The 43,472-nt window shown below is 59.2% G+C and carries 41 protein-coding genes and 1 pseudogene (1 of these 42 cut by a window edge); 16 read left to right on the top strand and 26 right to left on the bottom strand.

What is annotated here, in order from left to right:
• The 5 genes and pseudogenes from ACK3CV_RS15830 to umuC form a co-directional block, all read left to right on the top strand.
• Positions 1-265: helix-turn-helix domain-containing protein (locus ACK3CV_RS15830; RefSeq protein ID WP_489009871.1), on the top strand; the 265-nt coding region annotated here is incomplete at its 5' end.
• A 74-nt stretch (positions 266-339) separates the two neighbouring features.
• On the top strand, positions 340-711 hold the full coding sequence (locus ACK3CV_RS15825; RefSeq protein ID WP_164037628.1) for a hypothetical protein: 372 nt from the start codon (positions 340-342) through the stop codon (positions 709-711).
• A 302-nt stretch (positions 712-1,013) separates the two neighbouring features.
• Positions 1,014-1,193 (top strand): annotated as a pseudogene (locus tag ACK3CV_RS15820) (SOS response-associated peptidase family protein); the annotation flags it as partial.
• A 188-nt stretch (positions 1,194-1,381) separates the two neighbouring features.
• Entirely contained in the window at positions 1,382-1,816 is a 435-nt protein-coding gene (gene umuD / locus ACK3CV_RS15815; protein ID WP_033635060.1) for a translesion error-prone DNA polymerase V autoproteolytic subunit, read from the top strand.
• Between the two features lie 2 nt (positions 1,817-1,818).
• Entirely contained in the window at positions 1,819-3,129 is a 1,311-nt protein-coding gene (umuC, locus tag ACK3CV_RS15810) for a translesion error-prone DNA polymerase V subunit UmuC (protein WP_033635058.1), read from the top strand.
• A gap of 24 nt (positions 3,130-3,153) precedes the next feature.
• Here the strand turns inward: umuC and ACK3CV_RS15805 are convergent, their stop codons facing one another.
• From ACK3CV_RS15805 to ACK3CV_RS15785, 5 genes are all read right to left on the bottom strand, one after another.
• Positions 3,154-3,426, bottom strand: coding sequence for a type 1 fimbrial protein (locus tag ACK3CV_RS15805; protein WP_154610376.1), 273 nt, complete (start codon positions 3,424-3,426; stop codon positions 3,154-3,156).
• Between the two features lie 224 nt (positions 3,427-3,650).
• Positions 3,651-4,067: a hydroxyisourate hydrolase gene (uraH, locus tag ACK3CV_RS15800; RefSeq protein WP_060427380.1), complete on the bottom strand. Its 417-nt coding sequence runs from the start codon at positions 4,065-4,067 to the stop codon at positions 3,651-3,653.
• Positions 4,068-4,402: 335 nt separating this feature from the next.
• Positions 4,403-5,092 carry an outer membrane protein gene (locus ACK3CV_RS15795; protein WP_033635056.1) on the bottom strand — a complete coding sequence of 230 codons (690 nt, stop codon included), beginning with the start codon at positions 5,090-5,092 and terminating at the stop codon, positions 4,403-4,405.
• An 88-nt stretch (positions 5,093-5,180) separates the two neighbouring features.
• The gene (locus ACK3CV_RS15790) at positions 5,181-5,654 is read right to left on the bottom strand and encodes a GlcG/HbpS family heme-binding protein (protein ID WP_033635055.1); all 474 of its coding nucleotides are present in this window, start codon (positions 5,652-5,654) and stop codon (positions 5,181-5,183) included.
• Between the two features lie 343 nt (positions 5,655-5,997).
• The gene (locus tag ACK3CV_RS15785) at positions 5,998-6,699 is read right to left on the bottom strand and encodes a cysteine hydrolase family protein (RefSeq protein WP_164037624.1); all 702 of its coding nucleotides are present in this window, start codon (positions 6,697-6,699) and stop codon (positions 5,998-6,000) included.
• A 150-nt stretch (positions 6,700-6,849) separates the two neighbouring features.
• Here ACK3CV_RS15785 and ACK3CV_RS15780 point away from each other — a divergent pair, with 150 nt between their 5' ends.
• Positions 6,850-7,812 (top strand): GlxA family transcriptional regulator, encoded by a 963-nt coding sequence (locus ACK3CV_RS15780; protein WP_033635053.1) that lies wholly within the window; start codon positions 6,850-6,852, stop codon positions 7,810-7,812.
• Between the two features lie 38 nt (positions 7,813-7,850).
• Here ACK3CV_RS15780 and ACK3CV_RS15775 read toward each other — a convergent pair whose 3' ends face one another.
• Together ACK3CV_RS15775 and ACK3CV_RS15770 are read right to left on the bottom strand one after the other, a co-directional pair.
• Positions 7,851-11,384: an ATP-binding protein gene (locus ACK3CV_RS15775; RefSeq protein WP_164037621.1), complete on the bottom strand. Its 3,534-nt coding sequence runs from the start codon at positions 11,382-11,384 to the stop codon at positions 7,851-7,853.
• Positions 11,385-11,474: 90 nt separating this feature from the next.
• Complete coding sequence (locus ACK3CV_RS15770; protein WP_033635052.1) at positions 11,475-12,101, bottom strand: response regulator; 627 nt, start codon at positions 12,099-12,101, stop codon at positions 11,475-11,477.
• 252 nt (positions 12,102-12,353) lie between these two features.
• Between ACK3CV_RS15770 and ACK3CV_RS15765 the strand changes: the two genes are divergently transcribed.
• The 5 genes from ACK3CV_RS15765 to ACK3CV_RS15745 all read left to right on the top strand — a co-directional run bounded on the left by ACK3CV_RS15765 (position 12,354) and on the right by ACK3CV_RS15745 (position 18,247).
• Positions 12,354-12,956, top strand: a complete 603-nt coding sequence (locus tag ACK3CV_RS15765) for a LuxR C-terminal-related transcriptional regulator (RefSeq protein WP_033635051.1) — start codon at positions 12,354-12,356, stop codon at positions 12,954-12,956.
• Positions 12,957-13,163: 207 nt separating this feature from the next.
• Entirely contained in the window at positions 13,164-13,691 is a 528-nt protein-coding gene (locus ACK3CV_RS15760; RefSeq protein WP_239504625.1) for a fimbrial protein, read from the top strand.
• A gap of 165 nt (positions 13,692-13,856) precedes the next feature.
• Positions 13,857-14,540 carry a fimbrial biogenesis chaperone gene (locus ACK3CV_RS15755; protein WP_033635050.1) on the top strand — a complete coding sequence of 228 codons (684 nt, stop codon included), beginning with the start codon at positions 13,857-13,859 and terminating at the stop codon, positions 14,538-14,540.
• 117 nt (positions 14,541-14,657) lie between these two features.
• Positions 14,658-17,210 carry a fimbria/pilus outer membrane usher protein gene (locus ACK3CV_RS15750; RefSeq protein ID WP_204280361.1) on the top strand — a complete coding sequence of 851 codons (2,553 nt, stop codon included), beginning with the start codon at positions 14,658-14,660 and terminating at the stop codon, positions 17,208-17,210.
• A 26-nt stretch (positions 17,211-17,236) separates the two neighbouring features.
• Positions 17,237-18,247: a fimbrial protein gene (locus ACK3CV_RS15745; protein ID WP_164140891.1), complete on the top strand. Its 1,011-nt coding sequence runs from the start codon at positions 17,237-17,239 to the stop codon at positions 18,245-18,247.
• A 97-nt stretch (positions 18,248-18,344) separates the two neighbouring features.
• Here the strand turns inward: ACK3CV_RS15745 and ACK3CV_RS15740 are convergent, their stop codons facing one another.
• From ACK3CV_RS15740 to ACK3CV_RS15720, 5 genes are all read right to left on the bottom strand, one after another.
• Positions 18,345-18,761 carry an RbsD/FucU domain-containing protein gene (locus ACK3CV_RS15740; RefSeq protein ID WP_033635049.1) on the bottom strand — a complete coding sequence of 139 codons (417 nt, stop codon included), beginning with the start codon at positions 18,759-18,761 and terminating at the stop codon, positions 18,345-18,347.
• A gap of 48 nt (positions 18,762-18,809) precedes the next feature.
• Positions 18,810-19,571 (bottom strand): SDR family NAD(P)-dependent oxidoreductase, encoded by a 762-nt coding sequence (locus ACK3CV_RS15735; protein ID WP_033635048.1) that lies wholly within the window; start codon positions 19,569-19,571, stop codon positions 18,810-18,812.
• A gap of 21 nt (positions 19,572-19,592) precedes the next feature.
• Positions 19,593-20,828 carry an MFS transporter gene (locus ACK3CV_RS15730; RefSeq protein WP_199885931.1) on the bottom strand — a complete coding sequence of 412 codons (1,236 nt, stop codon included), beginning with the start codon at positions 20,826-20,828 and terminating at the stop codon, positions 19,593-19,595.
• Between the two features lie 270 nt (positions 20,829-21,098).
• Positions 21,099-22,136, bottom strand: coding sequence for a LacI family DNA-binding transcriptional regulator (locus ACK3CV_RS15725; RefSeq protein ID WP_164140889.1), 1,038 nt, complete (start codon positions 22,134-22,136; stop codon positions 21,099-21,101).
• 159 nt (positions 22,137-22,295) lie between these two features.
• Positions 22,296-23,171: a cupin domain-containing protein gene (locus tag ACK3CV_RS15720; protein WP_048321737.1), complete on the bottom strand. Its 876-nt coding sequence runs from the start codon at positions 23,169-23,171 to the stop codon at positions 22,296-22,298.
• 137 nt (positions 23,172-23,308) lie between these two features.
• On the opposite strand from ACK3CV_RS15720, the gene rclC reads away from it, so the two are divergent.
• From rclC to sbmC, 5 genes are all read left to right on the top strand, one after another.
• Positions 23,309-23,881, top strand: a complete 573-nt coding sequence (gene rclC, locus ACK3CV_RS15715) for a reactive chlorine resistance membrane protein RclC (RefSeq protein WP_164140888.1) — start codon at positions 23,309-23,311, stop codon at positions 23,879-23,881.
• 35 nt (positions 23,882-23,916) lie between these two features.
• On the top strand, positions 23,917-24,333 hold the full coding sequence (locus tag ACK3CV_RS15710; RefSeq protein ID WP_374213765.1) for a DUF302 domain-containing protein: 417 nt from the start codon (positions 23,917-23,919) through the stop codon (positions 24,331-24,333).
• Between the two features lie 37 nt (positions 24,334-24,370).
• Entirely contained in the window at positions 24,371-25,708 is a 1,338-nt protein-coding gene (rclA, locus tag ACK3CV_RS15705; protein ID WP_164140883.1) for a reactive chlorine resistance oxidoreductase RclA, read from the top strand.
• A gap of 147 nt (positions 25,709-25,855) precedes the next feature.
• Positions 25,856-26,698: a tryptophan 2,3-dioxygenase gene (gene kynA, locus ACK3CV_RS15700; RefSeq protein WP_033635042.1), complete on the top strand. Its 843-nt coding sequence runs from the start codon at positions 25,856-25,858 to the stop codon at positions 26,696-26,698.
• 22 nt (positions 26,699-26,720) lie between these two features.
• Positions 26,721-27,188 (top strand): DNA gyrase inhibitor SbmC, encoded by a 468-nt coding sequence (gene sbmC, locus ACK3CV_RS15695; RefSeq protein WP_164140881.1) that lies wholly within the window; start codon positions 26,721-26,723, stop codon positions 27,186-27,188.
• Between the two features lie 191 nt (positions 27,189-27,379).
• On the opposite strand, the gene ACK3CV_RS15690 is transcribed toward sbmC, so the two are convergent.
• From ACK3CV_RS15690 to ACK3CV_RS15625, 14 genes are all read right to left on the bottom strand, one after another.
• Positions 27,380-29,308: a type VI secretion system Vgr family protein gene (locus ACK3CV_RS15690; protein ID WP_164140879.1), complete on the bottom strand. Its 1,929-nt coding sequence runs from the start codon at positions 29,306-29,308 to the stop codon at positions 27,380-27,382.
• 142 nt (positions 29,309-29,450) lie between these two features.
• A complete protein-coding gene (locus tag ACK3CV_RS15685) occupies positions 29,451-30,896 on the bottom strand; it encodes a serine/threonine protein kinase (protein ID WP_164140877.1) in 1,446 nt (481 codons plus the stop codon).
• 49 nt (positions 30,897-30,945) lie between these two features.
• Positions 30,946-33,600: a type VI secretion system ATPase TssH gene (gene tssH / locus ACK3CV_RS15680; RefSeq protein ID WP_164140875.1), complete on the bottom strand. Its 2,655-nt coding sequence runs from the start codon at positions 33,598-33,600 to the stop codon at positions 30,946-30,948.
• 56 nt (positions 33,601-33,656) lie between these two features.
• Positions 33,657-34,727, bottom strand: coding sequence for a type VI secretion system baseplate subunit TssG (gene tssG, locus ACK3CV_RS15675; protein WP_033647813.1), 1,071 nt, complete (start codon positions 34,725-34,727; stop codon positions 33,657-33,659).
• Positions 34,724-36,610 carry a type VI secretion system baseplate subunit TssF gene (gene tssF / locus ACK3CV_RS15670; RefSeq protein ID WP_164140873.1) on the bottom strand — a complete coding sequence of 629 codons (1,887 nt, stop codon included), beginning with the start codon at positions 36,608-36,610 and terminating at the stop codon, positions 34,724-34,726. Before tssF ends, tssG begins: the two co-directional genes overlap by 4 nt.
• Before the next feature lie 4 nt (positions 36,611-36,614).
• Positions 36,615-37,190, bottom strand: coding sequence for a type VI secretion system baseplate subunit TssE (locus ACK3CV_RS15665; protein ID WP_047571529.1), 576 nt, complete (start codon positions 37,188-37,190; stop codon positions 36,615-36,617).
• 2 nt (positions 37,191-37,192) lie between these two features.
• Positions 37,193-38,014 carry a type VI secretion system accessory protein TagJ gene (locus ACK3CV_RS15660; RefSeq protein ID WP_275043025.1) on the bottom strand — a complete coding sequence of 274 codons (822 nt, stop codon included), beginning with the start codon at positions 38,012-38,014 and terminating at the stop codon, positions 37,193-37,195.
• A gap of 15 nt (positions 38,015-38,029) precedes the next feature.
• On the bottom strand, positions 38,030-39,016 hold the full coding sequence (locus ACK3CV_RS15655; RefSeq protein WP_033653614.1) for a hypothetical protein: 987 nt from the start codon (positions 39,014-39,016) through the stop codon (positions 38,030-38,032).
• 28 nt (positions 39,017-39,044) lie between these two features.
• Complete coding sequence (locus ACK3CV_RS15650) at positions 39,045-39,818, bottom strand: PP2C family protein-serine/threonine phosphatase (protein ID WP_015378289.1); 774 nt, start codon at positions 39,816-39,818, stop codon at positions 39,045-39,047.
• Positions 39,818-41,548, bottom strand: coding sequence for a type VI secretion system-associated FHA domain protein TagH (gene tagH / locus ACK3CV_RS15645; protein ID WP_164037598.1), 1,731 nt, complete (start codon positions 41,546-41,548; stop codon positions 39,818-39,820). Before tagH ends, ACK3CV_RS15650 begins: the two co-directional genes overlap by 1 nt.
• A gap of 233 nt (positions 41,549-41,781) precedes the next feature.
• Positions 41,782-42,120, bottom strand: a complete 339-nt coding sequence (locus tag ACK3CV_RS15640) for a T6SS amidase immunity protein Tai4 family protein (RefSeq protein ID WP_239504624.1) — start codon at positions 42,118-42,120, stop codon at positions 41,782-41,784.
• Between the two features lie 69 nt (positions 42,121-42,189).
• A complete protein-coding gene (locus tag ACK3CV_RS15635) occupies positions 42,190-42,537 on the bottom strand; it encodes a T6SS amidase immunity protein Tai4 family protein (RefSeq protein WP_256498823.1) in 348 nt (115 codons plus the stop codon).
• An 18-nt stretch (positions 42,538-42,555) separates the two neighbouring features.
• Entirely contained in the window at positions 42,556-43,014 is a 459-nt protein-coding gene (locus ACK3CV_RS15630) for a T6SS amidase immunity protein Tai4 family protein (protein ID WP_033653617.1), read from the bottom strand.
• Positions 43,011-43,472, bottom strand: partial view of a type VI secretion system amidase effector protein Tae4 gene (locus ACK3CV_RS15625; RefSeq protein ID WP_075205976.1) — the 3' portion only. 42 nt of this gene lie beyond the right edge of the window; only the last 462 of its 504 coding nucleotides appear in the window; its start codon lies beyond the right edge, outside the window — the gene reads right to left on this strand; its stop codon occupies positions 43,011-43,013. Before ACK3CV_RS15625 ends, ACK3CV_RS15630 begins: the two co-directional genes overlap by 4 nt.

Genomic DNA, 43,472 nt, shown 5'->3' with positions numbered 1-43,472 from the left:
GTTTGCCGATCGCGTGGCCTGCGGCTTTCCTTCCCCGGCGCAGGACTATGTCGAGAGCAGGCTGGATATCGGCAAGCTGCTGGTGCGGCACCCCAACGCCACCTACTTCGTGCGCGCCAGCGGCGAGATGGAGCGTGCAGGATGGATCAGGCACTACCGACAGATTAAGAAACTGAGCATCCGAGAAACAGCAGACGCGACAGGCTACAGTACTTCCCAAGTTTGTCGCATTCAGGCCTTCTATAAAGAAGTTGAGACTGATTAAAAAGCAGCCTTAATGTACAATAATTTTCGATATCCAAACTGACCCCATGAACAATCAATGAGTAGAGGTGAAAGATGATTTCATACAAAAAAACCATACCTGCTCTTGTCATATTCGCTTTATCTAATGCTGTGGCATATGCGAATGATTTCGACAAATCAAATGAAGCGATGGCAATTTCAGCAATAGGTTTTTCTGGCTCAAATGCTCGTGTTGCACATGATGTTTGTGGGGCAACCAATGAGAAAATTGATAAATATAAAAACCAAATAAAAGACTCATTAACTAGAACATTAAAGTATGAACAGTCAGGATTCGATACGCATTGGGATAATGGTTGGAAAAATGCTGATTTTTTGGTTAAGTCATTAAGTAATGATGAAGCCTATAAAAAAGAATATTGCCGAGAGGTTTTAGATGGAATTAATAATCCTGAAATGAATTAAGGATTATTCCTTATTCGGGGTTCTACGCCGGAACCCCAGATTTTTCCGTCCGCTAAAATTATCCCCGGTTGAGCAGCTTTATACCGTCAGCTCGCAGTGGACCATCAGGGGAAATGTGGCGGTACAGCGTTTGTCGGGTTATCCCAAGCTCCTGGCATAACGTACTGACTTTCGTCTCTGGCCGTCCCATTGATGCCATTGCCAGTCGCAATTTTATTGGCGTCATTTTGTAAAGCCGTCCGCCGTTCCTCCCGTGAGGCAAGGCCTGCCGCTGTTATTTGCGGCGCTGTACGCAGCAGAGACCGACGGCCGCGCGCGACTGGCTCGACACCCGCTTAGTCCCGCCCTCTGGTCAAATGCAGGCTGACGTGTACAGCCTGCAGGCAGAGGATTTCGTCTGGCAGCCGGTATCGCCCGCCGTCGGCGCCGTTCGCAATGACAATCCCTCACTCATCCTGCCCATCGATACGCCAACGGTCTGAGTGCCGCATTATCCACAGTTTTGGTGGGTATCATGTGTGTAAACACACGCGAAGAACGCCAAAAGCTGCAGGAAAAATCACTCAGAAAATTATTATATTACGCGGCAAAGCGCGATCCGCAGGGGGATTGGGGGTTGCACGCGTTCGCGTTTTGTTTATGCTTGACTGTATAAATATACAGTTTGGTTATGATTATGCTGAGCAATTCAAGGTTGTATGCTTTTTCACCAGGTGAACCCCTGACGTTACCGCTGTTTGCCGATCGCGTGGCCTGCGGTTTTCCTTCCCCGGCGCAGGACTATGTCGAGAGTAGGCTGGACATCGGCAAGCTGCTGGTGCGGCACCCCAACGCCACCTACTTCGTGCGCGCCAGCGGCGAGTCGATGATCGACGGCAATATCCAGGATGGCGATCTGCTGATCGTCGACAGCGCCCTGACGCCGGAGCACGGCAATATCGTGATCGCCGCGGTGGACGGCGAATTCACCGTCAAAAAGCTGCAGCGCCACCCCGACGTGCGGCTGTTGCCGATGAATCCTGCCTACGCGCCGATCGTGTTCGACGACGAGGCGCAGCTGGAGATCTTCGGCGTGGTGACCTTTATCGTCTACGCGGCGCGGTAACCATGTTCGCCCTGGTAGACGTCAACAGTTTCTACGCTTCCTGCGAGACCATCTTTCGGCCCGATCTGCGCGGGCGGCCGGTGATCGTGCTGTCCAACAACGACGGCTGCGTGATCGCCCGCAGCGCCGAGGCGAAGGCGCTGGGCGTGCCGATGGGCGCGCCTTATTTCAAGATCAAAGAGGAGATGCGCCGCCGCAACGTCGCGGTGTTCTCCTCCAACTACGCGCTGTACGCCGATATGTCCCGCCGGGTGATGGACACGCTGGAAGAGATGGCGCCGGCGGTGGAGATCTACTCGCTGGACGAAGCCTTTCTGCGGCTGGACGGCGTGGCGCACTGCGAAGCGCTGGAGCCGTTCGGCCGGCGGGTGCGCGATCGCATCCGGCGCGAGCTGCATTTAACGGTCGGGGTCGGCATTGCGCCGAGCAAAACGCTGGCCAAACTGGCCAACTTCGCCGCCAAGAAATGGCGCGGCACCGGCGGCGTGGTGGATTTATCCGATCCGGCGCGCCAGCGCAAGCTGCTGGCGCTGATCCCGGTGGAAGAGGTATGGGGCGTGGGGCGCCGCCTGACTCGCCAGCTGCAGGCGATGGGCATTCACACCGCGCTGCAGTTGGCGGACTGCGATACCCGACTGGCGCGTAAAACCTTCAGCGTGGTGCTGGAGCGCACGATACGCGAGCTGCGCGGCGAATCGTGCCTGCGGTGGGAAGATGAGGCGGCCGCCAAAGAGCAGATCATCTGCTCCCGCTCGTTCGGCCAGCGGCTGACGCATTACCCGCACATGCGCGAGGCCATCTGCAGCTATGCCGAACGCGCCGCCGAAAAGCTGCGGCAGGAAAAGCGCTATTGCCGCAACGTGTCGGTGTTTATCAAAACCAGCCCGCATTCGGCGGGCGAAGGGTATTACAGCAATATGGGCACCGCCCGGCTGCAAACGCCGAGCAACGACAGCCGCGACATCATCGCCATGGCGGTGCGCGCGCTGGAGAGCATCTGGCAGGAAGGGCGGCGTTATCTGAAGGGCGGCGTGGTGCTGGGGGATTTCAGCGCCGCCGCCATGGCGCAGATCGATCTGTTCGACGACTGCCCGCCGCGTCGCAACAGCGAGCGGCTGATGGCGACCCTCGATCGCCTGAATCAGGAGGGGCGCGGGCGCGTGTGGTTCGCCGGGCAGGGGATCGTCAAGCCGTGGCAAATGAAGCGCGAAATGCTGTCGCCGGCCTACACCACCCGGCTGGCGGATATTCCGGTGGTGCGGTTGGGGGAGACGCACGCTGCCGAGCCGAAGGAAGAAACACGCCGCGGGTGAACACTGGCGGCGTAGGCTGAAACCTTAGCGATAGACGATATGGGCGATCGCCAGATTTTTATTGGTTCCAAGATATTCCAATTCGGTATGGGTGATGAGTTCCCAGACTGACTCTGGTTTATCGCTGCGCTTGGAACAATCCACGTTGAATTTTTCATTCAGTACTGACGAAAGACAGGTGGGCTCCGTAATGGAACCATAAAAGGTGATGTTTCCGGATGGTGTGGCGTATGCCGGTGCCATCGTAATCAAATAGGAAATGGCGATAGCCTTTAGCATAAGTATCTTATTTTTCATCATGGGGTTCCCATAGGTAGTATTTAAATTAGAAGACGTGAATCTCATTCATTTCACTTTTTTAATTCATCGTAAGGAAAAGGGAGTGGCATTTATATCAGGAGGCGATTTATTGGTTGTCAGCATTACCGGCTTTTATTGAAAGGAAGGCGTGAATGACTGTAAGAGAAAGATGACGGCGGGTGTCATCACCGCCGCCGAAAGAGGGAGAGGATAATGCCATGTCAACTGCCACGGTAGGTTGAATAGCCATATTGGCTGACTAACAGCGGTATGTGATAATGCCTGTTTGGGTCTTCGATATGAATGATAACGGGGACTTCTGGATAAAAAGAAATTTGCCGATACTGAGTGAAATACGCTTGCGTTTCGAACGTGACTTTATAAACCCCTGGCTTCACGATCTCATTTTTCGGGTAAAGTGCAGCAATGCGACCTTGAGAATCGGTGGTCTGTGAAGAGAGTCGGAGCCAGTTCTGCCCCTCTTGCCGCTCCAGGAGCACCGTCATCCCGATCGAGGGTTCCCCGGACTGGAGGTTTAAAACGTGAATGCTGATTGGATTCTTCATTGTTTCGGCCAGGGTAGGGAAAGATAACGGTGAGAGAGTAAAACCTATTGCCAGCCCGATCGCTATTTTCATTTTTTCCTCCATGAATACTCGTGCGGATGAGAATAAAAGCGCCTGAGAGAAACAGGCGCTGGGGATAGACACAAAGTAAGAGAATGAGAGTAAATAAGTTCAACGTAATCTGTTTCGTGGTGCTCTGCCCGGTAAATATTTGTTGGGGAGCAGTTTCTTTCCTCTTTTTTCCTTAATATGTTGATGAAAGCTAAAAAGACTTAAAAGTGTAAGCGATATAATCAGTAATAAATCAGTGAAGAGTGCCATAGAAATTATTGAAGCTCATTAATAAAATAAAGTTATGAGCCATGGTTATCATCATTTGGCGGTGCAGGTGATAAGCGTCATATATCTTACAGCGTATAACGAATACCAATCAGGTATTCATTGTTCGTCAGGCGAGCGCGCAAGTTTTCATCCTGTAGCCCTCGGGCGTTGACGAACGTGTTGCGCCCGCTCTCCACATTGCCCATATCGACATAACGGTAACCGGCATAAGCGGTCAGATTCTCCAGCACCTCATAAGACACGCCGGCGCCCAGGGAATAGGTGAAATTAGTTTGTGTGCTGTCGGCGAAGTGGCGAGTATCGTTGCCCTGCCAACCGCCGACGTCGATTTTGGCGATGCCGATGCCGGCCGTGGCGTAGACGGCGAATTTATCCGTGAGCATGAAGTCACGATAAACGTTGAGCATCAGGCGTTGCGAATCGGTTGTCATGTGGTTGAAGCTGGTGGCGAAGGTCGATGAGCCGCTGGTGTACTCATTGCTTTTCTTGAAAACATATTCTCCCTCGGTTCGCCAGCCGTTACCGTATTGATAACCGGCGGCCAGTGAACCATTGAGGAAGTTTTGCTTCTCGTTGCCGGCGACGAAGGAACCGATGCCGGGGCGCTCGCTGAGATCCATATTGTGCGCTTGCTGGCGGGTCTCGATGGCATTGATTGCGCCGTAGTAACCGCTCTTGGGAGCTTCGGCCGCCATGGCGGCAGATGCGCCCAATGAAATCAGGGGCAGCAAGAGCAGGCGAGAGTGATGTTTCATGATTATGTCCTTGTTAAATGGGCAGGCAAGAGGGCGCTGCCTTCCGTTTGCTGAGAGTGTGCGTCACGATGATGAGTTATTGCTGTTTTCAGCGGGCTTGCGTGATGGCTTCCAATGCACAAGCCTCATCGACACTGCCGCTAGGTGCACCGCCAATGCCGATGGCGCCGATGACTTTGTCGTTCTCTTTGACCGGCACCCCGCCGCCCAGTAGCAAGAAACCCGGAATGTCGGAAAGGTTTTGCGCTGCCGGGTATTTCTGCGAGGTCTCCAGCAATTGGCTGGTCATCACACCGCTTGACGCGGCGGTATAAGCTTTTTTATAGCTGGCTTCGAGGGTATGAGGCCCGGCGTTATCCATACGTTGAACGGCGCGGGTCAAGCCTGCGGCGTCTACTACGGTCACGCTGACGTTATAACCTTTAGCGGCGCACGCTTTGATCGCCGTATTGGCCAGCTGAGTGGCTTGCGAGAGAGAAAGTGACGGCGTTGATAGCGATTTTGCGCCGGCGCCGGCCGCGATAGCGGAGAGTAAAATAAAAAGCATTGCGCGGTTTTTCATGTGAATTTACCTTAGTGTCAAAGTCCTGAAAAAATAAAATAGGCAATCCCGCTAATGAGAATTAGAGCGAGTGTCATCATGACGGAAAACAGGACTCCGAATGGCAGTTCGTAAAGAATATATCGAAACATGGGAACCCTTATGCATTTATGATGTTTAATTGCAGCCACGCTGACAACGAGAAAACTATATGTATTTTAGGGGGTGGAAAATATCAGCTATTCCTGAGTGTTTTGTAAGGAAAGGATGATAGTCTTGTCATCCTTTCGATAATTCGGTGAGGTTGTTATGCCGTCGCAGCGCCGAATATCGGGTTGCCTGAGTGGCAACCCGAGTTGAATGTTTAATTGCCTACGACAGGCAGCGCCAGAACTTGCTGTGTGGTTTTGATTTCAGCAAAAACGTCGGCGACGCCGGCAAGGGCGGCCTGCTGCAATGTTCTATGATCGACCACTTTATTGTCCCAGGTAGCCAGATCGCGCGTAGCGGTAGCGTCTTCGGGAATGATCACGTTATACCCTAATGGCACAGCGTCGCGCGCGGTGGAAGACACGCACATATGCGTCATTAATCCGGTGACAATCAGTTGTTTGATGCCGCGTTGTTTGAGCTGTTTGTCAAGATCGGTGCCGACAAATGAACTCGGCGTTGTTTTTGTGACGACATAATCAGCGCGTGTGGGTTGCAATGCCGGATGAAATTCGGCGAACCTGCTGTTTTCAGCAAATAAGGCGCCATTTGCCGGGCCAATATGACGGACGAAATAGACTGGCATGCTATGTTTATGTGCAAAGTCGATCAATCGTTTGGTGTTGTCCAATGCCTTTCTCCCGTCGGGAATCGGCATTTTCCCCTCGAAGTATTCATTTTGGAAATCAATAACGATCAGCGCCGTGGCGTTTTTGTCTAAACTCCGGGTATTTTCCGCACCGGACAGCGTGCGAATGGTAGGCGCCTGGTTGGCGGGTTTTATTGCGCCATGTGAACCCATGCTATATGCTGCCATAGACAAAGCCAATGCACTGTAAGCGATCATTTTTCGCATCTCATTTCTCCCGATTTATCATTAAAATAAAGTATCCACGTCTTGAAGACGTATAAATCTTGTCACCGTTACCGCACAGAGACGAGATACATAACTACGCAATAACGAGCGTTTTGAGCCAAACTTGAGGGAAAACGCTGAGGAAATCTCATGTCATTAACCAAGATAGGGATTGTCGTTTTTGATGGCATCATTCCCTTTCATCTTTCCGTGCCCTGTGCCGTATTCGAAAAAGCCCTTAATCCGCAAGGTATGCCTTATTATCAGATGACGGTTTGCGCCGCTCAGCCAGGACCATTAAGAACGAACGCCGGTTTTTCCATTATCGCGGAGCATGATTTATCGGTGTTGGATGACGCCGATATCGTCATTATCCCCAGTTGGGTCGACCCCACCGTCATGCCGCCTGCGGAATTAATCTCGGCCCTGCAGCGCGCCCATTCGCGCGGCGCAAAAGTGGTCGGGTTGTGTATGGGGGCGTTCGTTTTGGCTGAGAGCGGGATGTTGCATGGTCGTCCCGCGACAACCCATTGGAATTGGATGCCGCATTTTATGCGGCGTTATCCATCCGTTTCTATCGATCGTGATGTGCTGTATGTGGACGATGGCGATGTGATCACATCAGCCGGTACGGCGGCCAGTATTGACTGTTGCCTGCATTTGGTCAGGCAGCAATGCGGCGCCGAAGTCGCCAATAGGGTGGCCCGCCAGTTAGTCGTGCCGCCGCATCGCCAGGGGGGGCAAGCGCAGTTTATTGAACATGCGGTATGCAATACTCAGGGGGGAGACCGCTTTATGAAGGCGTTGGATTGGGCGGTCAGCAATCTGCAACTTCCTCATACCGTCGAGGCTTTGGCGGATAAAGCGTACATGAGTCGTCGAACGTTTACCCGGCGATTCCAACAGTCGACGGGGACAACCCTCACGCAATGGCTGTTAAGCCAACGGTTGGCTCTCGCCCAGCGATTCCTGGAAAAAACCGACCAATCGATTGAACAAATTGCCCTGGTGGCTGGCTTCAGCTCTACGCTTTCCATGCGGCGGCATTTTCAACAGCAATTCAAAACGTCCCCATCACGCTATCGCAAAGAGTTTCATCTCAAGGTGAAGTAGAGACCTTCCCCCCGCGAGTATCACTCTGGGGGACGTCATCACTCTGCGGTAAAGTCGTCAATCGCCTGATTCAGGCGCTGAAGCGCGGAGAGGGCCAGGTGCAATTTTTGCGCAACCTGTTCTTTATCCGGGGCGGCGGTATTTTCACAATACTGTTCCAAACTGCGGCAATGATTTTCCGCTTCGGCGGCGCCGACGATTTGGGTCGCACCGGCCAGGCGGTGCAGGCTGCGAGCCAATCCCTGCCAATTTTCCTCATCGAGCAACTGACGGCTATGTTGCATGTCACGCGCATTTTCTTCGCGAGTAGCAAGCAGCAGATGACGCAACAGCGTTTTATCCTGCTGCGCCAGGCTCTCCAGCGCGGGCAGATCGACCAATTCCTGCAGGGGAACGCGGCTTTCCTTCCCCCATTCGGCAGACTGCCTTGGGAGCCGTTTTAATAGTGCATCCAACTGCGATAAACGCAACGGTTTGAACAAACAGTCGTCCATGCCGGCGGCAATGCAACGCACGCGTTCTTCCGGTTGCGCATTGGCCGTCAAGCCCAGGACGATGAGCGGTTTTCTTTGTCGTTGGCGAAGCTGGCGGGTGAGTTCGAGTCCGTCCATAACGGGCATATTGCAGTCGGTGATCACCAGATCGATGGGCTGAGTCAGCCAAAGCTCCAGCGCCTGCCGCCCGTTTTCCGCTTCAATAACCTGGTGACCCAGGCGGGAAAGCTGGCGGGTGAGCAAAAGCCGATTCGCCGGGTGATCGTCAACCGCCAGAATACACAGCGGTTGTTCGGTGCTGGTGATGACTTCTCGTTCGCTGGCGACAATCGACAGATGTTGGCGGTGCTCTACCGGAATGCAGACGGTAATGCGCGTACCGCGTTCGGGTTGGCTGTGTAAATCGATGGTGCCTTGCATCATTGACACCAATTGTGCACAGATCGCCAGCCCCAAACCGGTACCCTGCTGGTGCTTACCGGCCTCGGATTGCACATAGGGCGCGAAAATGGTGGCTTGCTCTTCGGGCGCGATACCGACGCCGGTATCGGTGACGATAAGCGTCAGCATCGCTTGGTTTTCATTGTTCGGCAAACAGTGGATTTGCACGTTCACTAAGCCTTGCTCGGTGAATTTAATGGCGTTGCTCACCAGATTTGACAATATTTGCCGCAGGCGCATCGGGTCGAGATACACTTCGTCGGGATGCAAGGCATCGATATGGCATTCGAGCGTGATGCCTTTTTGCCTGGCCAGGCCGTCGAAGACGTGAACGACAGGCAGAGCCAAATCGTCTATCCGCACCCATTCCGGCGTTAATTCCAGTTTGCCTGATTCGATTTTTGCCAGGTCAAGAATGTCGCCGATCAGGCCCATCAACGACAGGGCGGAGTCATAGGCGACGCGGATGGAGTCCTTTTCCGTTTCTGCACGTTGTTGTTCCGGCGTAGTGACTGCCAATTCCAGCAGACCGATAATGGCGCTGATCGGCGTGCGTATTTCGTGGCTCATGGTCGCCAGGAAGGTGCTTTTGGTTCTGTTGGCCTGCTCTGCCCGTTCCCGGGCATTCGACAGCGCGGCCAGCAACGTTTCATGTTCGGTGATGTCTTGCCAACTGCCGATCAGCCCCGCCACGGCGCCGGTATGATCCTGATAGGTAACCGCCTGATGAACAATGACCCGCTCTTCCACGCCGTTATAGACCCGGTAGTGTTTAGGTGATGACGCCGGTGTCACGGTGTCGGTAAGCAGCGGGCGAATATCGTGGAAAATATCAGCCAGCGGATGTTTGGCGGAATTCAACGGCAAGCGGCTGAGGTTTTCGCCTTCGCCGGTAAAAAACAGTGCCCAGGCTGGGTTGTAGTTGATCAGGTTGCCGCCGGCATCGACCACATAAACCGGCACCGGCGTGCCGTTGAACAGCGTTTCCCGGAATGTGGCCTGCTCTTGCAGTTTGGTCTGCGCCTCTTTGCGCAGGCGAATCTCGCGATGCAGATAGTAATTCCAAATTAGCGAGGTGATGACTAACACGGCGAAAACCCCGGCCAGCCAATAAAACTCACTCTGATAAACCGCCCAGGTATCCAGTTTGACATCCGGCGTACCTTGCCATTTGTTGGCGATCATCGAGATATCACGCGGTGGAATATCGGCTAACGCTTTGTTGAGGATGCTGTATAACTCCGGTTGATCGCGCCCCACGGCAAAACCGATGCGTGCGGGGTGTTCGCCCAACCGGAAAGCGATCTTAAGTTTCCCGCGAAAATAACGATCGATCAGGTAACGGGCACCGATCAGGTTGTTCACCGCGCCGTCCGCTTTGCCCTCGTTGACCATTTGCATCGCTACGCTGGCGTTTTCGGCATCGATCAGCGTCAGCGATGGATATTGCGCTTTGAGCCATGGCCGCAGCGCGTTGTCGGGGGTGATGGCGATTTTTAGATGATCCGTTAAGGCGTGCGGAGCGGTCTGGCTATCCTGGACGACCAAGACGAAAGGCGGCAACACGTAAGGGCGGGTAAACAGCAGCTGTTTATCCCGCGGCGTGCTGTAGCTCATGGCGGCGATAAAATCCGCGCGTTGCTGTTTGACCAAATCGAACATGTCGCCGATGGTGTCGGATTCCACCGCCTTAAAATTCAAGCCGGTACGCAGATGGATCAGCCGCAAAATGTCCGCTGAAATGCCGTGAAACTGTTTTTGTGTGTCAAACAAAGTGAAAGGTGCATACAGCGGGTTAATGACTACGCGCAGTTCGCTGTGTTGCGACAGCCAGCGTTGTTCACGTTCGGTTAACGGCAAGCGAGATTGATACAGCCACAGATTGGGGCCTTGGCTCCAATGACGGAAGATGACCTTGTGTTGAACGGGGGAGATCGACTGCAGCACGGCATCAACGGAACGTTGCAGCGGAATGTCCGCCTCGCGAAAAACGAAGCGGGGGCCGGTATCTTCTTGCGGGAAGATGTCCGCGATGGACAGCGTGGTGGCGTAGTTGCGCTCGATTAAAAAACTGGCGGTGGTCAGACTGCCGATAAAATAGTCGTTTTCACTGAACGCCACCGAAGACAAGGCGCTTTGCGGCGAGGGATAGCGGGTGATTTTTGCATTGGGGTAATGGCTCGCCACCCAGTCGTCGCTCAGGTATCCGCGCACCAGCGCGATGCGCGCATCGGCAAGCACCGGCATTGGCTTGGACATGGCCGTCTCGCGGGAGACCAGCGCCGGATGATCCGGCATATAAGGCATGCTCTTAATCAGGCCAGGTTGCTGCGTCAACAGGCCGCCGTCGTCATCCAGCAAAATATCCACTTTGCCGCTGCGCACCCCATCCAGCGCGGCGTTGCGATTAGGATAATGCAGTACGTGGAATCTCAGGCCGAGATAGCGCAATACCAGCAAGGCATAGTCGGCGGAGATGCCTTCGAAGGTGCCCGATTCGGGAATAATGGCGAAAGGTGGATTTTCGGGGGCGTAGGTGGCGATATTGACTTCGCGCTTTTGCCCCAGCCAACGCCAGTCGTCGTCGCTGAGCGTGAAATTGAGCGGCGTGACGGTTTCGCGGCTGAACAGCTTCATGCTTTGGGGGGCTTCGGCATGAGGCTCTGCGAGCAGCGGCGTTGACAGCAACAACAAAATGCAAAGCAGCATATGGCGCATGGCAGAGGCTCAGTCCAGGTTGTTGCGTTGAGTGAAGTCGTACAGTTCGAGCATATTTTGCAGCTCAAGCTTTTGCATCAGTCGGCGTTTATAGGTGCTGACGGTTTTATCGCTGATCCGCATTTGCTGCGCAATTTCGATGATTTTTAAGCCCCGCGCCATTAAACGCAGCACCTGCAACTCTTTGGCGGAAAGCGAAGCGATCTTGCCTTTGTCATCCAGCGGCGCCGCATTTGCCGCTTCCAGACGCGCCCGATTGAGCGGGAAGTAACCGTAGCCGCCTCTTATCGCACGCACCGCATCATGAAGTTCGGTGAGATTATTGCGTTTGCTGATAAAACCGTCGGCGCCGGCGGTGGCGCAGCGTTTTATGTAGTGTTCGTCATCTTTGCCCGTCAATACCAGAATGCCGCCCCGAAATTCGTTATTGCGCAGGCGTTGCACGACATCAATGCCGTTTAGTGAGGGAATATCGATATCAACCAAAATGAGATCGGGGAGAAGTTGCCGGGCGAGCTTCAGCGCCTCGAGACCGTCATCCGTTTCGCCGACGATCACCATGCCGTCTTTTTCCAACAACATTCTGACAGCCAGCCGAGCGACCGGATGATCGTCCACGATCAATACATTATTCATTTCATCTTCCCGCTTAATAAGTGGCGGTGTTTCTACGCGGCGACACCGTCTTCATCGTAATACACAGTTTAATGAGCGTATTTAGATACTGCAACGAAATATTTTGTCATCATTGCCTTACACGATAATCATGCGTGGACTACACGCAATGCAACCTTGCCTGATATTTATTTAGGCCGCGATGCGTCAATATGGCTCACTATGGAACGGCGCAATTAACGGTTCGATAGAGAGGGCGCTAAAAAAGTGGCAATGGATAAGAAAGAGAAATGCATCGCTATTTTAGATAGCTGTCAATATACGGTGCAAGGTATTACTTTGCTGTGCGGAAAAATACCGGGTTGGCATATTGCAGGGGTGGCGAAGTCATACTATGACCTGCTGCGATTGGTTGAAAGAAAACCTATCGATATGGTGATTTGCGGAATAGGCAACCACTCCGATGATTTTTCTCGGTTGCTGAATTTGTCCCGATACCCGACGAGAGGTCGTATTCTGTTAATTGATAAATCTTCTGCGGTGTTGAGCAAAACGTTTCTGGCGGCGGGGTTCGATGCGGTGGTCAGCAAACAGGTCGCATTAAATGAATTGATTACGATAATCGCGCGCATCTTGTTTTCAGAAAAAGATGTCGTGGCTGAATATGGTGATGAACATTGCTATTTGCCACAGGAGCGAGAGGTATTAAGCGCCTTATTGAAAGGTGAGCGTCCTTGCGATATCGCTAGAACGATGGGGATTTCTTACCGTACGGTCAGTCGTTATAAATTGAGCGGTTTGCGCCGTGCAGGGTTGAATAGCCTGAATGAAATATTGGCCAGCAAAAAACATTATGCTATCGGCAATGCTTTATAGGGGGCGTAGGTGCTCGGATTTTATTTTTCTCTTTGCCTCGGCAGAGGGAAAAGTAAAACCCAACACCCAGGGGTTTTATTGGCGCAGTGACTCTCTGCATAAAGAAGATGGCACTGCCCACTCATGTCGCCGTTATGGAGCAATTCACCTGCTTGATAGGGTTCCTGACGGCTGGAATTTACTCAAAGGATATAAGTGAACAACATCATGATGAACAAGACAACTATCGCAATGGTTATTCTGGCGGGTTCCGCGTTTGCTTCTGTGGCTCAGGCTGCCGACGGTACCATTAACTTCACCGGTAATATCACCGATGCCGCTTGTACGGTCAGTGCCGGCACCAAAACCCAAACGGTAAATCTGGGCACCATCAGTGCAAGCAGCTTCGACGGAGCGGGTGCGGTCTCCGGCGCTTCCCGTTTCAACGTGACGCTGGAATCTTGCCCTGCCTCTGCAATCACCGCTTCGGTTGTTTTCGATGGCCAGGCTGATACCGCCAACAGCACCCTGCTGGCGCTGACCCCGGGCCCCGGTGCGGCGACCGGCGTCGGTGTGGGGATCTATGAAGAAGACTCCGTGACCCAACTGCCGGTCAGCACCCGCTCCGCCAGCAAGACGCTGTCCACCACGGCACCAACCACCTTCAGCTACGTCGCCAAATACATGGCGACTGCGACGACCATACAGGCCGGTACCGCTAATGCCGTCAGCGACTTCACTATCTCTTACAACTAAGCCGGTCTGGTGGCGGCTGTAGCCGCTATCCAAGAGAAGAACATGGCGAAAGTCGACGGGCGTCATTTCGCCGCCGGGCAGGGAAGCCCATCTTGTTGTGGCGGCGCCATTCGGCGCCGCTGTTTATCTGATTCACCACGTTAATGAAAAGTGGGAGAAGCTATCGTGTTACCAGGGGTTAAATCGTTTTGTTTTGCCGTTGGTTTGCTGAGCGTCGCGCAGTGTGCCTGGGCTGGCGTGGTGGTGGGTGGCACCCGGGTTATTTATGACGGCGCTAAAAAAGAGGCGGCTATTTCCGTCAATAACCCGGAAAAAACCGCACCGTACCTGATCCAGTCCTGGGTAGAAAATGCCACGGCCAGTGACAGCAGCAAGCCGCCGTTTCTGATTACGCCACCGTTGTTCCGTCTGGATGCCGGTCAGGAGAACGTGCTGCGCATTGTCCGCACCGGCGGCCAACTGCCGGAAGATCGGGAATCGCTGTATTGGCTGAACATTAAATCCATTCCTTCCACCGAGCAGTCGGATCAAAACCGTTTGCTGATCTCGGTCAAGACGCGCATCAAGCTGATCTATCGGCCTTCGGGGTTGAGCGGCAATGCCGCCGAAGCTTATCAAAAGCTCACGTTCAGCCGCCAGGGCAACCAGCTGCGGGTGAATAACCCCACGCCTTATTATGTGGCGTTCTACAGCGTCAAGGTTGGCGGTAAGGAGATCAAAGAGGCGGGCACCGTTGGGCCTAAAGGCTCACTGAGTTGGCCGATGCCGGCCGGGGCCGGCGCTCAGGTGAGCTGGCAGGCGATCAACGATTATGGCGGTATCACGCCGGCGGCCAATCAGGCGCTCTAGCGCATGCATCTCGCAACGCCTCTCATTATTACAACACAACATCACCTACAGCCATTTACCCATAGCGACGTGTGGGAGGGGAACCTTTCGCCGTCGTCGGGGGAGAACGTTTTTGTTATGGAAAAACAGCACCGTAATCGGATCATCCGTCCCGCCGCCGTTGGTGTCGAGCGCAGTCAGAAAACCCGTCTGGCGCTGATGATGCCGTCGCTGTTGGCGCTGGGTTTTGCGGCGTCGACCGTACAGGCGCGTGATTACTTTAACCCTGCCGCGTTGGAGCTGGGAAACAGCGCCGCCTCCGCGCTCGAACTGGAACAGTTTTCGGTACGCGGCGGGCAGCTTCCCGGCGTCTACCGAGTGGATATTTATCTCAACGGCAATCAGATCGAGACCCGGGATGTCACCTTTGTTGAGGTGGCGGGCAAACTGCGACCAGAACTGACGCCGACGCAGCTTGGCGCCATGGGCGTGAAAGTGGCCGCTTTCCCGGCCTTGCAACAGTTGCCGCCCGAACTGCCGCTGAACGATCTCGGCCACTATATCCCCGATGCCGACAGTCAGTTCGACTTCAGCCAGCAGCGTTTGAACCTCAGTATCCCGCAGGCGGCGCTGACTAGCGAGGCGCGCGGCTATGTCGATCCTGCACAGTGGGATCAGGGCATGCCGGCGGCGTTGCTCAACTACACGTTCAGCGGCGCCAATACCCAGCGGCACAAAGGCGCCGGCGCTGAGGACAATTACTACCTCAACCTGCGTTCCGGCCTGAATCTGGGCGCCTGGCGGCTGCGTAACTATTCGACCTACAACGAAGGCAACGGTCAGCGGCATTGGGATAACGTCAATACCTACCTGCAGCGTGATATTCAATCGCTGAAAGGGCAACTGACGCTGGGCGACAGCGCGACGCCAGGCGATGTGTTCGGCAGCGTGCAGTTCCGCGGAGCGCAGCTGGCCTCCGACGACAACATGTACCCCGACAGCCTGAGAGGCTTTGCGCCGGTGGTACGCGGCATTGCCCAGAGCAACGCCCAGGTGACCGTGCGTCAAAACGGCTACATCATTTATCAGACCTATGTTTCGCCAGGTGCATTTGCGATAACCGATCTGTATCCGACCGCCTCCAGCGGCGATTTGGAGGTGACCATTACCGAGGCCAGCGGCGCCGAGCGTCGCTTTGTACAGCCGTTCGCCGCCGTGCCGGTGATGCTGCGCGAGGGGCGGATGAAATACGCCTTCACCGCCGGGGAGTTTCGTTCCGGCACCGATGCGGCGCTGACGCCCACCTTTGGCCAGGGAACCCTGATCTACGGTCTGCCGCATGACTCCACGGTCTACGGCGGTCTGCTGCTGGCCGACCGCTACAATGCGCAGGTGCTTGGGGTCGGACACGGCTTTGGCGTTTGGGGCTCGTTGTCGATGGATATCACGCAGGCGAAAACCGAGCTGCGCGACGGCAGCCGCCACAGCGGCCAGTCTTACCGCTTCCAGTACGCCAAAGACGTTGAGGCGACCAACACCACTTTCACCCTGGCGGGCTACCGCTACTCGACCCGCGGCTTCTATGACTTCCAGGAGGCCAATGAGTTGGGGGGGGACAACGAAAACGACTGGCGGCAGAACTACAACAAGCGCAGCAGGGCGCAGATCAACATCAACCAGGCATTCAGGGAGTACGGCAGCCTTTCGCTCTCGGCCTACCAGCAGGACTACTGGGGAGAGGGAGGCTATGAGCGCAGCCTGAACGTCGGCTATAACCTGAGTTACGACGGCATCGCCTACGGGCTGAACTACACCTACAGCCAGACGCCGGGCAACAACCCCAACGACCAACAAGTGGCGTTCAACGTGCAGGTGCCGCTCAGCAAGTGGCTGCCCAACAGCTGGGCCAGTTACAGCCTGAACAGCAGCAAGCGAGGCAGCACGGCGCAGCAGGTGGGGCTGAACGGCACCGCACTGGCCGACAACAACCTGAGCTATAGCCTCCAGCAGAGCTACGGCAGCCGCGGCGACGGCGCCAGCGGCAGTCTCGGCGCCAACTACAAGGGCACCTATGGTGAAATGCAGGCCGGGTACAGCTACACCCGCGACTCGCGGCAGATCAACTACGGCCTGCAGGGGGGGATTGTGGCGCATCCTTACGGCGTGACCTTCTCGCAGCAGCAAGGGGATACGCTGGTATTGGTGCGGGCGCCGGGCGCGGCGGGTGCGAAAGTGCAGAACAATACCGGTGTGCGTACCGATTGGCGCGGCTACGCGGTGGTGCCTTATGTCGGCACCTATCGCAAGAACCGCATCGCGCTGGACACAGAAACGCTGGGCGGTGATGTGGACATCGACACCAATACCCAGACGGTGATCCCAACCCAGGGGGCACTGGTGCTGGCGGATTTCCAAACTCGCGTAGGCAACCGCGTGCTGATGACGCTGAGCTATCAGGGCAAACCGGTACCGTTTGGGGCCATCGCCGCGCTGCAGCAGGAGGCTGGCGCACTGGAGAACAGCGGCATCGTCGGGCCGGATGGCCAGCTGTACCTGAGCGGTGTGCCGGAGCAGGGGCAGCTGCAGGTGAAGTGGGGCAATGCCGCCAGCCAGCAGTGCCGGGTTGCATTCACGCTACCGTCGGCGGAGGCCGCCGCCGGGGTGCTGCCGGTTACGGCCGTGTGCCGATAATTCAACGAATAATGAGAGTAGATAACATGATGATTAAGATGAAAACGCTGGCGGCGGGAGGGCTGTTCGCGCTGCTGGGGCTGTGTTCGAGCGCGGCGCAGGCCACCTGCACGTTTTTATTCGGCAGCGCGACGGACGGAGAAACCATCAACTTCGGCAATGTGATCGTCCAGCGCGATGCGCCGGTAGGCAGCGTAGTGGCGTCGACTTCTTCAACTTCGTTGAGTAGTCTCGGTAATTTCTTACAATGTGATGGCACTGCGACGCAGACTATGCGCTGGTCAGCCGAAGGCACCACTACCGTCAGATATAACGGCGAGCAGCTGTTTGGCGTGGATGTTACGGGGTTGGCGATGCGGGTGGTTATGCCAGCAGGAGCTTATGGTCTGCGATTTACCGGTGACTTTCCCCGAGACGTTGCCTGGAATGGATGTGGTTGGTCATCAACGTGGCGGCGCTATTGCGGTGCATCCTGGGGCGGCGCGACCCGTTTTGAACTGGTGAAGGTCGCCACCACGACCGGCAGCGGCAGACTAACGATACCGGGGCGCATTCGTGCCAGTGTGGTTAATCAGACTTATGTCTATAACTTCAGCTTTGGCCAATCGAATGTGAATACCGTGGCCTGTTCGGTGACCAATACTGCCATTAAGGTGCCGATGGGCAATATCAAGCGCAGCGAGTTTACCGGCGTGGGAAAGAGAACTGCGTTTACTCAATTTTTTATTCCCCTGCGTTGTGATGTCGGCACTCGTGTCAATATCACGATTGATGCGACGGCTGACGCTTCTGGTGTGGCGGGGGTGATGGCGATCGATCCGGTCAGCACCGGCACCGCCGCCAGCGGGGTGGGGATTGAAGTGCGGGACAACCATGGAGCACCGGTACGGTTCGGTACGCAAACGTTGCTCGGCAACTATTCAGGAACCGGTGGCCAGGTATGGTTTCCATTCACTGCCAACTATTATCAGACTAATGATCGGGTAACCGCCGGTCAGGCCAATGGCACTGCCACCTTCACCATGACCTATAACTGACGCCTTGCGGGCGCGTTGGAAAAAACTAGCGCTAACCGGTAACGACAAGAGAGGGGGAATCTCCCCCTCTTTCTCGCCCGTAATTTCTTCGCGCTGTTCACACCACCGGCGCTACCGTCAGCAGCAGGTTGGCGAAGCGGCGCTGCTCGCCGGAGGCGATCACCAGCAGCGTCCGATCCGATTTGACCGCGGCGTAAAACGCCTCGCGCGGCAGGTGTTCGACCGGGCACTGCGCCGGCAGCAGCTGTCGGTATTCGGCTTCGATGGTGTTGGTGAAGTCCGGCGGGCAGGCCATCAGCGCCGCGCTTTCCACGTTGATGCAGGCCAGCAGCTTTTCCAGGATCGGCGGGGCGGCGAGCGTGCCGGGCGCCAGGTTCAGATAGACCACGGTGGCGTCTTTCGGCGCGTGGGTCACGCAGGCGTAGTTGCCGTCGGCGATCAGTACCTGGGTTTTATGCCCGCATTGCGCCAGCGCGGCGAGCAGCGGCGGGTGGGTGATGGCGGATTTAATCATAAGGCGATACCTGAATAGGGGGCGGCAGCCGTGCCGCCCGCGGTTGAACTACATGCGGTAGATGCCGCCGTTGATGTCGAGGGTGGCGCCGGAGATGAAGCCGTCGTACTCTGCCGCCAGGAAGGCGATGGCGCGCGCTACGTCGTCCGGCGTGCCTGCGCGGCCCAGCGGGATGGCGCGAACGGTTTCCTCCGCCGATTCTTGGGTGGTGTGGCGATTATGGAAGCGGGTGCCGAGGATCAGGCCGGGCGCCACCGCGTTCACCCGGATGCCGTATTCGCCCAGCTCCGCTGCCAGCGAACGCGTCCAGGTGAGCACCGCACCCTTGGTGGCGGAATAGACCAGCGAGCCGGAATGCCCGCCGGCGCGGCCCGCCTGCGACGCCAGGTTGACGATGCTGGCGCCGTTTGCCGCCTTCAGGAACGGCAGCGCGCTTTGCGTGACGTTCAGCATGGTGGTCATGTTCACGTCGATCACGGTTTGCCAGAAGGCGCGGTCGATCTCGCCCAGCCATTTTCGCCCGACGATGCCGCCGACGTTATTGACCAGAATATCGATGCCGCCGAGAAACTCGGCGCCGGTCGAGACGCAGCGCAGCGTTTCGTCGCTATCGATGAGATCGGCGTAGCCGTAAGCGGCCTTTTGCCCCAATGAATGGGCCAGCGCCACCAGCGCTTTGGGGCCGCTTTCGTCGCTGTGATAGTGAAAATAGATGTCGCAACCGGCCTTGATCAGCCGCTCTGCGGTGGCGCGGCCGATGCCCTGTTCCGCCCCGGTGATAAACACCTTTTTGCCCGCAAGATCGCCCATGATTGACTCCTTATTGGTTCGTTAAGTATTGATGACGCCTTCACGCTGTTTCGCGCAGTAGAAAATGCAGATCAACCCAGTGGCCAGCAGGCACGAGGCCAGGAAAAACAGCCCCGGCGCGCTGCTGCCGGTCAGATCGTTCAGTACGCCCACCGCATAAGGCGCGACGAAGCCGCCGATATTGCCGATGCAGCTGACCACCGCCAGCCCGGCGGCCGCGGCCGCGCCGGTGGATATATTGGCGGGCATAGATAAAAACGGCGGTACGGCGGTGTAGATGCCGATGGCGGCGATGCACAGGAACGACAGCGCGACGAGCGGATCGTATTTAAAAAATGTCACCGCCCCCATCAGGCCGATAGCGGCGACCACCATGCTGAGGCCGGCGAATACGCCGAGCTTTTTGGTTTTGCTGGCCCACAGGCTCCACGGGTACACCAGCAGCGCGGCCAGGCCGTAGGGAATGAGCGCCAGCAGGCTGACGCGGAAGATATCGCCGCCGGAGAGGACGGTAATGATCGACGGCAGCCAGGTGCCGAAGCCGTAAATGCCGCACACCATGCCGAAGTTGAGCAGTGCGTAGAGCAGGTATTTCTTGTTTTTCATCCCTTTCAGGAAGTCGCCCAGCGTGATTTTAGAGCCGGATTTGGAGCGGCCGGCGTTGCTCATCAGCCAGGCCTTTTCCTCCACGTTCAGATAGCCGACGTCCTTGGGCGAGTTCTTGATCAGGAACGGGATCAGCAGGCCGATGACGATCGGCGGCAACCCTTCGAGGATAAACAGCAGCTGCCAGGGAGCGAACCCGAACCAGTCATGCTGAATATTGAGAATAAAGCCGGAAATCGGCGAGCCGACGGCGTTGGACAGCGGCTGGACGATGATGAACATGCCGAGGATTTTGGTGCGGTATTTTTCCGGGAAGAACACCGTAAAGTAATACACCACCGAGGGAAAGAATCCGGCTTCGCATACGCCCAGCATAAAACGGCAGATATACAGCTCCAGCGGCGTGCGCACAAAGCCGAGCAGGGTCGCGAAGATGCCCCAGGAAATTAATATTCTGGCGAACCAGATGCGCGGGCCGAATTTAATGGTGCCGGCGTTGCTGGGTATTTCAAACAGGAAATAGCCGATAAAGAAAATCCCGGAGGCGAAGCCGAAGGCCGAGGCGGTCAGGCCCAGGTTATCTTCCAGCGCTTTGGCGGCGTAGGCCATGTTATTGCGATCGAGAAACGCCAGGAAATACAATAAAATCATGAGGGGGACAATATGCAGCGTCAATTTCCTGATAGCGCTGCGTTCAATATCCTGCGGCTTGCTTATTTTCATTTTGATATTTCCAATGTGGTTAATCGGAATAATAGAGGCCCGGCTCATTACCCTGAGCTGAACGTTAAATAACGGCACGACGCTGATTCATTGAGGCGCGGGCATCCCTTAAGCCCGACGGCCTGTTCCTTTGTTTTGGCTGACACCGATCCGGACGATGCCGCGGCGCATCGCCTGGGGAAGACGCTGTTATTTCATTTAGCCGGCGGCTTTGACCGAGCGCCGGCTGATGACCGTCGGCGGGAAGAGAAACTCGCCGGGCGGTTGCGCATCATCGTTGATGCGGCCGATCAGGCGCTCGACCATCAGCTGCGCCATCTCCGCCAGCGGCGGCCTGACGGACGTCAGCCCCGGTTCGGCCAGGCCGGCCAGCGCGATATTGTCGATGCCGATTACCGAGATGTCTGCGGGCACCTGGACGCCGGCGGCGCGCAGCCCCACCATCAGCCCGATGCCCAGCGCATCGTTAATCGCCACGATGCCGTCCGGGCGCGGCGTCAGCGCGAGCACGCGCGGCGCCAGCGTCAGCCCTAATTCGAACATTTCCGTGTCGCCGTAGGCGCTGTTGGCTTTGCCTTCGATCACCCGTTGGCGTTCGCTCAGGCTGTGCCCCAGCACACTTAGAAAACCGTCGATCTTGTGGCTGCGCCCGACGGTCAGCGTCGCTTCGGTGGCGAACACAATGTGTCGGCAGCCGCGTTCGAGCAGGTGCTGCGCGGCCAGGCGCCCGGCGGCGATATTGTCCATCGATACGCTGTCGAACAGCCGGGCATCGGTGGCCATCTGCTCGGCGAACGGGCTGTCGTAGCTGACGATCTTCATGCCTCTCTCGGCGGCCCGGACAAAATGGGTCTGGCGAATGTCGCTCGCCGCCACGATGATGCCGCGCACGCCATGCAGGAACATATCGTCGATAAACGCGGCCTCTTCCTGTTCCTGGCGGTAGGCGTTGCCGAGCAAGACGCGGTAACGGTGAGCCCGCGCCGCATCGTCGACCGCATGCGCCAGCGCCGAAAAGCTCGGGTTGACGATCGACGGCAGCAGCAGGCCGATGATCTTCGCCTGCGGTGCGGGCAACGCCGCCGTTCGGGCCGGCCGATACCCCAGGGTTGCCATCGCTTGTTCGATGCGCTCACGGGTCTGCGCGCTCATCTGGTGGCTGCGGTTATTCAGCAGGTTCGACACGCTGCTGATGGACACGCCGGCCAACCGCGCGACATCTCGAATATTTGCCATTTGCCGATACCTTGCTGCCTGCCGTTAGCCTGCAATCTATAAGGGAAGACAGGCGCAGGCAAGCCGCAACCGGGGCGAAACCCGCATGGGATCGCGCATTTGTGAGAGTTGTCAGGCGGCGGTCGAGTTGTTTACTAAACAGTAAGGCGGGGTGGGAGGTTACGCCGGGATCGGGCAAGCGTCCGGCGGCGCATCGGCGGCCTGTTGGCGGAATTTTCCCGGCGTCAGGCCGAAGTGGCGGGTGAAGGCTTTGTGCAGCGCCACCTCCGACGAATAGCCGGCCTGTTCGGCGATACGGCTCAGCGGCAACGCCTGGCGCGCCAGCAGCCGGGCCGCCAGCTGCATGCGGATGGCGGTAAGGGCCTGCAGCGGCGTTTGCTGCGTGACCTGACGAAAGACGCGGGCGAAGTTGGCGCGCGACATATGGGCCTGTTTGCTCAGTTCAACCAGCGTCCAGGGATGTTGCGGGCGGCGCAGCATCTGTTCAACCACGTTGCCCAACTGCGGATGCAGCAACGCGGCGACCAGATTGCCGCTCTGATTTGGCTGGGCCAGCCAGGCGCGGATCGCCAGCGCGAACAGCAGCGCCATGGTCTGGCTGACAATGGCGTTGTGCCCCTGGCCCTGTTGGCTGAACTCATCGCTCAGCAGCTGGCCGGTCGCCTGCAGCAGCGCCAGCCGCCCCTGTTGGCGGCTGTTGAACAGCAAACATTCCGGCAGGCTCGCCAGCAGCGGCGACGCGCTGTGCGGCAAGATTTGCACGCCGCACAGCAGGTGCGTGGCGCTGTCGGCCCTCTCCGGCAGTAGGCGGTGGGCGGAGTTGTGCGGCAAGAACAGCAGGCTGCCTTGCTCCAGCGGTACCGGCCGGCCGCCGGGGATCTCCAGCCGACAGCTGCCCGCCAGCACCATGTGCCAGCGGATCTGGCTCCACTCCCCGGCGGCATGCGGCGAGCGCCACTCGCCGCTGAAATGGCAATCGCGCGCCACATAACCGCGCATGTCGTTAAGCATCAACAGTTGGCTGAGCGGATCCATTTTGAGACTCCTGGCTAAGAAGCTGATTGTTTCGGCAATGGGCCGGCGTAATGCGAAGCACTAAGATCGGTTCGATAGTGCAGCGATGCGGAGGGCGCCGCTGCGATGCATGAGTTATCAATGACATGGAGCCGGTAATGAAAATACTATTCTTTCTGAGCAAGGGCGACAAGCTGGGATTAACGCTGATTCGCCTCAGCATCGCCATCGTTTTCTTATGGATTGGCCTGCTCAAATTCATCCCTTACGAAGCGGACAGCATCACGCCGTTCGTCGCCAACAGCCCGCTGATGTCGTTTTTCTATGACATGCCGCAGGACTATCAGGCTCACCTGACGCGCGAAGGCGAACTGAACCTCGCCGCCCGCGCCTGGCAGCAGGCCAACAATACCTATGGCTTCTCCAACGGCCTGGGCGTGGTGGAGGTGGCGATCGCGCTGCTGGTGCTGGCCAACCCGTTCTCCAAATGGCTGGGGCTATTGGGCGGCATACTCTCCTTTTGCACGCCGCTGGTGACGCTGACCTTTTTGATCACCACCCCGGAGGCCTGGGTGCCCGCGCTGGGCGATGCGCATCACGGTTTCCCTTATCTCTCCGGCGCCGGGCGCCTGGTGCTGAAGGACACCCTGATGTTGGCGGGCGCGGTGATGATCATGGCGGATTCGGCGCGCAGTTTGCTCGAGAAACAGTGGCGGGGGAAGGTCGCATGAGCGTCATGAACCGGGCCGTGGCCGGCAGCCTGATGATGCTGGCCTGTTCTGCCGTGGCGGAGGGGACGATGGGGCAAGAAACCCGAACGGTAGAGAGCGCCTACGCTTATCAGCAAACGCGTCAGCGCATTATCAGCACGGCCGAGCAGAAGGGCGTGACGCTGTTCGCCGAGTTCGATCACGCGAAAGCGGCGCGTGAGCATCATCTGACGATGCCGCCCACCACGGTGCTGGTGCTGGGCAACCCGCTGGCGGGCACGCCGCTGATGCTGGCGCGGCCGGCGTTGGCGCTGGATCTGCCGTTCAGGGTGCTGATTGCGCAAGACGAACGGGGCAAAACGCAGGTCAGCTACCACCCGGCGGAAAGTCTGAAGCGGAGCGCTGGGGCCGACGAACGACAGATCGAGGCGCTGAGGCCGCTGGAGCGGTTAGTTGAGGCCGCAATACGCTGATTGACCGGCGATGAACATCATGAGACGAGGCGACACAATGTACGATTATCAGGCGATTATCATCGGTTTTGGCAAGGCCGGCAAAGCGCTGGCGGCCTTTCTGGCCGGGCAGGGATGGCGCGTGGCGATGGTGGAGGCGTCGGCGCAGATGTATGGCGGCACCTGCATCAACATCGGCTGTATCCCGACCAAAACGCTGGTGCACGATGCCGAGCTTCACGGGCCGGGCGAACAGGCGTTCAGCCAGGCGATGGCGCGCAAGCGGCAGGTGACCGGCCTGCTGCGGGAGAAAAACTATCAAAACCTGGCGGGGCTTGAACAGGTTACGGTGATCGACGGACGGGCGGAGTTTATCGATCCGCATCGCATCAGCGTGCAGGGCGCGGCGGGAACGCAGGTGCTGAGCGGCGAGCGCATCTTCATCAACACCGGGGCCGTCAGCCGCTGGCCGGCGATCGACGGGTTGGATCGCTCGCAGCGGAGTTACGACAGCACCGGCCTGCTGCAGTTGACGCAGCGGCCCGCGCGGTTGGGCATTATTGGCGGCGGTTATATCGGGCTGGAGTTCGCTTCGATGTTCGCGCAGTTCGGCAGCGCCGTGACGGTATTCGAAGAGGCGGATGCGTTGCTCGGCCGGGAAGACCACGATATGGCGCAGGCGATACAGCAAATCCTGAGCGACGCCGGGGTCAGCTTCACGTTTAACGCCGGCGTGAAGCAGGTGCGCGATGTGGAAGGGGGCGTTGAGGTGGTGCATCAGGGCGGCGTGCAGTCGTTCGATGCGCTGCTGGTGGCGGCCGGGCGCGCGCCGAACACCGCAGGTTTGCAGCTGGCGCGCGCTGGCGTTGAGGCGGATGAGCGCGGCGCCGTGCGGGTAGACGCGCAGCTGCGCAGCAGCGTGCCGCATATTTGGGCGCTGGGGGACGTCAACGGCGGGCCGCAGTTTACCTATATCTCGCTGGACGATTTCCGCATTGTGCGCGACAGCCTGTTCGGCGCGGTTAAACGCAGCACGGCCGATCGCGGCGCGGTGCCTTACTCGGTGTTCATCACTCCCAGCTTCTCGCGTATCGGCCTCAGCGAAGATCAGGCCCGGCAGCAGGGGCGCGACATTAAGGTCGCCACTCTGCCGGCGGCGGCGATCCCGCGCGCCCGCGTGCTGGGCGACACGCGCGGCCTGCTGAAGGCGGTGGTCGATGCGCAGACCGGCCAGATCCTCGGCGTGGCGCTGCTGTGCCGCGATGCCCACGAGATGATCAACATCGTCAAAACGGCGATGGACGCCGGGCTGCCCTATACCCGGCTGCGCGATCAGCTGTTCACCCATCCGACCATGAGCGAGTCGCTCAACGACCTGTTTGGGCTGATAGGGTAAAGCGGGGCGAGAGGGGCGGCGCAGATGAGTGAGATCTGCGAAGCACCTCTCGTTTATCGCCCTTCGGGGCGGCGGGTTCTGTACTATTGTTTTCTCTTTGCGGCACGTTCCAGGCCGATGGGGCGCTGGGCGCAACGGAGATCACAGATGAACAAACGGGAATTAGAAAGCGCGATTGTCACCGATTTTTCCAAACGCATGAGCTACGGCGACTACCTGTGCCTGGACCAACTGCTGGACTGCCAGCACCCGCTCTCCAACCCGCCGCATCATGATGAAATGCTGTTCGTGATACAGCACCAAACCTCCGAGCTGTGGATGAAGTTGATGCTGCATGAGCTGCAGGCGGCGCTGCGGCTGGTGCAGCAGGACAAACTCAGCCACTGCTTCAAAATCCTCGCGCGCGTCAAACAGATCCAGCGGCTGTTGTTCGAACAGTGGGCGGTGCTGGAAACGCTGACGCCGTCGGAGTACGTCGAGTTTCGCGACGTGCTGGGCAGCTCGTCGGGCTTCCAGTCGCACCAATATCGCTCGATCGAGTTCCTGCTCGGCAACAAGAATGCGGCGATGCTGGCGGTGTTCAGCAGCGACGCGGAAAAACACGCCGCGCTGAAGGCGATCCTCGAAGCACCGAGCCTGTACGACGAATACTTGCTGTACCTGGCGCGCCACGGCTTGCCGATCCCGCAGGAGTGCCTCGAGCGCGACTGGACGCAGCCCTACCAGCGCAACCCGGATCTGCTGCCGGCGTTCAAAGTGATCTACGACAACCCGCAAACCTACTGGGAAGCTTATGAAATGGCGGAGAAGCTGGTGGATATCGAAGAGAGCTTCCATCTGTGGCGCTTCCGCCATATGAAAACGGTGGAGCGGATCATTGGCTTTAAGTCGGGCACCGGCGGTTCCAGCGGCGTCAGCTTCCTGAAAAAGGCGTTGGATCTGACCTTTTTCCCCGAGCTGCTGGACGTGCGCACCGAAATCGGCGCCTGAGACAATGTGAGGGGGAAGGGCGATGAGCGTGAGGATTATCGATAAGGCGGCGGAGAAGGTGGTGGGGGTGAGAGTCGTGGGGCCGTATCCGCAGACGATCCCACAGGGCTCGCAGCAACTGCTGGCATGGCGGCAGCGCCACGGCGTGCCGTTCGGCAAATGGCTGGTGCTGTATTGGGACGATCCGGCGGAAGTGGCGTCGGAAAAGCTGCGCGCCGACGTGGTGATGAGCGTGGCGGACGATTTCGCGCTGCCGGCGGAGAACGAGGGCGTTACCGTGCAGACGCTACCCGCCGGGCAGTACGCGGTCTACCACGTGCGCATCAGCGATGGCGACTTCGAGCGGGTGTGGGGCGAGTTCTACCAGAAGCTGTTGCCGGCCAGCGGCTATCAGCCGGTTGAGGGGGTAAGCTATGAACACTATCTCAACGACTGCGAAGCCGACGGCTATTTCGACCTCGATATTTACCAGACGGTGAAGAAGTGGTGAGGGGGCGTTGATGATAAGGAAGGCTGAAGCGATGAACGGGACAGCTTCAGCCCGTTGTTTTGGCTAAACGTCGGTGATCTTGCCGCCAGCGCATTCATCTCCTTGCCAAAAGGGGTTACAGCGGCAGCCGGTTTTGCCGGCGCCGCCGCCCGAAAGCCGGCGTTAACCGGCTTTTCCTGCGTGCCACTTGGCTACTCTTTAGGGAACAGCTGATCGACGGCGCTCTGGATCGCCGCCTGATGGCCGCCGCCCGGCGCGGCGGTGCGCGCGGCGCCGCCGGGCTGGTTGAGATCCAGCTGGCCGCCGGTATTGATCTCCCCGTCCTCTTTCACCGTGATATTGAAGCTGGTGCCGGTGATGTTGATTTGGCCGTTCGCCAGCAGCTCGATCACGCTTTCGCCGCACTCCAGCCGCAGCGATTCGCCGGAGCCGAGGGTAAAGGCGTTGACCACGGCGTCGCTGCGCGTTTTGCCGGTCAGCGCCGAGGCCTCGCCTTTGACGCCGCTGGCCTGATTGAGCACCACCCGTTTGATCTGGTTGCCGCCCACCAGGTGGGTGTGGTCGTTAGCGATGCTGTGGCTCTCATCGTTTTTGACCTGGGTGTCCATGTTGCGTTCCGCCTGGATCCACACCTGTTCGGCGCCGGCCTTGTCTTCGAAACGCAGGGCGTTGGCGTTGTCGGCGGTGCCGTCCTTGGAACGGCTCATAAAGCCCATTTGGGTGGCGGCGGCCGGCAGCGCCCACGGCGGCATGCTGGCTTCGTTATAAACGCGCCCGGTGACGATCGGCCGATCCGGATCGCCGTTGATAAAGTCCACCACCACTTCGTCGTTGACGCGCGGGATCTGCACGCCGCCGTAGCCCTGGCCGGCCCAGGCGCTGGAGACGCGCACCCAGCAGGAGCTGCCGTCGTCCTTCGGCCCGAAGCGGTCCCAGTGGAATTTCACCTTGATGCGGCCGTATTTGTCGGTCCAGATTGATTCGCCGGCCGGGCCGACCACCCGGGCGGTCTGCGGCCCGTGGGTTTTCGGCCAGGTGGCCTGCTGCGGCGGGTGCCAGGGCACGTCCGCCGGCAGCACGGTGAAGTCGATACGGTGTTCGCTGCTCTGATCGTCGCCGCTGGCGTAGCGGTTCTCTTTCAGATGGTAGTTGGCCTGCAGCGTCAGGTACTCGCGGTTGTCGTCGGCGTGCGGGGCGTTATACAGCGTAAAGGTGCTGCCGGGAGCGATGCCCATCGCGGTGGCGGTGCCCCGGATCTGCTGATGCTCGGCCTGCCAGGCTTCCTGGCGCACGCGGGCGTAGAACTCCCCCTGCTGATGCTCGGTGTAGCGGCCCGGCCAGTCGTAGACGTCGATCTGCCCCGGCGTCGGCGAGACCGGGTTTTGCCGCGCCTGGAACAGCCAGGCGTTCGGCTTGCGAAAATCGTAGTCGTCCAGGCTGTAGATGCCCGGCGTGACGCGATCGGACAACGTCCACTGGCTGATGCCTTCCTCGCTGGTGCTGCCGCCGGACGGCGTCAGGTGGTAGGGGATCATCTCGTAGCCGGGATAGGGCTGGTGGTGGTGGGGCGCATCCCCGAGCACCAGCGTGTGTTTGTCCATCTCGTGTTTGAAATAGTAATAGATGCCCTCCTGCTCCATCAGACGGCTGATGAAGTTGAAGCTGCTTTCGTTGTACTGCACGCAGTAGCCCCACAGGCGATAGTCGCCGGTCAGCTGATCTTCCAACTGTACGTTGTGCTCCGCCAGCAGAGTCTTGACGATCTGCGGCACCGTTTGTTCCTGGAAGATGCGGAAGTTGCGATCCTTGGTCATCGGCCACAGATCCGGCTGCACGTGCAGGTTATACACCGCGTAGCGCGTGCCGCCGATCTCTTCGCTGCTGACGGCGATGGCGGTGATCTTGCCATTCAGGTAGCGCGGGGCGCTGAGAAAGCCCTGAGTCGGGATCTCCAGCGTCAGCGGTTGGCCGAGCAGCGCTTTGCGATCGAGCCGCGCGTCGGTGCTCAGCAATTCAATAGAGAAGTCGAAAGGGGTGGAAAGCGCCTCGATACCGTCCAGCGAGCGGAACAGCAGCTGCTCCTGGCCCAGCGGCGTGTGCGCAATAATGCGATCCAACATGAGAACATCCTCTGTGATTGACGTCGTGCCCTGCATACCCCGACCTTGCAGCGGCCTTGCCGCGCGGCCAATGATGGTGGGCAGTGGTGCGTCAGTCTCATGAAAAAGGGGAACCCCCGCCGCGGCGGGGGGCAGAACGGGATTAACCGGCGGTGGCCGGATTGACCAGCCAGGTGCCGGCGTTGTCGATGCTGAGTTGCTGCTGGCGGAGCCGATCGTTGTGGCGGATCTCCAGCTGATAACGACCCGGCGCCAGATTCAGGCTGGCGAAGCCGTTTTCGCCCGGCGTCACCTGCTGCGGCTTGCCGTCGAGGCTGACCTGTTCGCCCGGCTGCAGTTTGAAGTACACCAGCGCCACCGGCTGCGGTGGCGGCGCCGCCTTTTGCGGTTCCACCGGCGCAGATGGCGCGATTTGCGGCGCGCTCGGCTGCTCCGTCAGGGTTTTCTGCGCCGGTGACGCTGCGGTGTTTTGCGCTACGGCCGGGGTATCATCCTCGCCGCCGCTCAGCCAGGCGACGGCGCCGATCGCCAGCAGCGCCGCGACGCCGGCGCCGGCCATCATCGGCCGCGAGAATTGGGTGCTGCGCGCGGTAACGGTGCCGGCGGCCGCGGCGGCAGCAGCCGGGTTGGCGGCCACCAGCAGGTTCTCCGGCGCGGCGGCCGGGGTGCTGATGATTTCGTTTTCATCGGCGATCGGCAGCTGCAACAGCTCGGCCATTTCATCGATGGTCTGCGGGCGGTCTTCCGGTTTCAGCGCCAGCGCGCGGTCGACGGTGCGAAGCAGCTCCGGCGAGTAGCCGGCGGGACGGCGCTCGGCCAGCGGCTGATAGCTGTCTTCGATGCTGCGCACCACGCTGACCGGCGGCGGCGAACCGACGATCAGCGTGTGCAGCACGGCGCCCAGCGCATAAATATCGGTCCAGGGCCCCTGTTCGCCGTCGCTGTTCTCGGTGTACTGCTCGATCGGCGCGAAACCCGGTTTCAGCATGATTTCCGTTTCGTCCGACAGGTTGCCGATCTCTTTGCGCGCCGACCCGAAGTCCAGCAGTACCGGCAGCTGGCTCTCCTGGATTTGGATGTTATCCAGTGAGATGTCGCGGTGCAGGTAGCCTTCCTGATGGATGGTGTTGATGGCGCTGAATAGCGGCGGCAGCAGCCGCCGGATCCACGCCTCGTCGATTTTCTCCGACTGCTGCGCCTGCAGGTTCTTCAGCGTGGTACCGCTGTAAAACTGGGTGCCCATGTAGGCGGTGCCGTTCTCTTCCCAGAAGCGCAGCACGTGCAGCAGGCCGGGGTGCGAGAAGCGCGCCAGCAGGCGCGCCTCCTGAATAAAGCTGTTCAGCCCGGCCTGGAAGGTTTTGCCGAAGCGCTCGCCGCGCAGCCCGATGCTGAGATCGTCGTTGCGTTTCGCCAGCGAGGTCGGCATGTATTCTTTGATGGCGATGGTGCGTTCCAGTTGGTGATCGTAGGCGCGGTAGACGATGCCGAAGCCGCCTTCGCCGATCGCTTCCTGGATCTCGAATTCGTTGAATCGATAGCCGCTCGGCAGGCTGTTCGAATTCGGTTTGGTTATCCCGGTTCCCGACATAGTGATGACTCTCTGTGTTCAAAGGGCCGCCGTCTCGGCGGCCGCGGCGTTATGCCTGAAATTGACAAATGAATTCGTTGTTCTGCAGCGCGATATGCAGCTGGCGATAGCGCTGGTCGTTGGCGCTGCCGGTCAGCAGGGTGTGGCTGATCTGCGGCAGCAGGGTGTTGGTCAGGATGGCGTCGACCATGCGGCCGCCGGACTCCACCTCGGTGCAGCGGCTGACGATCTGCTCGATGACCGCGTCGTCGAAGGTGCAGACGATGTCGTGATTCTCCGCCAGGCGACGCTGGATGCGGCCCAGCTGCAGGCGCACGATGTTGCCCAGCGTGGCGTCGGTCAGCGGGTAATACGGCACCACCAGCAGGCGGCCGAGCAAGGCGGCCGGGAACACCGACAGCAGCGGCTGGCGCAGCGCGCCGCTCAGCGCCTCTGGCTCCGGCAGCAGTTCCGGATCGCTGCACAGTCCGGCGATCAGATCGGTGCCGACGTTGGAGGTCAGGATGATGATGGTGTTGCGGAAATCGATATGGCGGCCTTCGCCGTCCTCCATCCAGCCCTTGTCGAACACCTGGAAGAAGATTTCATGCACGTCCGGGTGCGCCTTCTCGATTTCGTCCAGCAGCACCACGCTGTAAGGGCGGCGGCGCACCGCCTCGGTCAGCACGCCGCCTTCGCCGTAGCCGACATAGCCCGGGGGCGCGCCTTTCAGCGTCGAAACGGTGTGCGACTCCTGGAATTCGCTCATGTTGATGGTGATGACGTTCTGCTCGCCGCCGTACAGGGTTTCCGCCAGCGCTAGTGCGGTTTCGGTCTTGCCGACGCCGGACGGCCCGGCCAGCAGGAACACCCCGACCGGCTTGTTCGGATCGTCCAGCCGCGCCCGCGAAGTGCGCACCCGGCGGGCGATCAGATCCAGCGCATGGCGTTGGCCGATCACGCGCTGGTTCAGGGTGTCGGAGAGTTGCAGCACCGCCTCAATCTCGTTTTTCACCATGCGGCCCAGCGGGATGCCGGTCCAGTCGGCCACTACCGCCGCCACGATGTTGGCGTCGACGGCGGCGAAGATCAGCGGCGCTTCGCCCTGCAGCGCGCTCAACTGCTGCTGCAGTTCGCCCAACTGGGCGCGCAGCGCGTCGGCGTCAGGGCCAGCCTGCGTCTCTTCGTCGGCAGATTCCGCTTCCTGTTGGTGTAGCTGAGCGCGCAGTGTGATGATCTCTTGGATCAGCGCCAGCTCCTGCTGCCAGCGCTCGGTCAGCTGTTCCAATTCCTGGCGCAGCGCGGTCAGCTGGGCTTCAATCTCCTGCGGGCGCAGGGGATCGCCGATGCCGACCTTGGCCTCGCGGCGGGCGATATCCAACTCTATCTGCAGCGCATCGATGCGGTGGCGGCAGTCTTCGACCTGAGCAGGCTCGGCATGTTGGCTGACCGCCACGCGCGCGCAGGCGGTATCCAGCAGCGCCACCGCCTTGTCCGGCAACTGGCGGGCAGGAATATAGCGATGCGAAAGCCGCACCGCGGCGTCCACCGCTTCATCCAGCAGCAGCACGCGGTGGTGTTGCTCCAGCGGGCTGACGGTGCTGCGCAGCATCAGCAGCGCTTTGTCTTCGCTCGGCTCGTGTACCTGGACCACCTGGAAACGGCGGGTGAGCGCCGGATCCTTCTCGATGTATTTCTTGTATTCCGACCAGGTGGTGGCGCCGAGGGTGCGCAGCTGGCCGCGCGCCAGCGCCGGTTTCAGCAGGTTTGCGGCGTCGCCGGTGCCCTGGGCGCCGCCGGCGCCGATCAGGGTGTGAATTTCGTCGATAAACAGGATGATCGGCGTCGGGCTGGACTGCACTTCGTCGATCACCGCCTGCAGCCGTTTTTCAAACTCGCCTTTGACGCCGGCGCCGGCCTGCAGCATGCCGATGTCCAGCAGGCACAGTTTCACGTCGCGCAGCTGCGGCGGCACGTCGCCGGCCACGATGCGCAGCGCCAGGCCTTCCACCACCGCGGTTTTCCCGACGCCGGCCTCGCCGGTCAGCAGCGGGTTGTTCTGGCGGCGGCGCATCAGGATATCGATGATTTGCCGGATCTCCTCATCGCGGCCGGCCACCGGGTCGATCTCGCCGTTGCGCGCTCTGGCGGTCAGATCCTGGGCATACTGCGCCAGCACGCTTTCACCGCTGCGCGCCGCGCCGGATACGTTCTCGGCGCCGCTTTCAGCCGCCGCATCCTGGGCGTTTTCCGCCGAGTGAGCGGTGATGGCGGCGAACTGCTCCATCAACAGATCGGCGTTGATGCGCTCGAACTGCGGGGAAATGGCCTTCAGCAGATGGCGCAGGCTGTAGGTTTTCAGGATGCCGAGCAGCAGGTGGCCGCCGCGGATGCGCGCCGCGCCGAATTTCAATGAGCCATAGACCCAGGCGCGTTCTACCGCGCTGTCGATGTGCTCGGACAGATCGGAAATGGCGCTGGCGCCGCGGGGCAGGCGATCGAGCGCCTCGACGATATCGCGCGCCAGCTGCGCCTCGTCCAGCGCGAAGTGGCGGACGATCTGCTGCAGATCGCCGTCCGGCGATTGCATCAGCTGATGCAGCCAGTGCGCCAGTTCGACGTAGGGGTTACCGCGCAGCTTGCAAAACGCCGTCGCACTTTCCAGAGAGGTGAATAACAGGCTATCCAGTTTGCCAAATAATACCGAGCGGCTGATTTCAGACATGGTTTTCCTCAGGTCTCAGAGTGGCCTGGCGCCGCAGGGCGCCGGCCGAAATAGGGTCAGAACGGATTTTCCAGCGGTTCAGGGCTGAAGATCAGATCGTCGAGATCGCGTTGCCGCCGATCGTCGGCCAGCCAGCTGCTCAGGCCCAGCCGCTGCGCGCCGCCGAGCTGGATGCCGTGCGCCTGTTCCTTCGCCAGGATCAGGCGCACTTCCCAGACGAACTCGATGCCCAGATATTGGCGCACCCAGTCGCGCAGTTGCCGGCACAGGTCGGCGCCGGGCAGGAAGCGGTCATAGTCTTGCTGCGGCATCGGCCCCAGCTCGATGCGGAATTTGTGCTGAATATCGCGCACCGCGATGCCGAGAAAGGCCGATTCGCCGAGCCGCGGCGCGCCGCGCCCGGCCTTGAGCCGAGCTTGTTCGCGCGGTTCCACCCGCAGCCAGTGCGGCACGTTTTCGACGATGCGCACCGGCACCTTGAAATACTGCTGCAAAATCTTGCTCAGGCCTTCCGGATCGCGGCTGTGGCGAATCAGATGACCGGCCATAAAATGTTTGGCGTGGGCGTTGATGCTGTCGCGTTCCTGCTGCGCCGGCTGGCCGATGCCGATCAGGCTCGACAGGTATTCGTCGAAGCGCCGGTTGTCCGGGCGATCCAGCGACACCGTCGGCTGCGCGTCGGCCCAGGCGCGGTAAAACAGCAGCGTCAGCCGGTGATGGAACAGGTTGGTGAACGCCAGCAGGGTGGTGTCCTGGTGGTGGTACACCCGTTCGCGCACGTATTCGGTCAGGTGCAGCGGCAGCGGCCCGTTGGGGCCGAACAGGCCGAAGCTGAAGATCGAGACGTCGTGCAGCGGGCTGTTGGCGCGCGGCGCCACCTGCGCCAGCGTGGAGGGCGCGAACGACAGCGACGGCTCCTGGCCCAGGCGCAGCATCTCGTGGCGCGGCAGCGGCGCGCGCCCCAGCAGGTAAGGCTGGCCGCCCTGGGCGTCGATGCGGCGCAGCAGCTGAAACAGATCGTGCTTGTAAGGCGCGCTGCGCAGCCGCGGCCAGAAGTCGTCCGGCAGGCGATACAGCGCGTTGATCTGCGGCGGCGCCAGTTCGGTGGCAATCATCTCCGCGCTCATATCAGCGTCCTTTTGCCCATGCGCGCCTGCCAGTGGGCGATTTCGCCGCGCTGCTGGCTGGAGAGTGTCATCTCGGTGAAGGTGTTCATCGCCACCAGGCGTGAGAACAGGCGCTCCAGCACGCTGCCGAGCATATAAGGGCTGTTGCCGGAGAACGCCTGCTCATCGACCGTCAGATCGATGGCGATGCCGCGCGCGAACACGATGGGGCCCGGCTCCGGCACTCGCCGATAAACCGGCCGCAGGTTGCAATGGCGCACGCCCTGGATCTGTTTGGCGATCGCCGGCTCGCTCAGGTTGCCGTACAGCCCCAGCAGCTGGCGCAGGCTGGCGGCGCCCTGTTCCGGATCGCCGTCCATCATGCTGAGGTAGTTCAGCTGCAGCTGGCTGATCAGCCGCCAGGTGATCATGCCTTCGGCCAGCGCCGGGCGCGGCGGGGTGGGACCTTTGCGCAGCGAGACCTGCTTGATCGGGATCGAGTCGGGCATCACGAAGTTGCCCTGATCCTGTTGTAGCAGCATCAACGGCAGGTCGCGGCTGGTGCACAGCACGTCGGCGGTGAGGTATTTCAGATCGCTGTGCCACGGCGATTGCCGCTCGTCCACCAGTGACACGAACACTTCCGAACCGGCATAGCCGGTGCGGGTGCCGTAGCGGCGGGCGTGCTCCGACAGCGTGCGCTGTTCGCGCCGCAGCGAGAAGTAGGCGCCATAGTTGCCGTCGTCCGCGCTCAGGGTGCTGTAAAACGGCCGAAACTCTTGCTCGTAGCGTTTTTCGCTGGCGCTGCCGCCGAGCCGCTGCACCGAGAACACTTCGTAATCCAGCGGCCGGATATTGTCGACCACCAGATGGTATTCGTGGTTTTTTTCGTTGATCGCGATGCGTTCGGCGACCTTCGGAAACAGGTTGATCACCGGCGTGCAGTGCAGCGCCAAATGGGCGGCGTCGACCACCCGTTCCAGCGCGGCGTCGTGCCGATCCAGCAGCACCACGATTTCGAACTGGCGCAGCGCCTTTTTCCCTTCGCGCACGCTTTGCAGCAGCGGACGCAGGCCGTTGACGCTGAAGAACTGGAAGCGCGCCGGGAAGGCGAAGTACTCCTGCAGCAGCCGGTAGCCTTCGAAGTTGCGCAGGTCGTTGGGCAGCAGCGCCTGATCGGCGGCGAAGCCCTCCTGCCGCAGCCCGTCCAGCGCCAGCGCCCGCCGCTGTGGCTGCGCCTCCACCGTTTGGCAGACAAGCCCGACGCTGTGCTGCATCAGCAGTTCCAGCAGCTGCTGCGCCTGCATGTCCGGCCCGGCCAGGTAAAACATCAGCTGATCCAGCTGCAGGTTGTTGAGCGTCACGCTTTCGTAGCACTCGAGACGAATGCGCAGCGCGCTGACGCAGCCGCTGTGCTGCAGCCCCAGCGAGGCCAACGGGATATCGGCCGGAATGCCGCCCAGCTCGACGCCGGCGATGCGCACCGGCTGCAGCGTGACGTCATGGGCGGTGGCGTAGCTGCAGGTGATGCCGCTTTTCTTCAGCGTCTGGCTGTCCATCATGGTGCCGCGCGGCACCACGAAGCCGTTGCTGATGTCACCTTTGCTGCTGTCCGGCTGCAGCTCGGCGATCGCCATCGACGGCGTCGGCGACAGGTAGTTGGGGTAGATGATCTCCAGCAAGCGCTGAGAAAAGCGCGGGAACTCGGCGTCCATTTTCAGCTGCACGCGCGAGGTGAGGAAGGCAAAGCCCTCCATCAGGCGCTCGATATAAGGATCCGCCACGTCGATGCCGCGCATGCCAAGACGGCCCGCGACCTTCGGGTACTGTTCGGCGAACTCGGCGCCCATCTCGCGCAGATAGGCCAGCTCGCGGTTGTAATAGTCTAAAAGTTTACTGTCCATCGCCTTACCCTATGTCTTTCAGATCGAAGTGGCCGTTTTCCAGATCCACATCGGTACGGAACAGAAACTCCAGCGGATAGGGCACGCACCACAGGCGGCCCTTGATTTCGATCGACAACACGTTGTGCAGCTCCAGTGAGCCGGTGTCCGAGATGCAGCGCACCTGCAGCCCCTCAGGTAAAATGCGCGGCTCGAAATGGAGAATGGACTCGGTCAGCGCGCGCTGAATGTCGAGCCATTCGATGTCCGACATGCGCTTGCCCGCCAGCGAGGCGATGCCGTAATTCAGGGTGGAGCGCCGCACCTGCGGAAAATCGCCGAGATCCAGATTGGATTCGCTGTTGACGCAGTTGAACAGCCACTGCAGATCGCGCAGCACCCGGCGGCGCAGTTCGCTGTGCGACACCAGGTTGCGCACCTGCGCCTCCTGTTTTTTCTGCGGCTCGTCGTCGGTCAGCATGTCGAGCAGCACCGGCTGCATTTTGTCGCGTGACGTCAGGCGTTCGCTGTCCTGACGATAGCGATAGCCCTGGCGGTGCAGATCGCCGCCGTCGTAGTGGGGGGGGCGCTTGTCGTTCATGGTCAGGCGCTCGCGTCGAAGCTCAGCTGCCGCAGGCTGTGCAGCGGGAATTCGTCGCTTTCGCTGAGCCAGGTCTTCAAGCCCAGCCCCGCATAGTGGGTGCCGTCGCCCAGCGGTTGCCATTCGGTGCGTTTGCCCAGCAGCAGCGCGTCGTCGCTGTCTTCGGCCAGCGGGTAGCGGGCAGGCAGTTGGCACACCTGTTCGCGGCCGTCGGTCAGGCGCACCAGCGCATGGCTCCACACCAGATCGATGGCGCTCTGCGGCGCCTGGAACTGGATCGCGGCGATGTCGGCGAACGGCAGCCAGTAGTAAACGCCGTTCAGCGCCAGCTCGCACACCGGGCCGAGGCGGCCGTCACCGTCGGTCAGCCAGTCGAAATGCAGTTGCCGTTCTTGGTCGCCTTCGGCCAGCGTTAACCGCCCGGCGCCGGCCGGGGCGGCCTCCAGCGCTTCATCGCGCAGCGCCTGGGCCTGTTCGGCCGCCCCTTGCGCATCCTGATGCAGCGCCTGCACCATCAGTTTCAGCCAGGGCTGATCCTGCCGCAGCAGCGCCGGCGCGGCCGTGCCGGCGAACACCGCCTGGCGTTGCAGCTCGGCGTTGACCGACTGCATCAGCAGCAGCGTGGTCGGTTGAGCTATCGGTTTCAGCGCCTGCCAGGATTTCAGCTGCGCGTTGGCGCGCGTCCAGTTGCCGCTCAGGCACAGCAGTTGCACCAGCACGGCGCGCAGGTCGGCATCCGCCGGTTTCGCCTTGATATCGTTTTCGACGGCGGTGATGGCCGCGCCGATCGACTGGCCTTGCAGCATGCTTGCTAATGATTTCACAGGCTTTCCTTATAATCAGTGAGTGGCGCCGTTAACCGACAGGTAGCTGCCGCTGGCGGGATCGACCCGGTCTGCGGCCAGCTTTTCCACCAGCTTGAAGGTCAGCGGAGCGGGGGCGCTCAGCAGCGGTTGCCAGGCGGTTTGCGCCTGCTGCAGGCGCTGTTTGATCTTGTTCTCGTCTGCGGCGTCGACGCGCGGCATTTCAACGATCGCTTCGCCGTTGAACGCCCACGCGTGCAGCTTCGGTTCGAAGCTCAGCAGCAGGAAGCTGCCCGGCGCCTGCGGGTTGCCGCCCAGAACCAGCCGCTGGGCGTTGGCGCTGACGACGGTCAGCGCGCGATCGCCGCCGTTGATCTGCGCCAGCGGATAGCCTTGCAGGAACCACAGCGTCGGCGAGAGGGTTTTGCCGCCCTGTTGCAGCGTGACCGCGCCGCTGCCCTGCAGCCAGCCGTCTTCGCCGCAGCGCAGCGCGTCGCCGGCGGGAATGAACAGCGCGCCGCCGTTGGCTTCGTCACGCCAGAAGGTGCGGAAGTGGCAGCCCTGCGGCAGGCTGAAACGCTGAGCCGGCGCGGTGTCCGCTTGCGGAGAGGTCACGGCTACCGCCGCAGGGATCGCCGGCTGCGGCGGGGTCTGCGGCTGCTCGACGGCCTCCTGTTTGACCACCGGTTTCCAGCCGCGCGCTTTGGCGGCCTCGCCGCTGGCCAGCTTCTCACCGCGCTTGTCGGTCAGCGTCCAGGGCAGGTGGCCGGTTTTCGGGCACTGCTTTTCCAGCAGATTGCCGACGCGCGGCAGGAAGTCGTTCAGCACCGCCGGATCCTGGCTTTGCGCCGAGACGATGCGCAGCGGGATGCTTTTGCCGCACCAGCTTGCCGGATTGCTGTTTTTGACGTCATCGATAAACACTTCCAGCTTCTGGCTGGGGGAGTAAACCAGGCGATAGTTCATCGCCTGCGCGGTCGGCACCGCCATCAGGGCGACGAGCCCCGGCATCCAATATTTCATAGTGAACCTTGCTGTGAATGTGCGCTGCTCAGTCGCGGCTCAGAAACCGCTCCGCATCCGCCAGCGAATGCAGCAGGGTGGTTTCCTGCGGTGAGCCAATCCAGACGGCGATAGCGCTGTAGTTATCGCTGTTATTGTTTTTCTTCCATGCCTGCTGCATCAGGGCGATCCACTCGCTGGGGGAGTTGACCATGTGCAGCGACTGTTCCAGTTCGGCCTGGCTGAAGCTGTGCCAGAAGCCGTCGGTGCACAGCAGGAAAACGTCGCCGTCTTCCAGCTGCAGCACGTCGCTGTAGGTGGCGTCGCGCTCTTCATTGAGCCCCAGTGCGAAATACAGCAGGTTGCTGTTGATGCCGTTGGTCTGATAACCGGCGTCCTGCATCTGTTGGATCAGGCTGTGGTCGGTGGTAACGGCATGCAGGTAGCCGCGGCGGAAGAGATACAGGCGACTGTCGCCGGCGTGCGCCCAGTAGGCCAGCTGATAATCGCGATCGATAAACAGGCTGACCAGCGTGGTGCCCATCTTGCTGTATTCGTCCGACTGCCGCTGCTGCTGGTGGATGGCGGCGTTGGCGCGCGTAATGTGCTGGCGAATGCTCTGGGCGTTCAGGTGCTTTTCGCCGTCGAAGTTTTGCAAAATGGTGTCGCGCGCCAGTTTGGCGGCGATATCGCCGCCCGGAAAGCCGGCGATGCCGTCGCACACCACGAAGCAGGCGGCGCGGTTGCCGAGCACCTCGCCGGTCTGATCCTGGTTGGAGGCGCGGCCGCCCTGGTTGGAGGTAGAGGCTATGGTGATATTCATTACGCGTCCGGTTTGGTCTGTGAGTCTTTGTATTGATTCACTTCAACGTCATAGGCGTGCAGGAAGGCTTCGCCGAACAGGGTGTGGAAATCGTCCTCGATCTCGCCGGAGGTTTGCTGATAGTTCTTCACGAAGTAGTCCCACAGCGCAGCCTTGCGGTTGGCGGGCAGCGACAGGCGCGGCGCCACGCCTTCCTTGCGCGCTTCCTCTTCGAGACGCTCCGGGTTGAACGACTGCAGCATGGCGGCGATGATGGCGCGAATACCGGCGATCATCCCCAGCTGGTGCGCCTGCAGGTCGATCAGCGCGTCGCGCACCGCCTGCTCCGGCGGCATAAAGCCCGGCATCTGGCTGCCGAACATCTGCATCAGCACCGTTTTGCCCGAAGGCAGCAGCTTGAACGGGTTGTTGGCCTCGTCGAGGATCATGGTCATCTCGGCCTTCACGCCGCGCTTGAGGATCGAGCGGGATGACAGCAGGGCGACGGTGCCTTGCGAGAACAGGCTCAGCAGGCGGCCGGCCTGGCGGATCTGTTGTTCGTCGAAGTGCGGCTGCGGCTGCAGATCGTCGAGGCCGATGCCCTGCAGCAGCGCCGCCAGCAACGGCCCTTCCAATGTGTCGCCATTCGGCGCGGCGGCGTGTTGCCGCTGGGCGGACTGGTAGGCGACCGGATCGATGCCCAGGCGGTTGCCCTGACGCGGGCGCGGCGGCTGCACGGGTGGTTCCTGCTGGCTGAACTGCGGCGCGGGTTGGGGCTGCGGCTCGGGGATTTGCACAGGTGGCGGCGTCGGCTGTGGGCGCGGCGCTTGCGGTTGTGCGGCGATCGGCGGCGCGGGCGGCTGTACCGGTTCTTCCGGCTGGGCCAGCGGCACGGCGCCGCCCATCAGCAGCCCCAGAGGATCGTTGCTGTTCAACGCTTCTGGCGAAGCGGGCGCGGATGAACCGCCGAACAGCGCCAGCGGATCCAGCTCTTGCTCCGGTTGCTGCGTTTTTTGGGTGGGAGCCACCGGGCGCGGCGGCGCAGCCTGCTCCGCCAGCAGCGCGCTGGGGGTGGTATCGGCCAGGATGTGTTCGCGCTCAAAGGTGGTGTCGGTGTTGAACAGCGCTGCCGGATCGGTTTGCTGCTGCTGCAGCTGGCGCAGATCGACATCGCCCGCCAGCTGCGCCAGCGGATCGGCCGGGTTCAGCTCGCGAGCGGGAGTGTCCAGCAGCGGGTGGTTGCCTGGATTGGCGACCGGCGGCGGTGTGACTGTGGCGGCGGCCGGCGCATTCGGCGTGAATTCTTCCACCAGGCTGTCCCAGATTTCGTTGGGGATTGGCGCGGCGGATTTTTCTTTGGCGGCGGCTGCAGGGGCCGTAACAGCGGCAACGGCGGCGGCCTTGGCCACCGCTTGAGCCTGTGGCGCGGCGTGCTGTTGCAGCGCGCTGACTTCAATCTGGTAATCGTCGATGCCGAGCACGTCGCCGTCCTGCAGTTCAACCTGTCGGCCACGTTCCAGCGGAATGTCGTTCAGCAGCACGCGGGTAACGTTGCCGCGGTTGGTGATGCGGCATTCGCCGTCAGCGGAAATATGCACGATCGCCTGCAGGCGAGAAATGGCGCGCTCTTCGTCCGGCAGCACCAGGTTGTTGTCCACGCTGCGGCCGATGGTGCCGCCCGGCGGCAGAAAATCGCAACTGCTCTGCGGCGGAACCTGGCCGCTTTTATTTTTTACAATGGAAAATCGCATAAGGCATTCCTGCTGATTAGGAGGTAGTGCAATAATTAATGATTCGATCTGTGGCTTGCCAAAATTGGCGGGTATTTTGGCAAGCCGTTAAGTTGTTTCTTAACTCGTTCACTAAGGCTTGTTGTGGTCTTAATTTTACGAAATGCTTTTGTTATTAATTGAAGGCTTGTTGATTAGAGAATTGAAATTAGATTTCTTGATTATCCCAAGGTAACTACCCTCTTATAACTAATTTACTGATTAGAGTAGCGAGAAAAGATGACGTTAGCTTCACTGGCGCTCTGCAGTGAAAGACAATCTAAAGTATGGTAAGTCCCTTGAACTGAGCCTTGGCTATTTTTATTGGCATACTGTTCAGCCAGTTTTTCACCTTGTTCGAATGCATCCAGAGGCAGTTCACTCAATTCTAAATAGGCGGCGGCGGAACGGAAGGCGTCTTGTTTGGTTCTTTCTGAGTCAGTGGATTTCCCAATGCAGCGGCTGACTAACCAATTTTTATATAGTGCCTCTTGCGATAAAGCATTGAGCGAGTTTTCAGCAAGGACTACATGGCTTCCGAGCAGCAGAGACATTAAAAAGTACGTGTATCTTCTCATCCGAGATAACCTTTGATATGAGCCGTCGTTTGAGCAACTCTGATATCAGTTGTCGTCTTTCCCTTGGTACTTCTTGATGATGGTTTGCAACGCTTGGCTATGTACAAGATCGATGCACTTTGCCATCGTCATCGGCTCCCCAGACATGCTGTCATAGGGCTTTGCCAGAAATTCTTTTGCCAGCGCCCTGACAGCGGTATGCGCTTCCAGAGAATAATCGCCGAACTCCATGTAACCCCGAGCAGCGGCGGCGGCATCGTTTTTGACTTCTTTCGCTGAGTACCCCTCGGCGATACAAACGCTAAGCGCGTAGTTTTTGAGGTACTCGGCAGGGGAGTAGTCAATTTTTGTCGCTGCATTAGCGTTCAACGTTGCGGCGATGGCCACAGTCAGTAAGATTCTTTTCACTGATTATTTCCGAGGAGGATTTTCATTTATTCTATCCGGATTGTCTTTCACCCAATTATCATTAGGGCGCTGTACATAGTCTTTCGCAAGTTTGTCAAGATCTTTACTATGGTACATATCCATGCACTTCATTAAGTCTAAGCGGCTTTTCCCATCCTTAGCATTGTAATTCTTTTGCAAGTACTGCTTTGTCAGCGCAATGATAGGGGATTCTTCATCACGAATTGCATAGTATGACCACGCATCGATTCCATTCGATGAGGCAATTGCATCTTTGCTGGCTTCTGGTGATGTCTTATAAGCGACTGAAATGCAGTAGGTTAGAGCGATATCTTTATAGTTTTGCAAATAGTTTCTGTATGCTGCCTGCGGTGGCCACTTTTCAATAGGTTCTTCTTGATTTTTCTGTGCTATAGCACAAGTGGCATATAGACAAAAAAAGGAGATAAGTATTTTTTTCATCTCAATACCCAAAAGTTAGCGTAATTTGTTGTATAGCGAGCTTCTGGTTCATTGAAATAACAATGATCATAACAATCGCCGTTCCCATTCCAGAGCGTAGCATGTCCTCCGGCATCGCTCCAACCTGCAATTTCAAACAATATGATCCCCTTCTTTCCTGCTAATTCACCACCACCTGGAGGAGGGAACTTGACTCGAAGGTCGGGTTCGCCCCAGATCTTTGTCAAATAAGCGATAAGATCTTTAACTCTAAAAAAATACCATTGACGATCGGCACCTGATACGGTCTGATCTTTTACATAAGGAATGGGAAAGCCAGATTTATTCAAGATGTAGCTCATGCGTACAGCGCAGGTGTTTTCCCACTTTCCATTAGGCGCAATATTCATGGCTACACGCCCACCGATAATCTCGGCAACATTCTGAGCTGAATATTGCGCGTTATATATTTTAGTGCT

Source organism: Serratia sp. TSO36 (genome assembly GCF_057808395.1).
This window is presented reverse-complemented; position numbering and strand designations above follow the sequence as displayed.

What these genes read in the sequence shown, in the direction of transcription:
- ACK3CV_RS15655 (WP_033653614.1), bottom strand. Translation starts at nt 39,016, where the DNA reads ATGAAATATTGGATGCCGGGGCTCGTCGCCCTGATGGCGGTGCCGACC.
- ACK3CV_RS15725 (WP_164140889.1), bottom strand. Translation starts at nt 22,136, where the DNA reads ATGGCAAATATTCGAGATGTCGCGCGGTTGGCCGGCGTGTCCATCAGC.
- ACK3CV_RS15765 (WP_033635051.1), top strand. Translation starts at nt 12,354, where the DNA reads ATGGATAAGAAAGAGAAATGCATCGCTATTTTAGATAGCTGTCAATAT.
- kynA (WP_033635042.1), top strand. Translation starts at nt 25,856, where the DNA reads ATGAACAAACGGGAATTAGAAAGCGCGATTGTCACCGATTTTTCCAAA.
- ACK3CV_RS15760 (WP_239504625.1), top strand. Translation starts at nt 13,164, where the DNA reads ATGATGAACAAGACAACTATCGCAATGGTTATTCTGGCGGGTTCCGCG.
- tagH (WP_164037598.1), bottom strand. Translation starts at nt 41,548, where the DNA reads ATGCGATTTTCCATTGTAAAAAATAAAAGCGGCCAGGTTCCGCCGCAG.
- tssG (WP_033647813.1), bottom strand. Translation starts at nt 34,727, where the DNA reads ATGAGCGCGGAGATGATTGCCACCGAACTGGCGCCGCCGCAGATCAAC.
- ACK3CV_RS15735 (WP_033635048.1), bottom strand. Translation starts at nt 19,571, where the DNA reads ATGGGCGATCTTGCGGGCAAAAAGGTGTTTATCACCGGGGCGGAACAG.
- rclC (WP_164140888.1), top strand. Translation starts at nt 23,309, where the DNA reads ATGAAAATACTATTCTTTCTGAGCAAGGGCGACAAGCTGGGATTAACG.
- rclA (WP_164140883.1), top strand. Translation starts at nt 24,371, where the DNA reads ATGTACGATTATCAGGCGATTATCATCGGTTTTGGCAAGGCCGGCAAA.
- ACK3CV_RS15770 (WP_033635052.1), bottom strand. Translation starts at nt 12,101, where the DNA reads ATGAATAATGTATTGATCGTGGACGATCATCCGGTCGCTCGGCTGGCT.
- ACK3CV_RS15740 (WP_033635049.1), bottom strand. Translation starts at nt 18,761, where the DNA reads ATGATTAAATCCGCCATCACCCACCCGCCGCTGCTCGCCGCGCTGGCG.
- ACK3CV_RS15780 (WP_033635053.1), top strand. Translation starts at nt 6,850, where the DNA reads ATGTCATTAACCAAGATAGGGATTGTCGTTTTTGATGGCATCATTCCC.
- ACK3CV_RS15745 (WP_164140891.1), top strand. Translation starts at nt 17,237, where the DNA reads ATGATGATTAAGATGAAAACGCTGGCGGCGGGAGGGCTGTTCGCGCTG.
- tssH (WP_164140875.1), bottom strand. Translation starts at nt 33,600, where the DNA reads ATGTCTGAAATCAGCCGCTCGGTATTATTTGGCAAACTGGATAGCCTG.
- ACK3CV_RS15710 (WP_374213765.1), top strand. Translation starts at nt 23,917, where the DNA reads ATGCTGGCCTGTTCTGCCGTGGCGGAGGGGACGATGGGGCAAGAAACC.
- sbmC (WP_164140881.1), top strand. Translation starts at nt 26,721, where the DNA reads ATGAGCGTGAGGATTATCGATAAGGCGGCGGAGAAGGTGGTGGGGGTG.
- ACK3CV_RS15650 (WP_015378289.1), bottom strand. Translation starts at nt 39,818, where the DNA reads ATGAATATCACCATAGCCTCTACCTCCAACCAGGGCGGCCGCGCCTCC.
- umuC (WP_033635058.1), top strand. Translation starts at nt 1,819, where the DNA reads ATGTTCGCCCTGGTAGACGTCAACAGTTTCTACGCTTCCTGCGAGACC.
- ACK3CV_RS15795 (WP_033635056.1), bottom strand. Translation starts at nt 5,092, where the DNA reads ATGAAACATCACTCTCGCCTGCTCTTGCTGCCCCTGATTTCATTGGGC.
- ACK3CV_RS15825 (WP_164037628.1), top strand. Translation starts at nt 340, where the DNA reads ATGATTTCATACAAAAAAACCATACCTGCTCTTGTCATATTCGCTTTA.
- uraH (WP_060427380.1), bottom strand. Translation starts at nt 4,067, where the DNA reads ATGAAAATAGCGATCGGGCTGGCAATAGGTTTTACTCTCTCACCGTTA.
- ACK3CV_RS15665 (WP_047571529.1), bottom strand. Translation starts at nt 37,190, where the DNA reads ATGAACGACAAGCGCCCCCCCCACTACGACGGCGGCGATCTGCACCGC.
- ACK3CV_RS15720 (WP_048321737.1), bottom strand. Translation starts at nt 23,171, where the DNA reads ATGGATCCGCTCAGCCAACTGTTGATGCTTAACGACATGCGCGGTTAT.
- tssF (WP_164140873.1), bottom strand. Translation starts at nt 36,610, where the DNA reads ATGGACAGTAAACTTTTAGACTATTACAACCGCGAGCTGGCCTATCTG.
- ACK3CV_RS15730 (WP_199885931.1), bottom strand. Translation starts at nt 20,828, where the DNA reads ATGATTTTATTGTATTTCCTGGCGTTTCTCGATCGCAATAACATGGCC.
- ACK3CV_RS15805 (WP_154610376.1), bottom strand. Translation starts at nt 3,426, where the DNA reads ATGAAAAATAAGATACTTATGCTAAAGGCTATCGCCATTTCCTATTTG.
- ACK3CV_RS15630 (WP_033653617.1), bottom strand. Translation starts at nt 43,014, where the DNA reads ATGAAAAAAATACTTATCTCCTTTTTTTGTCTATATGCCACTTGTGCT.
- ACK3CV_RS15690 (WP_164140879.1), bottom strand. Translation starts at nt 29,308, where the DNA reads ATGTTGGATCGCATTATTGCGCACACGCCGCTGGGCCAGGAGCAGCTG.
- ACK3CV_RS15685 (WP_164140877.1), bottom strand. Translation starts at nt 30,896, where the DNA reads ATGTCGGGAACCGGGATAACCAAACCGAATTCGAACAGCCTGCCGAGC.
- ACK3CV_RS15790 (WP_033635055.1), bottom strand. Translation starts at nt 5,654, where the DNA reads ATGAAAAACCGCGCAATGCTTTTTATTTTACTCTCCGCTATCGCGGCC.
- ACK3CV_RS15640 (WP_239504624.1), bottom strand. Translation starts at nt 42,120, where the DNA reads ATGTCTCTGCTGCTCGGAAGCCATGTAGTCCTTGCTGAAAACTCGCTC.
- ACK3CV_RS15750 (WP_204280361.1), top strand. Translation starts at nt 14,658, where the DNA reads ATGGAAAAACAGCACCGTAATCGGATCATCCGTCCCGCCGCCGTTGGT.
- umuD (WP_033635060.1), top strand. Translation starts at nt 1,382, where the DNA reads ATGATTATGCTGAGCAATTCAAGGTTGTATGCTTTTTCACCAGGTGAA.
- ACK3CV_RS15785 (WP_164037624.1), bottom strand. Translation starts at nt 6,699, where the DNA reads ATGCGAAAAATGATCGCTTACAGTGCATTGGCTTTGTCTATGGCAGCA.
- ACK3CV_RS15775 (WP_164037621.1), bottom strand. Translation starts at nt 11,384, where the DNA reads ATGAAGCTGTTCAGCCGCGAAACCGTCACGCCGCTCAATTTCACGCTC.